Origin of the sequence: Micromonospora sp. NPDC000316, from assembly GCF_042898885.1 — a bacterium.
Lineage (GTDB): Bacteria > Actinomycetota > Actinomycetes > Mycobacteriales > Micromonosporaceae > Micromonospora.
Genome location: NZ_JBIAZG010000006.1, coordinates 293,185 through 350,195, shown reverse-complemented (window position 1 = coordinate 350,195; position 57,011 = coordinate 293,185). Strand labels below are relative to the sequence as shown.

Sequence of the window (57,011 nt, the reverse complement as noted above, 5' to 3'; positions counted from 1 at the left end):
GCAGGGTCACCGGCCGCCGGACCGCGCCGGCAAGTGCGATCGAGGCGGCGTACGAGTCGTAGTACGGCTCGAAGCAGACCACCTCGTCGCCCGGCTCGCAGAGAGCGAGGATGCTCGCCGCCACCGCCTCGGTCGCGCCCGCCGTGATCACGATCTCGCCGTCGGGGTCGTACTCCAGGTCGTGGAACCGCCGCTGATGAGCCGCGACCGCCGCGCGCAGAGCGGGGATCCCCGGACCAGGCGGGTACTGGTTGTGCCCGCCGCGCAGGGCCTCGGCGGCGGCGGCAAGCATCTCCGGTGGGCCGTCGGTGTCCGGGAAGCCCTGGCCCAGGTTGACCGCGCCGGTGCGCACGGCGAGGGCGGACATCTCGGCGAAGATCGTCGTGCCGAACGGCCGCATCCGGGCCACCAGCGGGTCGACATCGGTGCTCGTCGTCACCTGCGCCAGCCTACGTCCCACCCCCGCCCGAACCCCAGCCTCACTCGGGCGCGCAGCTGGTCGCCCAGTACCCCCGAGTCTTGTTGACGACCGGCTTGCCGGCGCCGGTGACCGTGACGGTGCAGTCGAGCGGCCTCTCACCAGAGTCGGACCATCTCGCCTCCACCATGACGCGGCTCGTGCCGTTGGTCCGGATCGTGGTGCGCCAGGGCAACTTCGCCCCGTCGACGTGGATGAGGTCGCTCTCGGCGTCGAAGTACGCGATGTCCGCCGCACCCGTTCCGGAGACCTCGTAGACCACCGTCACCGGCGCAGGCCCGGAGGTGGGACGCGTGATCGGCACCTTGGTGGGCGTCGGCGCGGCGGCGGTCGGTTCGGGGGCGGTCGGTTCGGGAGCGGTCGGTTCTGCGGTGGGGGTCCAGCCGCCCTCGTCGTCGAACGGATCGGCGTCGCCGTAGGGGTCTTCGACGACCGACCCCGAGCCCAACGAGCCGAGCAGTTGGCCGCCCACGCACAAGCAGCCACAGAGCACGAGGACAAGCGCGACCACGACCGCCACGACGATCCCGACCACCCGACCGGTGCCGCCCGACGGCCGGCCGCCGCCCGGCGGATAGCCGGGGTAGCCGGGGTACAGATAGGGCGGGGGATAACCCGGCGGCGGCCAGCCGGTCGGCGGGTGGTGGCCTGGTGGGTACCCCGGTGGCGGGTATCCGGCGTACGACGGGTCGGGACCGGTCGGCGGCGGCCAGGGGGTCTCCGCCGTGGGCGTCCACGAGGTCTCCGTCGGGCCGGGCGTCCAGGGCGCGGACGGGGCGTTGGGCGTCCAGGGCGCGGACGGCGGGCTCGGCGTCCAGGGCTGCCCGGGGGTCCAGGGCGCGGAGGGCTGCCCGGCGGTCCACGGGGCCGGGGGTGCCCAGGGCTGGCCCGGTGCCAACGGGTCGGGCGCCGGGATGGAGCCCGGCGACGTCAAGCCGGCCCCCGGGTTCGTCGGCTGACCACCCGTAACGGCGCCCTCCGGCGAGGGTGTCGGGGTCGGATCGGGCGGGGGCGTCGGGGTCGGATCGGGCGAGGGTGTCGGGGTCGGATCGGGCGGGGGCGTCGAGGTCGGATCGGGCGGGGGTGCGTCGGACATGGCTGCTCCGGACGGGAGTGGGTATGGGACGCACGGCCACGAAGGGACCTGCCGAGCCCGCCGAGAGAGTGTCGTACCTGGGCGCCTGCCGCAACCCCGTTGTGCGGGCGCCGACGACCGGGCCGGTGACGCTCGTCCCTTTGGGGCCTGACAACCACCGATCACTCAGATCCGGTGCTTGTTTAGCCGGCTTTCGAGCAACCGTGATGAGCGAAACTGGGTTAGGCTGCGGGCCATGTGTGGAATCGTGGGATACGCGGGCGCACGCCCCGCACTGGGCATCGTGCTCGATGGGCTGCGGCGGCTGGAATACCGCGGCTACGACTCGGCGGGCGTCGCGATCGTCTGCGACGGCCAACTGCTCACCGAGAAGAAAGCCGGCAAGCTGGCCAACCTGGAGAAGGTGCTCTCCGAGCGGGCCGCCGACGACCCGACCTCCTGCGCTGCCAGCCCGATCGGCATCGGTGACGGCACCACAGGCATCGGGCACACCCGCTGGGCCACCCACGGCGGCCCGACCGACCGCAACGCCCACCCGCACACTGCCCCCGACGGCCGGGTCGCGGTCATCCACAACGGCATCATCGAGAACTTCGCCAAGCTCCGCGCCGAGCTGGAGGCCGACGGCGTCCAGTTCACCAGCGACACCGACACCGAGTGCGCCGCGCACCTGCTCTCCGCCGCGCTCGCCGACCTGCGTGCCGCCGGCCAGCCGGACAGCCCACAACTGCTCGCCGCCGCCATGAGGGTGGTCTGCCAGCGGCTGGAGGGCGCGTTCACCCTTCTCGCGGTCGACGCCGCAGTGCCCGGCGCGGTCGTCGGTGCCCGGCGCAACTCGCCGCTGGTGGTCGGCCGGGGCAATGGGGAGAACTACCTGGCAAGCGACGTGGCCGCGTTCATCGAGCACACCCGTGACGCGGTGGAGCTGGGCCAGGACCAGATCGTCCTGATCACCGGCGACAGCATCGAGATCACCGACTTCGACGGCCAGCCCGCCGCCGGCAAGGACTTCCACATCGACTGGGACTCGTCGGCGGCCGAGAAGGGTGGCTACGACTGGTTCATGCTCAAGGAGATCGAGGAGCAGCCGCAGGCCATCGCCGACACTCTGCTCGGCCGGCTCACCGAGACCGGTGAGATCGCCCTCGACGAGGTCCGTCTCAGCGACCAGGATCTGCGCGACGTCGACAAGATCTTCATCGTGGCCTGCGGCACGGCCTACCACTCCGGCATGGTCGCCAAGTACGCCATCGAGCACTGGACCCGGATCCCGTGTGAGGTGGAGCTGGCCAGCGAGTTCCGTTACCGCGACCCGGTGCTCGACCGGTCCACGCTGATCGTGGTGATCTCGCAGTCCGGCGAAACGATGGACACCCTGATGGCGCTGCGGCACGCCAAGGAGCAAAAGGCCCGGGTGCTCGCCATCTGCAACACAAACGGCTCGACCATCCCGCGTGAGTCGGACGCCGTGCTCTACACGCACGGCGGGCCGGAGATCGCCGTCGCCTCCACCAAGGCGTTCCTCACCCAGTTGGTCGCCTGCTATCTGATCGGTCTGCACCTGGCCCAGGTGCGCGGGATCAAGTTCGCCGACGAGGTCGGCGCGGTCGTCGCCCAGCTCCAGGAGATGCCGGCCAAGCTGCGCGAGCTGCTGGCCCGGATCGAGCCCGTCCGCGAGCTGGCCCGCGAGCTGAAGTCCGAGCCGACCATCCTGTTCATCGGCCGGCACGTCGGTTACCCAGTAGCCCTGGAGGGCGCGCTCAAGCTCAAGGAGTTGGCGTACATGCACGCCGAGGGCTTCGCCGCCGGTGAGCTGAAGCACGGCCCCATCGCCCTGATCGACAAGGGCACCCCGGTGATCTGCGTGGTGCCCTCTCCGGTCGGCCGGGGCATGCTGCACGACAAGGTCGTCTCCAACATCCAGGAGGTACGGGCGCGCGGCGCCCGCACGATCGTGATCGCCGAGGAGGGCGACGAGGCCGTCGTCCGGTACGCCGACCACCTCATCTACGTGCCGCGTACGCCGACGCTGCTGGCCCCGCTTGTCACCACTGTGCCGCTGCAGGTGCTCGCCGCCGAGATCGCCGCCGCCCGGGGGCACGACGTGGACCAGCCCCGCAACCTGGCCAAGTCAGTCACCGTCGAGTAACCGGCACCCGCGCTCCGGGCCCCGGTCGCCGCAGATGCGCGTGGCCGGGGCCCGCTCGTCGAACGCCCCAGGGCCCGGCCGGCGCACTCAGCGGCCCAGGACGATGCGGGCCATCCCGTCCAGCGCCGGGTTGCCCGGATCCCAGTAGCCGCTGTGCCCGCCCCGGCCACTGCGGAAGACCCGGCCACCGAACCCCGAGTCGGCCGGGTCGTGACCGAACCACAGCTCATGGCCGGTGCGGTCGGGCCAGCCCAGCACGGCGGCGAGCGGCGTCGTGCCGAACAGGGCCTCGCGGCCCAACTCGTCGACCGGCCGGGCCAGGCGGATCACGTCGTCGGGGGCGCGGCTGGCCCACACCTCCCCGGGCGGTACGCCCAACTCGCCCGCATTCCCCGCACCGACCCCCGGTGAGCCGACGAACACAAGCGCGTCGGCGGCCAACCCGTGCTCCCGGGCGGTCATGCCCACCACGAGCGACCCGTAGCTGTGCCCCAGCACGGTCTGCCGGGCCGGCGGTCCCTCGTGGGTAGCGCGCAGCCCTTCCTGGAAGCGGTGCAGCGCCGGGCTGGCATCCCGGGCCTGGCCGGCCGACGCCGCCTCGTGGAGGAAATCCGGCGCGTCGTAGTCCAACCAGAGCACCGCCGCGCTGCGCTCACCCGGGGCGAGCGCCGCGCACCGGTCCAACACCCGCGCAGCCCGACCCAGGTCGCCGGGGGCGTCGTCCAGGCCGGCGGTGGTCCCCGGCACGTAGGTCAGCACCCGGTCGGCCTGGTCCGGGTCGCCGAGCGCCACCACCACCCGGCCCTCACCGGCCGGGTCCAGCCCCAGCAGGTACGCCCGCGGTTCCCCCGCCGACGTGAGGCGCTCGGCCAGCGCGTCCAGGCCCGCAAGCCGTGCCGCCACCGCTCGCAACCGCACCGACGCGACAGGCCCCGGAGGCACCCGCGCCAGCAACCGCTGCCGCTCGGCGAGCAACTCCGCACGCCGGGACCCGAGCAGCAGTCGGTTGGCCTGGTCACGGGCGGCCACCGGCACCCCGTCGAGGTGGCCGACCAGGGCCGGCTCACGCAGGACCAGCCACCGCCGCTGGGCTGGGGTCAACCCGGACCACCAGGCGCGCACCACGGTCGGCGAGGCCCCGGGATCGGGTCGACCGGGCGGCGGTGGGGACGCCCAGCCGGACGCGGCGGCCCGGGCCAGCTCGTCCAACCGGTCGGCGGCTGCCCGGTCCGCCGCCCCGGCCCGGTCGAGCGCGTCCCGCAGCGCCGCCGCCACCCGGGCCGTCGCCACGCCGGTCCGTTCGGTGGGCTGCACTCGGGCCGGATCGACGTGCACCCCGCCCGCCCGGTCCACCACCAGGCCGGCCGCATCGGCCAGGGCGACCGCCTCGCCAAGCCGGGCCTTCGCCGCCACCAGCCGCCCGGCCAGATCGGCCAGCACCTGGTCGGCCTCGATCAGCGCGGGCGTCACCGACGCCAACTCGTCGCGCAGGCCGCCGAGCCGGGTGTCGGCCGCCGTGGCCGCCGCACCGGACCAGCCGCCCCGCAACCGCCCGGCAGCCCCGCCCAACCCGTCGACGCGCCCCCGCACCGGCCCGGTCAGCCCGGCCCAGGCCGCACCGGCGGCCCGCCACCCGCCGGGGTTGGCGGCCCAGAGTTGCCGGTAGCCGACGGCGTTCACCGGTGCGCGCCCGTGAACCGGCCGGCGGCCCGGTCGTCCACCGTCTCGTACGCCTCGGCCGACGCCCGCACCCCACCGGCGGCCGCCGCCACCCGAGCGCCCAGCCGGCCGAACCAGATGTGCCCGGCCGCCTCCAACCCGGCCAGGGCCTCGGCAGCCCGCCAATCGGGTGCCGTCACCAGCAGGCCTGGCACCCCGGCCAGGCTCCGCGCCGTCCGGTACGCCTCGTCGTCGAGCGCACCGGCCACGGCGCGCAACTCCTGCGGCTGGACGGCGAACGGCTCCTCGGTCATGACCCCACCCCCGTTGACGATCGGCATCGACGCGCTGACGCTAGGCAGGGCCGAGGCGCGGCGGGGTGCCCTGTGGACAGCCGCTCGACGCCGTACACCGGGGGTGTCCACAGGCGTTGCCCACCGCGTGCCCGACAGCTAATCTGCGGCCCGCGCCGCCGGTAGGGTGGTCTGGTGATCGTCGCTGTCGGCATCGACGTCGTGCTTGTGGACCGGTTCGCCAGGTCCCTGGTGCGGACGCCGCTGCTCGCCGACCGGCTCTTCACCGACGCCGAGCGCGCCACCCGATCCGGCAGCCCGCGCTCGCCCGAGTCGCTCGCCGCCCGCTTCGCCGCGAAGGAGGCCGTCGCCAAGGCGCTCGGCGCCCCGGCCGGGCTGAGCTGGCACGACTGCGAGATCGTGCCCGACCCGGACGGCCGTCCCTGGCTGACGGTCTCCGGCACCGTCGCGGCGGCGGCCGTCGCGCGGGGGATCAACAACTGGCATCTCTCGTTGTCGCACGACGGCGGGATCGCGTCGGCAATGGTGGTCGCGGAACGGTGACGTCGGCCGGGTGGGCCGTGCCGGTCCACCCGCGAACGGATGGGACACGGTGACATGAGACCGGTGTGGCGGGTGGCCGACGTACGGGCGGCCGAGGCGGGGCTGATGGGCACACTGCCGGAGGGCACGCTGATGCAGCGCGCCGCCGCCGGGCTGGCCCGCCGGGCCGCGCTGCTGCTCGCCGAGCGCGGCGGGGTGTACGGCGGCCGGGTGCTGCTGCTTGTCGGCTCCGGCGACAACGGCGGCGACGCGCTCTACGCGGGGGAGCGGCTGGCCCGCCGGGGGGTCGAGGTGTCCGCCCTGCTGCTCACCCCCGGGCGTGCTCACGCCGCGGGCCTCGCCGCATTGCGGGCCGCGGGTGGCTGGCTTGTCGACAGCCCGAACGGCCCGGTCGACCTGGTCCTCGACGGAATCGTCGGCATCGGTGGCACGGGCGGGCTCCGGGCGAGGGCCGACGAGACGGTCCAGCGCCTCGACGAGCTGCGCGGCAGGGACGGCGACCGGGCCACCGTGCTGGCCGTGGACGTGCCGAGCGGGGTGGCGGTGGACACCGGGCACGTCCCGTTGGCCGCGTCCGGGCGGCCCACCGCCGTACGCGCCGATGTGACCGTGACGTTCGGCGCGTTGAAACCCGCACTTGTGGTCGGGCCGGCAGCCGCCCTGGCCGGGCAGGTGGAGTTGGTCGACATCGGGCTGGGGCCGTGGCTGCGAGGCACACCGGCGCTGCGGGTCACCGAGTGGTCCGACGTCGTGCAGTGGTGGCCGGAGTTGGGCGCGGCGTCGGAGAAGTACACCCGGGGCGTGGTCGGGGTGGCGACCGGCTCGGCGACGTACCCGGGTGCGGCAGTGCTCTCCGTCGGCGGGGCCCTCGCGGGGCCGACAGGCCTGGTCCGCTACGCCGGCGGTGCCCGGGTCGAGGTGTTGCACCAACACCCCTCGGTGATCGCCACCGGTCGGGTCGGCGAGGCCGGCCGGGTGCAGGCCTGGGTGTGCGGCTCCGGGCTGGGCACCGGCGACGACGCGGCAGCCGAGCTGCGGGCCGTCCTGGCCGCCCCGGTGCCTGTGGTGCTCGACGCGGACGCGTTGACCCTGCTGGTGGACGGCTCGCTCGCCGACCGGCTGCGCGGCCGGGACGCGCCGATCGTGGTCACACCCCACGACCGGGAGTTCACCCGGCTCTGCGGCGAGGAGCCCGGCGCCGACCGCGTCGGGGCCGCACTACGGCTGGCCGCCTGGATGAACGCGGTGGTGCTGCTCAAGGGGGACCGCACGGTGATCGGCACGCCGGACGGCCGGGCGTACGTCAACCCGACCGGCACCCCGGCGTTGGCCACCGGCGGCACGGGTGACGTGCTGGCCGGGCTGCTCGGCTCGTTCCTGGCGGCCGGGGTGCCGGCGGACCGCGCCGCCGCCGCTGCCGCGTACCTGCACGGGCTGGCCGGCCGGGAGGCGTCCCGGGGCGGCCCGGTGACCGCGCCCGACGTCGCGGCCGCGCTGCGTCCGGTCATCGCCCGGCTGGGCGGATCATGACGTTTTACGGGTTCCTGGTCGGTTTGACTGCCGGGGCTGTGCGTCGCCGCCCGCGGTGATCAGGGCGGAAAGTAGGCTGGGTGCATGTGGCAGGCCGAGGTACGCGTTGATCTCGACGCGATCCGCGAGAACGTGAGCCGGCTCCGCTCCGGCACCACCGCCGAGGTGATGGCTGTGGTCAAGGGCGACGGGTACGGCCACGGCATGCTCCCGGCCGCCCGCGCGGCCCTCGACGCCGGGGCCGACTGGCTCGGCGTCTGCACCCTCGACGAGGCGCTCACGCTGCGCCGGGCCGGGATCACCGCGCCGGTGCTTGCCTGGCTGCTCGCACCCGGGCTGCCGCTGCACGAGGGGGTCAGCGCCGGCGTGGACCTCGGCGCGGCCAGCCTGTCGCAACTGGACGAGATGGTCGAGGCGAGCCGGCGTGCCGAACGCCCGGCCCGACTGCACCTGAAGATCGACACCGGGTTGTCCCGGGGCGGCGCGACGGTCGCCGACTGGCCGGCGCTGCTGGACGCCGCCGCCAAGGCGCAGGCCGACGGCCTCGTCGAGGTGGTGGGTGTGTGGAGCCATTTCGTGTACGCGGACATGCCCGGCCATCCGACCACCGACCGGCAACTCGCCGTGTTCCACGAGGGCCTGGCAATGGTCGAGCAGGCCGGCCTGCGGCCGCGTTGGCGGCACCTGGCCAACTCGGCGGCCACCCTGACCCGCCCCGACACCCACTTCGACCTGGTCCGCCCGGGGCTTGCCGTCTACGGTCTCTCCCCGGTGGCCGGCGACACGTACGGGCTGCGGCCGGCGATGACCGCGCGTGCCCGGGTGATGCTCACCAAGCGGGTGCCCGCCGGCACCGGCGTCTCCTACGGGCACACCTACACCACGGCGGCGGACGCGAACCTGGCCGTGGTGCCCCTCGGGTACGCCGACGGTGTGCCCCGACACGCGTCAAACACCGGGCCGGTGCAGCTCGCCGGCGCACGGCGGACCATCTCCGGGCGGGTCTGCATGGACCAGTTCGTGATCGACTGCGGCGACGACCCGGTGGCCGACGGCGACGTGGCGACGTTGTTCGGTGACGGCACCGACGGCGTACCGACCGCCGACGACTGGGCCGAGGCGGTCGGCACGATCAACTACGAGATCGTCACCCGGTTCGGCAGCACGAGGGTGCCGCGCGTCTATGACGGCGAGCGCCCGTGAGCGCGAGGAGTGAGCCGGGTTTGCGAGCCCCGCAGTCGCGAACCAGGGCGGAGCCGTGAGCGCGAGGAGTGAGCCGGGTTTGCGAGCCCCGCAGTCGCGAACCAGGGTGGAGCCGTGAGTTACCGCATCCCCCGCCCTCGGACGGCGGCTGGTCGGGTCGCCGGCCTGCTGGGCGCGGTGGGGGTGGCCGCCGCCGGTCTGGCCGTCGGCGTCGCGACCGAACGCACAGTGGTGCGTCGGCTCAAGTCCGACCCGACCGACCGCTACGCGCACGAGACGTTCGACGACCAGCCGTGCGACGAGGCGTTCCGGCTGGAGTTGCCGGACGGCACCGACATCCACGTCGAGGTGGTCGAGCCGACACGCCCGGTGGCCGGGCATCCGACGGTGGTGCTTGTGCACGGCTTCTGCCTGGACATGGGCACGTTCCACTTTCAACGCCAGATGCTCGCCGCGCGCGGCGATTACCGGATCGTCGCGTACGACCAGCCCGGCCACGGCCGGTCCGGCCGGTTGGAGACCGGTGAGTACGACCTCGCGGTGCTGGGCCGGACGCTGCGTCAGGTGATCGACCGCACCGCCCCGGAGGGGCCGCTGGTGCTGGTGGGCCACTCGATGGGCGGCATGACCATCATGGCGTTCGCCGAGCTGTTCCCGGAGCTGTTCGGTGACCGGGTGGTGGGCACCGTGCTGATGGCCACCTCGGGCGGTCTGATCGCGGAGACCAAGCTTGTCGCGCCGGCGCTGCTGGGCAGGGTCGGCGCCCCGGTGCTCTACATGGCCAGCAACGCCACCCGGTACGGCGGCCAGGTGATCGACAAGGCGCGCAAGTCCACCTCGAACGTGGCCTGGCTGCTCACCCGCAAGTACGGCTTCGGCACGCGGAAGCCCAGCCCAGCGCTTGTGTCCTACGTGGAGATGATGAACTCCCGGACGTCGGCCGACACGGTGACCCGTTACCTTCGGACCATCGCCACGCACTCGCGTTTCCCGGCGCTTGCCGCGTTGGCGAACGCCCCGGTGCTCGTGGTCGTCGGCGACAAGGACATGATCACCCCGGTGACCCACTCCGAGGAGATCGTCCGACGGTTGCCGCACGCCGAGTTCGTCAAAATCAAAGACAGCGGGCACGTGGTGATGCTGGAGCACGCCGACGAGGTCAACGCCGCGTTGGAGCGGTTTCTCGGGTCACTGGAGAACGTGGAGGACCGGTGAGTCACGTCGTCAAACTGCCTACCGTCGAGGACACCCGGGAGTTCGGCCGTCGACTGGCCGGGCTGCTGCGGGCCGGTGACCTGGTGCTGTTGACCGGCCCGCTGGGTGCCGGAAAGACCGCGCTCACCCAGGGCGTCGGCGCGGGGCTTGGCGTACTCGGGGACATCACCTCCCCGACGTTCGTTATCGCCCGGGTGCACCGGCCCGACCCGGCAGCCGGTGGCCGGGTGCCGCTGGTGCACGCCGACGCGTACCGCCTGGGCGCTGCCAGCGACCCACGTGCCGAGATCGACGACCTGGACCTGGACGCCTCGGTGGACGAGTCGGTGACGGTGGTGGAGTGGGGCGAGGGCCTGGTGGAGCAGTTGGTCGACGCGCACCTGCGGGTCCGCATCGACCGCCGCGACGACGACACCCGGATCATGGAGCTGGACCCGGTGGGCGGCGACTGGGCGCGGCGGCTGGCCGACCTGGGTTAGGCCGGCGGGTCGCTGTCGTACGCGATGCCTAGAGTGCGGGGGGCCGACCCGCGCTGGAAGAGGTTCCTGATGCCCGACGACGCCCCCGCCCTGGATCTGCTGGCCCTGTTGCCGGAGCAGTGGCGTGCCGTGCTCACCCCACACCTGGACCCGGCCCGCACGGCCGCGCTGGCCGAGTTCGTCGCCCGGGAGTACGCGACACACTCCGTCTTCCCGCCGCTTTCGGACCTGTTCTCGGCATACCAGCTCTGCCCGCCGCAGGGCACCCGCGTGTTGATCCTCGGGCAGGATCCCTATCACCGGGCCGGGCAGGCCCACGGGCTGAGCTTCAGCGTCCGCGACGGGGTGACGGTGCCGCCGTCGCTGCGCAACGTCTTCAAGGAGTTGGGCGAGGACCTGGGCGTGCCCAAGCCGCCCAACGGCAACCTCGCCGGCTGGGCCGCCCAGGGTGTGCTGCTGCTCAACGCGGTGCTGACCGTGCGCCAGGCCACGCCGGGCTCGCACGCCAACGCCGGCTGGGAAGAGTTCACCGACGCCACCATCCGAGCACTGGACGCCTCGCCGGACCGGGTGGTCTTCCTGCTCTGGGGCGGTTACGCCCGTAAGAAGGCGGCCCTGGTCACCAACCCGCAGCACGTCGTGCTGGAGGCCGGTCACCCCAGCCCGATGAACCCACGAGGCTTCCTCGGCAGCCGCCCGTTCAGCGCGGCCAACAAGGCCCTCGCCGACGCCGGCCTGCCCACCATCGACTGGGAGCGCACCGCCGGCTGACCGCGCCGGCCGTCCGCTGACCGCGCCGCAGCGCCGGGTTTGGTCGTGCTGATGCGCCCTGACTGCCGGGCGGCGGGTCAACCTCCGTCGGCCAACTGCCGGGCCCGATAGCGGCGCAGCAGATCGGCCGCCCGCGGTTCGGTCAACTCCAGCTCGACCAGGGGCACCACCTGATAACCCCGCCCGTCGTGGCGTACCTCGATGGTTGTGGGCAGTTCGTCGCACATCGTGGCCCGGATCTCGCCATAGCGGGTCGACCAGCGGTGCTCGCCCGGCTCCTCGGGCTCCAGCCACACCCCGCCGAACTCACCCCAGCGGGCGTTCCACCGCTGGCCGTAGTTTGCCTCCAGCCAGCGGGTGAACTGCTTCGAATCCTGCCAGCGCAGGGCGATCTCCAGCGCGTCGACGGGCACCGGCGCGCCCTGCAACAGTGCCGCAGTGCTTCCGGTGATCACCTGCGGGAGGTCGGGGAGCCGGTCGAGCAACCGATCCAGATCCAGCTCGTCGATCCGCTCGGCGATCGGTCGGGCGGCCAGGTCGTCGATCCGGGCATCGAGGTGCGCGTCGAGGGGTTCGACCCCGACGACCAACTGGACGTCCATGGCCGCGAGCAGCCGTTCCAGCACCGGGACGTTGGGTGCACGGTCGCCGCGTTCGATCCGGGCGATCACTGTCTGGCTGACTCCGGCCAGCTCAGCGAGTTGACGTTGACTCAGGTCGCGCAGATGCCGCTGTCGGCGCACCGTGGCACCGAGCAGGGTGGTGAGGCGAGCGGATGACATTCCGGCATGGTGGACCAGTCCTAATTCCAGGCGACACCACTGAGCCGGATTGCTGACTCTGCTGATGTTGAAGCAGTGGGTACGCATCTGCTTGGCGCAGAACCCGGACGGGTCAGCGGGCGGGGTGGGACCCGTCCCGATGAGCGTGATTCCGCTGTGGCATCAAGATGCCACAGCGGAATCACACCGAATGGGGAACCTGTCCCCCCGTGTCTCGCGCGGGCGGGGAACGGCGGCAGCGGAGGGCGGCGGGTCGAACCGGTGGGTGAGGGGCGGGGCGTGACCGGGCGGTCGCGGTGGGGCGGCTAGGCTGGCTTACCGTGCTCGTACTCGTGGTGGACAGCTCAACCCCCGCGGTGACCGCAGCGCTGGTGGAGATCTCGGCCGCCGGCGTGGCGACCCGTGCGCACCGGTGCACGGTCGACGCCCGCGCGCACGGTGAACTGCTCGCGCCCCAGATCGACGCGGTCCTCGCCGACATCGACGCGCGCCCGCGTGACCTGGCCGCCATCGTCGCCGGGCTCGGCCCCGGGCCGTTCACCGGGCTGCGGGTCGGTCTGGTCACCGCCGCCACGATGGGTCAGGTGCTCGGCATCCCCACGTACGGCGTCTGCTCGTTGGATGGGATCGGCCACCCGGCAGCCGCCGGCGAGCCGGTGCTGGCTGCCAGCGACGCGCGTCGCCGGGAGCTGTACTGGGCCGTCTACGACGGCGCCGGCCAACGCATCCTCGGCCCCGAGGTGTCCACGCCGGGGGTGGCCGCCGCACGCGCCCGTGAGCTGGGTGCGACGGTCGCGGTGGGCGACGGGGCGCACCGGTACGCCGAGGTCCTGGAGATGCCGGTCCGCGTCGAGCCCCGCTACCCGGACGCCACCGTGCTGGCGCAGCTCGCCGCTGAGCGGATCCGGGCCGGCGCGCCAAGTGAGCGACTCACACCGCTCTACCTGCGCCGTCCGGACGCCGTGGCGGCGACCGGGCGCAAACCGGTCCTCCCGTGACAGCGGTACGGCTGGAGCCGTTCCGCTGGTGGCACGTCGAGGAAGTGATGCCGATCGAGGCGGACCTGTTCGGCGCAGAACAGTGGTCGCCGGCGATGTTCTGGAACGAGCTCGCCAACGGGCACCACTACCGGGTCGCCACCGATGCCGACGGCACCGTTCTCGGTTACGCCGGGCTCGCCGGAGCCCCGCCAGACGAGGTGTGGGTGCAGGTCATCGCGGTCCGTCGGGACGCCCAGCGGCGCGGCGTGGGCCGGGTCCTGCTGGAGGAACTCCTCGCCGAGGCGGCCCGGCGAGGCGCCCGCAACGCCCTGCTGGAGGTCGCCGTGGACAACGTCGCCGCACAGCGGCTCTACGCGATGTACGGCTTCGAGCCGATCGGGGTGCGGCGGGGCTACTACCAACCGAGCAACACCGACGCGCTTGTCATGCAGCGCGTCGCCGAGCCGACCGGAGACGGACCACACGACAATGGCTGACGAACCGCTGATCCTGGGCATCGAGACCTCCTGCGACGAGACAGGCGTCGGCATCGTGCGGGGGCACACCCTGCTCGCCGACGCGCTCGCGTCAAGCGTCGAGGAGCACGCCCGCTTCGGTGGCGTGGTGCCCGAGGTGGCCAGCCGGGCCCACCTGGAGGCCATCGTGCCGACCATGCAGCGGGCCCTGACCGAGGCTGGTGTCACCCTCGCCGACATCGACGCCATCGCGGTCACCTCCGGGCCCGGGCTCGCCGGTGCCCTGCTGGTCGGGGTCGCCGCCGCGAAGGGGTACGCGCTGGCCGCCGAGAAGCCCGTGTACGGCGTCAACCACCTCGCCGCGCACGTCGCTGTGGACACCCTGGAGCACGGGCCGCTGCCGGAACCCGCCATCGCGCTGCTCGTCTCCGGCGGGCACTCGTCCCTGCTGCTCGTCGACGACCTGGCCCGGGGCGTCACCCCGCTCGGGGCCACCATCGACGACGCGGCCGGTGAGGCGTTCGACAAGGTCGCCCGGCTGCTCGGGCTGCCGTTCCCGGGTGGGCCGCCCATCGACCGGGAGGCGCGGGCCGGCGACGCCGCCTCGATCGCCTTTCCGCGCGGCCTGACCGCAGCCAAGGACCTTGCCGCCCACCGGTACGACTTCTCGTTCTCGGGGCTGAAGACGGCGGTGGCCCGTTGGGTCGAGGCGCGGCAGCGCGCCGGTGAGCCGGTGCCGGTGGCCGACGTGGCCGCGTCCTTCCAGGAGGCGGTCTGTGACGTGCTGACAAGCAAGGCACTCGCCGCCTGCCGGGCGAACGGGATCGACACGCTTGTGATCGGCGGGGGAGTGGCGGCGAACTCGAGGCTGCGGGCGCTGGCCGAGCAGCGGGCCGAGAAGTACGGCATCCGGGTCCGGGTGCCCCGGCCGAAGCTGTGCACCGACAACGGGGCGATGGTGGCCGCGCTCGGTTCGCACCTGGTCGCGGCCGGGGTCGCGCCGAGCCGGCTGGACCTGCCGGCCGACTCGGCGCTGCCGCTGACCACGGTCAGCGTGTGACGGGGGCACCGGAGATGATCGTGCGGATGTGGGAGGCGCGTGCCGAGGCGTACGGCGTCGCCGACCTGATCACGTGGGTGTGTGACACCGCCCTGCCCGAGTTGGAGCACGACCCGCTGCACGTGTCCAGCGAGGTCTTCTCCTCCACCGACCACCGGGTGGTGGTCATCTCCAAGTGGCGCAGCAACCCGCGTCCGCTGCCCGATCCGCCCGCCCTGTTGGTGGCCCGCGCCCCGCACTCCTGGGACTTCACCCAGGTCGACCGCTGAACGGGGCCACCAACGACGCACTGTGGACGGTCAGTTGCGGCGCAGCATCCGGTAGGTGGCGATTCCGCCGGTGCCCAGCGCGGCGAGGAAGACCAGCCAGACGACTGTGCTGCTGACCCCGACCTGCGGGCCGGTGTTGGCGGCGGCGGCGGCCAGCAGGCCGTCACTGCCGGGAGCGGGCAGCGCGGCCGGCGGCAGCTCGGGCCAGCGGACCAGGCCGGTGCTCTCCAGCATCTGCATGTGGTGCATGACAAAGCCGTTGGCGTCGTCGCAGAGCTTGCGGACGGTCGCGTCACGGGTGCTGGCCCGCACCGCACCGATCACCGGGAAGATCTTGCCGTGGGCCACCCGGAGGCGGGTGACGAAGATCTGGTCGAACCGGGCGCCGGAGGCCTTCTGCATCTCGGCCAGCCAGCCCTTCTGCTCGGCGGTCGGCTCGCTGGGAATCGTCGCGCCGAGCTTGTTGGCGGCGTCCACGACGAGCTGGTCGAGCTTCTGGTGCTCGTTGGCGATGCCCGCGCCGATCTCCCGTACCTTGGCCGACTGCCCCTTCTCGGCGGCCATCTGACCGGCGGGCATCTCCCACAGCCCGGCCAGCCGCACCCCGTTGAGCAGCGTCATGTCGGCGGCGTTGAGCTGTTGGCCCCCGGCGGGCGCGGCGACGGCCACGCCGGGCAGCACACCGATCCCCGCGACGATCGCGATGAGCAGCATCGCCGCTCGATGGGCCCGGTTGCCCGGCTGGCGACGGGCGGATCTGAGCGGTGCCATGTCTGGGGTGCCTCCTCGGTCCGGACCGAAACGCGTCTGGACCGGGCAGCCGTCAACTGCCGGCTGCCCGTCCGCCCACTGGTACGGACTTCCCGCTCGATCAGTTCATCGGCGCGGGCGCGGATCAGCGGGTGACGGCGAGGAAACCGCCGAGCAGCAGCAGTGTGATTGCGGCGACGGCGAAGAGCACGAGCAGCTCCCGGCGGCCGCGCCCGACGGGGTCGCCGCTGCCCGGGGTTTCGACGCCGGAGCCCGGCAGGGCCGGCAGGGCCGGCAGGGCCGGCAGGTCACGGGTCAGCACCGCCAGGTCACCGAGGGTGCGCGCGGTCCATACAGCGGCCGCCCGCTCGGAGAACTCGTCAAGGGTCAGCCGGCCCGCCGCGGTGTGGAGGTGCAGCTCGGCGACGACCCGGTGGCGGTCGTCGTCGGAGGCGCGCAGCTCAACATCCACGCCGGACAGGGTACGCGGATCAGCCCACGTCGAGGGGGTCCGCGAGGAGCCGTTCGAAGGCCAGTTCGGCGGCACCGATCAGAGGCGCGTCCTCGCCCAGTTGGGGGGTGCGCAGCCGGACGTGCTCCAGGCACGCGCCGAGCGCGTTGGAGTTGAGCCGGCTGCGGACCTGGGCTGCCGCGGCGAGGTAGAGGTCCCGCATCGTGCCACCGAAGATGACCATCTCCGGGTTGAAGACGTTCACCAGGTTGGCCACCCCGAAGCCGAGCCAGTCACCGGCCTGGCGTACCGCCGTTTGGGCGCGGGCGTCACCGCGGTCGGCGGCGTCGAAGACGGCAAGCAGCGCCTGGCGGCCGCGGGCGTCAGAGCGGCCGGCGGCGCGGAGCAGACTGTGCTCGCCGATCTCGGTCTCCCAGCAGCCCCGGGAGCCGCATTCGCAGGGCCTGCCGTCGCGGACCACCTTCATGTGGCCGACCTCGCCGCCGTAGCCGCCATGCCCGGTCAGCCGGCGTCCTCCGGCGATGATGCCGGCGCCCACGCCGACGTCGCCGTACAGGTAGATGACGTTGTCGCAGCCGGCCGCGACGCCTCGGGCGTGTTCGGCGAACGCCGCCACGTCGGCCACGTTTCCCACCGTGATCGGAACATCGATGCCGAGTTCGGCGCTGAGTGTCGCCCCGATCGGCTCGTCCACCCAGCCGGTGGTGGGGCCGAGCCGGACCAGGCCGTCGTCCCGCCGGACCATGCCGCAGACGGCCACGCCGGCGCCGACGCATATCGCGTCGGCGGGTATCGCCTGCTGCATGTCCTTGACGGCACCGGCCAGCAGCGGCGCGGCCTCCGCGGCCAGTAGGCCGCGTGGTCGGTCCAGGTCCCGGCGGTCCAGCACCGCGCCGCCCAGACCGACGCGGGCAGCGCGCAGCCGGTCCACCTCGACGGAGTACGCGTACGCGTACACCCGGTCGGATTCGGGCCGGACGACAAGTGACGGACGTCCGGCCCGGCCGGTCTCCTTCGGAGTGCCCTCGCTGACCAGCCCGACTGCGGTCAGGTCGGCGGTGAGCGCGCCGATGGTGCTGCGGTTCAACCTCAGTGTGGTGGTCAGTTCGGCTCGTGTGGTCGCCCCGTGGACGTGGACGTGGCGCAGCAGGGCTCCGAGGTTCTGCCGCCGGACCTCGTCCTGGCTTGGTGCCGGGCGCATGTGCTGTCACCTCCCCCGCGTGGTCAGCGGGTGCCGGTGGCGGCTGCCCGGCGGCGGGAGAAGGCGTCGACGCTGGCGGCGAGCATGAGCACCATGCCGGTGACCACGTACTTGACTCCCGCGCTGTAACCCATCAGGCCCATTCCGTTGTCGATGACCGCGACCACCGCTCCACCGAGGACGGCGTCGAAGACCCGACCCTTGCCACCGAAGAGGCTGGTGCCGCCGATCACCGCCGCGCCGACTGCGTAGAGGAGTACGTTACTGCCCCCCGTGTTGGGGTCGACCGAGTTGGCTCGGCTGGCCGCCACGATGCCGCCGACGGCAGCCATCGAGGAGCAGATGACGAAGACCGAGATCCGGATGCGGTCCACTTCGATGCCGGCGCGTCGGGCAGCTTCCCGGTTGCCGCCCACAGCGTAGATGTGGCGGCCGTAGCTGGTTCGCTGGAGCACGAAGGTCCAGATGATGAGCAGAACGGCGATGATCGGCACCACGATCGGCACGCCCTTGAGGGAGACGACGAGCACGTTGCGGCTGCGCTCCAGGTTGAGGATGTAGACCGCCGCGCCGAGCAGGACGGCGAGCCCGACGATCCGGACGGCCACGACGGCCAGTGGATCGGTGATCAGGCCCCGGGCGACCCGGTTGCGGTGCCGCAGCAGTTGCACGGCCGCGTAGCCGGCGACCGCGATGATGGTCAGCGCCCAGCCCAGGACGGGGCTGAGGTTGCGGTTGGCGATGGCGACCAGCACGTCGTCGCGTACGGAGATGTTGGTGCCCTCCTTCATGAGCATCAGCACGATGCCCTGGAAGGCGAGGAATCCGGCGAGGGTGACCACGAAGGACGGAATGCCGATCTTCGCGACCAGCAGGCCGAGGGTGGTGCCGATGACCACGCCGGTGGCGACGGCGGCGAGCACGGCTACCCACCAGGGGTAGCCGAGCACGGTGACCACATTGGCGAGTACGGCGGCGCAGACGCCGCTGGCGAAGCCGGCGGAGAGGTCGATCTCGCCGAGCAGCAGCACGAAGACCAGGCCCATCGCGATGAGCGTGACCGCCGCGCCCTGGGTGAAGAGGTTGGCGAAGTTGCCGGCGGACAGGAACGACGGCCGCATGACAGCGAAGACGGTGCAGAGCACGAGCAGGCCGAGCACCGCCGGTAGCGCGCCGACGTCGCCGCCGCGTACCCGGCTCCAGTAGGCGTGGACGTGGCCTCCGACGGTCGGCGGCGGTGTGACGGCTGCGGGGCCGTCCTTCCGCACGGCGGTGGTGGTCATCGGTCGCCTCCTGAGGTCGAGTCGGCCAGCTGGTTGCCGTTGCCGTTGCCGCCCGTACCCGGGTCGGTGGCGAGGCCGAGCCCGCCGGAGCGCCCTGCGGTGATCAGCTCGACCACCTGGGAATGGGTGATGTCGGTGGTCTTCACCTGGGCGACCATCTGGCCCAGGTACAGCGCGGCGATGCGGTCGGAGACCGCGAAGACGTCGTTCATGTTGTGCGAGATGAGCACCACGGCGAGGCCGTTGTCGGCGAGCCGGCGGACCAGTTCGAGCACCTGGGCGGTCTGCGCGACGCCGAGTGCCGCGGTCGGCTCGTCGAGGATGACGAGCTTGCTGTTCCACAGCACAGCCTTGGCGATGGCCACTGTCTGCCGCTGGCCGCCGGAGAGGCTTGAGACGTGCTGGCGCAGCGAGGTGACGGTGCGTACGGAGAGCCCGGCGAGGGTCTCGGCGGCGAGCTGTTCCATTGTCGGTTCGTCCAGGACGATGCCGCTGCGCTTCTCCCGGCCGAGGAACATGTTCTGCACGATGTCGAGGTTGTCGCAGAGCGCGAGGTCCTGGTAGACGACCTCGATGCCGAGGGCTGCGGCGTCGCGCGGGTTGCTGATGTGCACCTGCTCGCCGTTGAAGAGGACTTCGCCGGCGTCGGTGGGGTAGATGCCGCTGATGCATTTGACAAGGGTCGACTTGCCGGCGCCGTTGTCACCGACGAGCGCTGTCACTTCGCCGGGGTGGACGGTGAAGGCGACGTCGCGGAGCACCTGGACGGGACCGAAGCTCTTGTCGATCCCGCGTAGTTCCAGCAGGGGGGTCGCGGTCACGGGGTCTCCTTAGGGAGGGTCGGGGCACGTCCGGCGGGCGCCGCCCGGCACGGGAGGGTGCTCCCGTGCCGGGCGGCGGGTGTCGTCCCGGCGGGTACTGCGTCGTCGGTCAGCTGATGCCGGCGTCGGCGCAGAGCTTGGCGTACGCCCCGGCGCAGACCGCTTCCTTGGTCACGTAGCCGTCGGCGATGACGTCCTTGACGTTCTCCTTGTAGATGGCCTTCGGGGTGAGCAGCACCGAGGGGACGTCGCGGCCGCCCTCGGGGTCCTTCACCGTCTGGCCGGTGTCCTTCTTCTCGCCCTTGGCCAGTGCGATGGCCAGGTCGGAGGCGGCCTTGGCCTCTTCCCTGACCGCCTTGTAGACGGTCATGCACTGGTCGCCGTTGAGGATGTTCTGCAGGCCCTCGGTGCTGGCGTCCTGCCCGGTGACCGGGACCTTGCCGTTGAGCTTGTTCTTCTTCAGCACCGAGATGGCCGCGTTGCCGAGGCCGTCGTTGGCGGCGAGCACGCCGTCGATCTTGCCGTTGGCCTTGGTGAGCTGCTGCTCGAAGATCGTCGTGGCCTGCGCGTTGTCCCAGGCCGGTACGGCGTCCTCGGGGCCCTTGACGTATTCCTTGGCGTCGAACTTCGGCTTGAGCACCGAGTCGTAGCCGTTCTTGAAGAGGGTGGCGTTGTTGTCGGTGGGGGAGCCGTTCAGGTACGACACGACAGGGTTCTTGGCACCCTGTGCGGTCAGGCACTTGACCAGGCCCTCGCCCTGGAGCTTGCCGACGGTCTCGTTGTCGAAGCTGACGTAGTACTGGGCCGAGCCGCCCAGGGTGAGCCGGTCGTAGTCGATGGTGGCGACGCCCTGCGACTTGGCCTTGTCGAGCACTGCCTTACCGGTGCCGGAGTCCAGGTTGACGATCATCAGGACGGTGACGCCACTGGTGATCATCTGGTCGGCGATGGTCTGGAAGGCGGACTTGTCGTTCTGCGCGTTCTGGATGTCGTACTGGACGCCGGCCGCCTCGAACGCTTCCTTGAGGAACTTGCGGTCCGCGGTCTCCCAGCGGACGGACGACTTGCTGTCCGGGAGGATCACGCCGATCTTGGGAGTCTTGGCGGTGCTGGCCTGGTCGTCGCCGGAGTCGTTGCCGCAGGCGGTCATGCCGCCGGTCGCGAGCAGGCCCACGGCGGCGATGGTGAGGATCCCCTTACGCATGTGCAGGGTCCTTTCGGAAGGTGGGGGAGGTGTAGTTTTGTTGTGTCCGGCAACGTATTTCGCCGCGCGCCGGGTCCACAAGACCGCGCAGGTGGCGAGTTTGTTGATAGCGATAACAATTCAGCAACGCGACTGTTACGCCCCGGTCATCCGCCAGGCGCCGACCGTCATGAAAGTCCTCAGTGGGCTTGCAGTGCCGCAGTGCGCGCCTCGGTGAGCGCCACCAGATCCGCCGCGGCCAATTCGAGTTCCAGACCGCGCCGGCCAGCGGAGACGTAGATCGTCGGCAGGTCCAGAGCGGACTCGTCAAGCACTGTGGGCAGCCGCCGGCGCTGCCCGAGCGGGCTGATGCCGCCCCGCACATAGCCGGTGGCCCGCTCGGCGACAGCCCGGTCGGCAAGCGTCGCCCGCTTACCGCCCACCGCAGCCGCGAGGGCCTTGAGGTCCAGTTCCCCGGTGACCGGTACGACGGCCACGGTGAGCGCACTGTCCACCTCGGTCACCAGCGACTTGAACACCCGCTCCGGTGCCACCTCGAGCGCCGCCGCAACCAGCGCGCCGTAGTTCGGCGCGTCCGGCGACACGCGGTACGGATGGATGCGATGCGCGACCCCATGCTTGACCAGCAGTGCCGTCGCCGGAGTGCCCTGTCCCGCCACGCCTGAGAACCTAGTCGACCGGCTGGCACACCAGGACGGTAGGCGACCCGGCCACCCGGGTCAGCACCAGACTCGCCGCCTGGTCGCCGGCCAGCCGCAGGTCCTTCCGGAGCTGCTCCGGGGTGAGCGCCGAACCCCGCTTGAGGATCTCGACCCGCCCCACCCGGCGGTCCCGCAGCAGTGCCCGCAGGCGCTTGAGCGAGAACGGCAGCACGTCGGTGATCTCCAGGCAGCGCGCGTACGGGGTGCGGGTCGGCTGGTCGGCGTAGAGGTAGGCGATGCTCGGGTCACCGAGGGTGGCGTCCAGTTCGTCGGCTAGTTCGGCGACGAGGTGTGCGCGGACCACCGCCGAGTCCGGGTCGTACAGGTAGCGGCGCGGTGGCCCGACCGCGGCCTCGGCGGCACCCGAGCCGGTGAGCTGGTGGCGGCGGATCTCGGCGCCCTCCTGCCGGTAGAGGGTGGCGCGGCGGGTCGCCTGGGCCAGCTCGCCACACCAGAGCGCGGCCTCGACGAGGTCGCCGTCGACGCTCACCCACTCCGCCTCCGCGCCGGGTGGGATGAGCGCGTGGTCCAGCCCCGGCGCGACCTTCACCACCGTGCGTGGCACCCGCTCGGCCAGCCCGGTCACGAAGTCCCACGGCGGCGAGTAGGAGCGCGGGTCGAAGATCCGCCGGCCGGTGCCCGCCCGGCGTCGGGCCGGGTCGCAGAAGACGCCGTCGACCCGTGACACGTCGAAGGCTGTGGCGTCGCCGCACTCGACAGTGAACAACTCGGCAAGCCCGGCCGCGGCGGCGTTGGCGGCGGCCATCGCGGCGGTCACCGGATCGGCCTCCACCCCGTACACCCGGATGCCGGCGCGGGCGGCGGCGAGCGCGTCGGCGCCCAGGCCGCAACCGAGGTCGGCAAGCGTGTGCACGCCGGCCGCCCGTAGCCGTTCGGCGCGGCGGTCCGCGACGACCCGGCGGGTGGCCTGCTCCAGCCCGGCGCGGGTGAGGAACATCCCAGCGGCGGCCGGGCCGAACTTGCCGATTGCCCGGTGGCGCAGCTCGGCCTGGGTGAGCGCCGCCGCGGCCAGCGCGGGCGGCACCCCTGTCGCGCGCAGGGCCGACGCCGCGGCCAGCGGGTCGCCGCCGGCCAGCCCGGCCGCCGCCGCGAGTGCGGCCGACCCCTCGGGGGTACGCAGCGCGGCCAGTTGGTCGAGATCCACCCGGTCATTCTCCGGGTGGATCCGGAAATCCACGCTGGCGGGGCGCGACTCGCTGGCACTCTCCTTGACGGAGTGCTAGCCACGGAATAACCTGCGATTAGCACTCTCACCCCGAGGGTGCCAGCTCCCGGGTCTCGGCCCGGGCGCGCAACGCCAGGCGGACCGGCACCCGCGACGACGGTCCCGCCCGGTGGCATGAGGCAATTGACGCTGGCCGGCCGCGCCGGCCGGTAACGAAACCAGTACCCCAGGAGGGTATGCCCGTGACTACCGCGACCAAGGTTGCGATCAAGCCGCTCGAGGACCGCATCGTGGTCCAGGCGAACGAGGCTGAGACCACCACGGCGTCGGGCATCGTGATCCCCGACACCGCCAAGGAGAAGCCGCAGGAGGGCACTGTCCTCGCTGTGGGCCCGGGGCGCGTCGACGACAACGGCAACCGGGTTCCGGTTGACGTGCAGGTCGGCGACACCGTCCTCTACTCGAAGTACGGCGGCACCGAGGTCAAGTACGCCGGCGAGGAGTACCTGGTGCTCTCCGCCCGCGACGTCCTCGCGGTCATCGAGAAGTAAGCAACCGATCAGTGTCGTCGCCCCGGTCCGGCTCGCCGGGCCGGGGCGACGTCGCTTCGAAGGGACATACATGGCGAAGATCCTCAGCTTCTCGGACGACGCCCGGCACCTGCTGGAGCACGGTGTCAACGCCCTTGCTGACGCGGTCAAGGTCACCCTCGGCCCGCGCGGGCGCAACGTCGTCCTGGACAAGAAGTTCGGTGCGCCGACGATCACCAACGATGGTGTGACCATCGCCAAGGAGATCGAGCTCACCAACCCCTACGAGAACCTCGGCGCGCAGCTGGTCAAGGAGGTGGCGACCAAGACCAACGACGTCGCCGGCGACGGGACCACCACCGCGACCGTGCTGGCGCAGGCGATGGTCCGTGAGGGCCTGCGCAACGTCACCGCCGGGACCAACCCGGCCGGCCTCAAGCGGGGCATCGACGCGGCGGCCGCCAAGATCTCCGAGGCGCTGCTCGGTCGGGCCGTCGAGGTCGCCGACAAGAAGTCGATCGCGAACGTGGCGACGATCTCCGCGCAGGACGCCACGATCGGCGAGCTGATCGCCGAGGCGATGGAGCGGGTCGGCCGCGACGGTGTCATCACCGTCGAGGAGGGCTCGATGCTCACCACCGAGCTGGAGGTGACCGAGGGTCTCCAGTTCGACAAGGGCTTCATCTCGCCCAACTTCGTCACCGACCTGGAGGGCCAGGAGTCCGTCCTCGAGGACCCGTACATCCTGGTCACCACGCAGAAGATCTCCGCGATCGAGGAGCTGCTGCCGCTGCTGGAGAAGGTCCTCCAGAACAGCAAGCCGCTGCTGATCATCGCCGAGGACGTGGAGGGCCAGGCGCTCTCCACCCTCGTGGTCAACTCGCTGCGCAAGACGCTCAAGGTCTGCGCGGTAAAGGCCCCGGGCTTCGGCGACCGCCGCAAGGCGATGCTCCAGGACATCGCCATCTCCACGGGCGCCGAGCTTGTCGCCCCGGAGCTTGGCTACAAGATCGACCAGGTTGGCCTGGAGGTGCTGGGCACCGCCCGGCGCGTCGTGGTCGACAAGGAGAACACCACGATCGTCGACGGTGGCGGCCAGAAGGCCGACGTCGAGGACCGGGTCTCCCAGATCCGCAAGGAGATCGAGGCCTCCGACTCCGACTGGGACCGGGAGAAGCTGGCCGAGCGGCTGGCGAAGCTCTCCGGTGGCATCGCCGTGATCAAGGTGGGTGCGGCGACCGAGGTCGAGATGAAGGAGCGCAAGCACCGCATCGAGGACGCCATCGCGGCGACCAAGGCTGCGGTCGAGGAGGGCACCGTGCCCGGCGGCGGCGCCGCCCTGGTGCAGATCCTTTCGGTGCTCGACGACGACCTGGGCTTCACCGGTGAGGAGAAGGTCGGCGTCTCGGTCGTGCGCAAGTCGCTCGTCGAGCCGCTGCGCTGGATCGCGCAGAACGCCGGTCACGACGGCTACGTCGTGACCCAGAAGGTCGCCGACATGCAGTGGGGCCACGGCCTCGACGCCGCCACCGGCGAGTACGGCGACCTGGTCAAGTCCGGCATCATCGACCCGGTGAAGGTGACCCGCAACGCGGTCACCAACGCCGCCTCGATCGCTGGCCTGCTGCTCACCACGGAGAGCCTCGTGGTGGAGAAGCCGGAGCAGGCCGAGCCGGCCGCCGCGGGCGGCGGGCACGGCCACGGCCACGGCCACCAGCACGGGCCGGGCTTCTGACCCGCAGCTCCACCGTTTCCGGGGCGCACCGCCGATGGCGGTGTGCCCCGGTTCGTCTCCACGGTGATCACTGAGCGTCGACGGTGATCAGTGAGCGTCGACGCCGTTGGCGGGTCGGCGAGAGGACCGCGCACACTGGGCCGATGAGCACCACGTCGCGTCGGTACGCCGCGCTGGCCGGAGTCACCGCCGCCGCCGCCACGATCGGCATCGCCGAACCGGTGGCCGTGCTGACCGGCCCCCGATCGGCACCGCTTGTCGCGGTCGGCGGGGCTGTCGTCGACGCTGCCCCCGAGCCGCTGAAGCATTTCGCCATCGACGTCTTCGGCACCGCCGACAAGATCGCCCTGCTGGTCGGCACGGCAGTGCTGCTGGGCGGGTTCGCCGCGCTTATCGGAGTGCTTGCGATCCGCCGTCTGGTGTTCGGCCTGGTCGGCATCGCGGCGTTGGGTGCCATCGGGGTGGCCGCCGCGGTGACCCGTCCCGGCGCGGACCTCGCCGACGCCCTGCCGTCGCTTGTCGGCGGCGGGCTGGGCGCCCTGGTGCTGTGGCTGTTCATCGCCGGCCCGCTGGAGCTGGACCCCTGGCCCTGGTCACCACCCACCCCACCCGCGCCGACCGCCGCCCACCCAGGGCCGCCAGCCGCCCCGCAGTCGCCGGTTGGGCCCGCGGTTCCGCCGTCTTCGGCCGGGCCGGCGGCTTCGCCGTCTCCGGTTGGCCCGGCGGCCCCGGCGGCCCCGGGTGGGCCGTCGGTCCCGGCGGCCCCGGTCGGGCCGGATCGAGCTGAGGGGGTCGATCCGGAGTCGCGTCGGCGGTTCCTCACCGGCACCGGGGTGCTGCTCGGTACGGCCGCGGTGGCCGGTCTGGGCGGTCGTTGGCTGGCCGGGCGGCGCGGGGTGTCGGCCGCCCGGGACGCGATCCGGCTGCCCGCCCCGGTCGCGCCCGCGGCGGCGGTGCCAGCGGGCGCGGATCTCCCGGTAGCCCAGCTCGCCTCGTACGTCACCCCGAACTTCGGGTTCTACCGGATCGACACCGCGCTCGTCGTGCCGCAGGTGGACCCGGACACCTGGCGGCTGCGGATCCACGGGCGGGTCCGCAACGAGCGCACCTACAGCCTCGCCGACCTGCTGGCCCGGCCGCTTGTCGAGAGGTACGTGACGCTTGCCTGCGTCTCCAACGAGGTGGGCGGGGACCTGATCGGCAACGCCCGCTGGCTCGGCGTACCCCTGCGGGAACTGCTGGACGAGGTCGAGCCGGCCGACAACGCCGACCAGGTCGTCGGCCGGTCGGTCGACGGCTGGACCTGCGGCACCCCCACGGCGGCCCTGCGCGACGGGCGGGACGCGCTGCTGGCGATCGGCATGAACGGTGAGCCGCTGCCGGTCGAGCACGGCTTCCCGGCCCGGATGGTGGTGCCCGGCCTCTACGGCTATGTGTCGGCCTGCAAGTGGGTGACCGAGCTTGAGCTGACCCGGTTCACGGACTTCGACGCGTACTGGGTGCCGCGCGGCTGGTCCCGCGAGGGCCCGATCAAGACCCAGTCGCGGATCGACGCGCCTCGGCGGCGCAACCGGCTGACCACTGGCCCGGTCACCGTGGCCGGGGTGGCGTGGGCGCAGCATCGGGGCATCCGTCGCGTCGAGGTACGCGTCGACGACGGGCCCTGGCAGGAGGCGGAACTGGCACCGACGGTGTCGGTGGACACCTGGGTGCAGTGGTCGTGGCGCTGGGACGCCACGCCGGGCGAGCACCGGCTCCAGGTCCGCGCGACCGACGCGACGGGTGAGACCCAGACCGAGCGTACGCAGGGCGTCGTCCCGGACGGCGCCACCGGCTGGCACACGGTCACCGTAAACGTCCGCTGAGCACCCACCCCACGTCCCACCGACGCGGAATCCCGCAGATCTTGGACAGTTTCCGTTCCGCGCGAACGGAAACTGTCCAAGATCTGCGCGCGACGAGCCGTAGAGGCGCGAAGCGCGCCGGCGGTTGGCGTGCGCACGGGCCGCCTGCGGCTGGGGGCACGCGCGAACCGCGCCCTGTTGGGGGGCGCGGTTCGCAGTATGTCTGGGGGAGTGTCGGGGTCAGGCGACGTTGCGCTGGGCCGGGACTGTCGACTTGTGCGGGCGGCCGAGTCGGGCCTCCAGGCGGGCGACGTCGACCCGGGCGTGCCGGCGGTCCGCCAGGTCCTCCCAGCCGACGGCGAGCAGCCGCAGCCGCTCCGACTCGCTGAAGCCACCCCACACGCCGTACGGCTCGCGGACCGACAGCGCGTGCGCGGCGCATTCGGCGCGGACCGGGCAGGCGCGGCAGACGGCCTTCGCGGACGACTCCCGACGCAGCCGGGAGGAACCCCGCTCGCCGTCGGGGTGGAAGAACTGGGCGCTGTCCCGGCCTCGGCAGGCACCGAGCCGCTGCCAGTCCCAAAGGTCGACGATGGGTCCGGGCAGTCTACGTACGTTCGACATCAGCACCCCTCCTCCCGCGCGGCACCGCGAGATCCTTGTGGCTGGCTTCCGGGCGGCGGGCCGCGCAGGCGCACCGTTCCCGTGCCTGGACCATCGGTACCCAGGCCGTCGCCGACTCACACACGTGTGATCCAAAACGCTCGGCAACTTACGGCTTTTGCCCTAGTTGTCGGAAAAGTTCAAATGATTGCCCGGAACCCCCTCCTCAGCCGACGTCGTCATGGTCTGCTCGTGTGCGGAGAGGAGACCACCACAGTGCGTACTGTTCTTGTGTGCGTTCGGACACCACTCGCGGCCCAGCACCTGACATCCGCTGCCGCGCGGCTGGGGTTGTCCGCGATCGTCCGTACCGCCGTCTCCGATCCCGAGGTGATGCTTCGGCTGGCCGAGCGGCCGGCCGACGTGGTGCTTGCTGACACGGCCCTCACCCGGCCGGACAGCGCGGGCTTCGTCCGCCGGGTGTTGGCCCGCGCGCCGCAGGCCGCCGTGCTGCTGCTCGGCACCGAGGAGTCCGAGGCCGCGGCGGCCACCATCAGCGCCGGTGCCCGAGGCCTGATCCAGAACGTCGACCATGACCTGACCAGCGCGGTGGCCAAGGCCCTGCTGCTGCTTACCGCGCCCGGCCGGACGTCCCGACAGCGGGTCACCGACCCGGCCCGGGACACCGCGGCGGTCGGCGGCTCGGGCCGCTCGGCGCCGACCCTGCGGGGGGCCGCCGAGTCGAGCTGGGCCGTGGAGGCTTCGGCGGGCGTGCCGTCGGTGCCGGTGCAGCGGGGTGAGGACGAGCCCGAACCGGCCGCCGACGAGTCGACGACGAGCCAGGACGACCCGTCCCGGCCCGCCCCGAACACCCGTCCCACCCGGGCGTCGATCGGGCTCACCGAGCGGGAGTTGCAGGTCCTGCTCGGCATGGCCGAGGGCAAGAGCAACGCGGAGATCGGCCGGGAGCTGTTCGTGTCGGAGGACACCGTCAAGACGCACGCCCGGCGGCTGTTCCGCAAGCTCGGTGCCCGCGACCGGGCTCACGCGGTGGCGGCCGGCTTCCGCGCCGGCCTGGTCGCCTGACGAGGGGCGCACCGCACGCCTTGATCGTGCTCGAACCAGGTAAGAGTGGCCTCCCCGGACCGGGGAGGCCACTCTTTACAGCGGGATCTTGAGCAGCGGGCTCAGTCCGTCGTGGCGGAGGCGTCCGGCTCGTCCTCGGTGCCCTCGGTCAGGGTGTCGTGCACCCCGTCGGCGTACCCACGCGCGTAGTCCCAGGTCACATAGTGGTCCGGGTCGGGGTCGTACGCCGGCTCGTGGACACGAGGGCGCCCCGAGTTGAGCAGGTGCCGCAGGTTGCCCCGCAGCAGGTCCCAGTCGAAGTAGTGCGGCTCGCGGCAGTCCTCGCATTCGATTACCAGCCCGCGCACCCCGATCGGGGCCAGCAGAGCCTGGTAGATCTCCAGGTCAGCGAGGTCTTCGAGCACATCCTGTCGCTCGACGTCGGTAAGCGGATCCGGCGTCGAGTCGTCGCCCGGATCGTCCAGCCCCGCGGTCGGGTCGGCCGGGTCGCCGTTGAACGGGTCGATGGGCTCGTCGTGCACCCCCTCACCGTAGACCCAACGCCGGGCGAACGCCCGCCCCCCGCACCGCGCCGGACTACCGCCACCGCCGGAGGTCGCCCAGCTCACTGGGTACGATGGGACGACGTGCCGGCTCCGTGGCGTGTCTGTGTGCCCGTCCGCGCCACCTCGCTGAAGCCCATCCGAGCAGCTCAGGGGAGCAATCGTGGAAAATTCGCCCAGCACCGATCTTCCGGCCGGCGTGGAGCACGCCGACCTGGGCGGCCACCTGCCCGAGTTGCCGGCCGGCTCGGCGCGTGTCGTTCCGCTCGGGCTCACCTTCGACGACGTGCTGTTGCAGCCGGGCGAGTCGGACGTGGTGCCCAGCCGGGTCAACACCCGTACGAAGCTCACCCGCAACATCGAGCTGACCATTCCGCTGCTGTCCAGCGCCATGGACACCGTCACCGAGGCGCGGATGGCGATCGCGATGGCCCGCCAGGGCGGCATCGGCGTGCTGCACCGCAACCTGTCGGTGGACGACCAGGCGCTCCAGGTCGACCTGGTCAAGCGCTCGGAGTCCGGCATGATCACCAACCCGGTGACGGCCAGCCCCGACGACACCCTGCGTGAGGTCGACGAGCTGTGCGGCCGGTACCGGATCTCCGGCGTGCCGGTGGTCGACCGCGACGGCCAGCTGGTCGGCATCGTCACCAACCGCGACATGCGCTTCGTCTCCGAGCCGGACACCCCGGTCCACGAGATCATGACCCGGACCCCGCTGATCACCGCCCAGGTCGGGGTGAGCAAGGACGACGCGCTGGAGCTGCTGCGCCGGCACAAGGTCGAGAAGCTGCCGATCGTGGACGACTCGGGTCGGCTGCGCGGGCTGATCACCGTCAAGGACTTCACCAAGAGCGAGCAGTACCCGGAGGCCACCAAGGACGGCGCGGGCCGGCTCCGGGTGGCCGCCGCGATCGGCGTCGGCGAGGATTCCTACAAGCGGGCCCGGACGCTCGTCGACGCGGGCGTGGACGTGCTGATCGTGGACACCGCGCACGGCCACCAGCGGGCCGTGCTGGACATGGTCCGCCGGCTCAAGAAGGACGTGACCGTCGAGATCGTGGGCGGCAACGTGGCCACGTACGCCGGCGCGAAGGCACTTGTCGACGCGGGCGCCGACGGGGTCAAGGTAGGTGTCGGTCCGGGCGCGATCTGCACCACCCGGATCGTCGCCGGGGTCGGCGTGCCGCAGATCACCGCGATCATGGAGGCCGCTCGGGCCGCCCGCCCGGCCGGTGTTCCGGTGATCGGTGACGGCGGCATCCAATACTCGGGCGACATCGCCAAGGCGCTCGTCGCCGGCGCCGACACGGTGATGCTCGGCAGCCTGCTGGCCGGCTGCGAGGAGAGCCCCGGCGAGCTGATCTTCGTCAACGGCAAGCAGTTCAAGGCGTACCGCGGGATGGGCTCGCTCGGCGCGATGCAGTCCCGTGGCCAGGCCAAGTCGTACTCGAAGGACCGCTACTTCCAGCAGGACGTGCTCAGCGACGACAAGCTGGTCCCCGAGGGCGTCGAGGGCCAGGTGCCGTACCGGGGGCCGCTCTCCCGGGTGGCCCACCAGCTGGTCGGCGGGCTGCGGCTGGCGATGGGGTACGCCGGTGCGGAGAACATCCCCGACCTGCACCACAGGGGCCAGCTCATCCGGATCACTGCGGCCGGGCTCAAGGAGAGCCACCCGCACGACATCCAGATGACCGTCGAGGCGCCCAACTACCACACTCGCTGACCCACCACCCCCAACCACCTGGAGTCCCCCATGCGTGACGTGGTCGAGATCGGGCTGGGCAAGACCGCGCAGCGCGGCTACCACCTGGACGACATCGCCATCGTGCCGAGCCGCCGGACCCGGGACGTCGACGACGTCTCCACCGCCTGGCAGCTCGACGCGTACCCGTTCGGCATTCCCTGCGTCGGGCACCCCTCCGACGCCACGATGAGCCCGTCGTCGGCGGTGCGGCTCGGCCAGCTCGGCGGCCTCGGCGTGCTCAACGTCGAAGGTCTGTGGACCCGCTACGAGAACCCGGCGAAGGTGCTTGAGGAGTTGGCCGGCCTCGACGAGGACGCCCGCGCCACCAAGCGGCTCCAGGAGGTGTACGCCGAGCCGATCCGCCCGGACCTGATCGCCGAGCGGGTTCGTGAACTGCGGGCCGGCGGCGGCACGGTGGCGGTGCGGGTGTCTCCGCAGCACACCCTGGCGCTGGCGCCGGTGATCCTGGACGCCGGGGTGGACATCCTCGTCATCCAGGGCACCATCGTCTCGGCCGAGCACGTGTCGACGACCGACGAGCCGTTGAACCTCAAGGAGTTCATCGCCGACCTCGACCTGCCGGTGATCGTGGGTGGCTGCACCGACTACAAGACGGCGCTGCACCTGATGCGCACCGGCGCGGCCGGTGTGATCGTGGGCATCGGCGGCGACGAGTGGTCGACCACCGAGTCGGTGCTGGGCATCCGGGTGCCGATGGCCAGCGCGATCGCCGACGCCGCGGCGGCCCGCCGGGACTACCTCGACGAGACCGGTGGCCGGTACGTGCACCTGATCGCCGACGGCGACATCCAGACCTCGGGCGACATCGCCAAGGCGCTCGGTTGCGGCGCGGACGCGGTGATGCTCGGCGAGCCGCTGTCGCTCTGCGAGGAGGCCCCCGCCGGTGGTGCCTGGTGGCACTCGGCGGCGAGCCACCCGTCGCTGCCCCGGGGCGCGTTCGAGGTTTCCGGCGACCCGATCGGCTCGATGGAGCAGTTGCTCTTCGGCCCGGCCGACGAGGCCGACGGTCAGCTCAACCTGTTCGGCGGCCTGCGCCGGGCGATGGCCAAGTGCGGTTACCGCGACCTCAAGGAGTTCCAGAAGGTCGGCCTGGTCCTCGACCGCTGACCCGTCCCACACACGCCGGAAGGCCGGCCCCGCCACGCTGCGGGGCCGGCCTCCGTCTTACCGGGGGCGTCAGCCCACGGTGAACTCGACCCAGTTGAGGTTGCCCAGGCCGCTGGTCGGCCCGCCGGGTACGGCGGTGTAGACCAGGTAGAGCCGGTGCGCCCCGGCCGGTTGGTTCACCGGCACCGCAGTGCTGGTGAAGTCCGCGTTGCCGGTGGTCGCGTTGAGCGTCGCCGTGGCGACGAGCGGGCCGGTGGGCGAGTCGAGCCGCAGCTCCACCGCCGCGCGGGGCGTGCCGGCGGTGGCGGCCGACCCTCCGGAGTGCCGCAGCGTCACGCTGGACACCCCACCCAGGTTGATCGGGTCGAAGGCGATGTGGTCGCCCGGGTCGATCGAGGTGACGTGCTGCCCACCGCCGGTGTCACCGGTGTTGGCGAGTGTGACGCCCTCCTTCACCTGGGCGTTCTCGGCCTGCTGACGAGGCGTCTGGATGATCGTCTGGCCGACCGTGGTGAGCGGGGCCTGACCGCCGCCACCGAGGTCGGTGTAGGAGGCGCTGATTCCGCCGTACAGGTAGCCGCCGGCGTGGTCGCCGCCGTCGGCGGGGGTGGCGAGCATGCCCGTGCAGCCGGTGGTGGAGCTGTCCGGGTGCCCGTGGCTGTCGTGGCCGAGGACGAACGTCACTGTCACACGCGCGCAGTCCACCGGCCCGTCCTCCGGGTCGGTCACCGTGATGGTGAACGGCACGCTGTCGCCCCAGTTGAAGAAGCTGCCGCCGACCGGGGAGGTGACGGTCACCGTGGGCGCGGTGTTGCCGACCACGATCTCCTTGGTGAGTACGGCGGTCCTACCGCTGGAGTCGGTCACCGTCAGCTTGGCGCTGTAGGTGCCGTTGACGGTGTAGGTGAACGACGGGTTGGGGTCGGCCGAGTCGACAGTGCCGTCGTTCGTGAAGTCCCAGGCGTACGAGATGGACTCGCCCGGGTCCGGGTCGTAGCTGCCGGCCGAGGAGAACTGGACGGTCAGCGGTGTCGTGCCGTTGGTCGGGGTGGCGTCGAGCTTCGCCACCGGCGACCGCTGGCCCTTGACGTACCGGATCACCGACAGCTGTGCGTCCGGGTTGGCCCGGAAGAAGCCGTCGCCGTACTCCAGCAGGTAGAGCGAGCCGTCCGGGCCGAACTCCATGTCCATCGGGTTGTCGAAGACGAAGCCCGGCAGGAACTGCTCCACGCCGGTCAGGTTGCCCTTGCCGTCGGTACGCATCATGAAGATCTTGTCGCGGGTGAACTCACCGAAGACCACCGCGTTCTGGTAGTACTCGGGGAACTTCACCTCGGAGGACGACTTCGGGTCGTACGAGTAGATCGGGCCGCCCATCGGGCCGACGCCGCCGGTGCCGATCACCGGCCACGTGAAGTCGCAGGCGACCGGCGGGTTCTCCAGGTAGGCCCCGGCGCACGGGGTACGCGCGTCGAACGTGTACCAGAACTGCGGCTGCTCGACCTTCGGCAGCACCCGCAGGCCCGTGTTGCGCGGCGAGTCGTTTACCGGTGCGGCGCAGTTGAACGGCGCGCCGGAGGTCCGGGTGACGAAGTCGTAGTCGATGTACGGCAGGCTCGGCGAGTAGCAGTACGGCCAGCCGTAGTTGCCGGCCTTCTTGGTGGCGAACCAGCGGCCGGTGCCGTCCGGGCCCCGGGTAGCGCTTGGCACGCGGGAGTCCGGGGAGTAGTCACCGACGTACACCGTGCCGTCGGCGCCCACGTCGTACCGGAACGGGTTGCGCAGCCCCATCAGGAAGATCTCCGGGCGGGTCTTGCCGGCCAGGTCCTTCGCCTCGTCGAAGAGGTTGCCCTTCGGGACGCTGTACGACCCGTTCGCGTTGACCTTGATGCGCAGCAGCTTGCCGCGCAGGTCGTTGGTGTTGCCCGACGAGCGCTGCGCGTCGTAGCCGGGGCCCTGGGTCGGCGACTCGTTGATCGGTGTGTAGCCGTCGGAGCCGCCGGCGTTTGTGTCGTCCCCGGTGACCAGGTAGAGCAGGCCCTTGGCGTCGAACTTGATCTCGCCGGCCACGTGGCAGCAGATGCCACGGTCAGTTTCGACCCGGAGGATCTGCTGCTCGGTGCTCATGTCCAGGTGCGGGGTGGGGGTCTCCACCAGCTTGACCCGGGAGAGCTGGTTGTAGCCCCTGAACTTGTCCCACACGGTCGGGTCGGTGGAGGTGGCCGGCGCGTCGCCCTCGTTGACGCCCGGGGTGGCCGGGTCGTCGACAGGGGTGTTCAGCTTCGGTGCGTAGTAGATGTAGACCCACTTGTTCTTCGCGAAGTCCCTGTCGATCGCGACGGACTGGAGGCCGTCCTCGTCGTGCTGGTACACGTCGATGGTGGTGATCACCGGGCTGGCGCCGGTGGCGGGGTCGTAGAGCCGCACCTCGCCGCTGCGGGTGTTGTGCAGCACCCGGCCGTCGGGGAGCACGGACAGCGACATCGGCTCGCCCGGCTGGCCGTTGAGGGTGACCTTCTCGTAGTTGCCGAGCACCGTGGCACCGCAGTCGCCCTCGACCACGCCTGCCGACCAGCGGATGCCGCCGAGCAGGTGCTCGCGGAACTTCGCCGAGCGGTACGTCTCGGCACTGTGCCCGAGGCCTGTGTAGAAGGAGCGCCCGCCCTGGTAGTCCTTGCACCAGGTGATCGGGTGGTCGTACCCCATGGTGCCGCCGGTGTAGGTCTTCTCGTCCACAGTGGCCAGCACGTGCGCGGTGCCGCGCACATTGCGGTCGAAGTTGTACCACTCCTCGGTGAGGGTGAGCGTGCGCGGCAGTGTCTCGGACGCCGGGTGGGCGCGGTCGGCCACGTTCAGCACGCCATGGCTGACCGGCGAGGCGCTGGCGACCTTCGCGCCGACCAACTCCTGGTAGAAGGCCCAGTCCGGCTCGGTCTCCGCCGCCGCGTGTACGCCGACGTAGCCGCCGCCGGCCTTCACGTACGCCTCGAAGGCAGCCTCCTGGCTGGCGTCGAGCACGTCGCCGCTGGTGTTGAGGAAGACCACGGCCCGGTACTTCGCCAGTTCGGCGGGGGTGAACACGGCGGCGTCCCTGCTAACCGTGACCGTGAATTTGTTGGTCTTGGCCAGCTTCTGGATCGTGTCGACGCCGTCGTTTATGGACGCGCGCCGTTCACCAGCGGTCTTGGTGAAGACGAGCACCTGGTAGCTCTTCGGGGCGCGCTTGTCGGAGCGGAGTGCGGCGGGGCCGTTCTCCGCGGCGGCCGCCCCGGTCGGGGCTGGGTTGGCCGGCGCCGCGGCGGCGGGAGCGGCGGAGATGAGGGGGATGGTCAGGAAGAGCCCAGCGGCGACGGCGAACCATCGTCGTCCGGTCGGTCGGATCATCGTTCCTCCGGTGTTCGGCGGGCGCGCGGCATCCCCGGCCTGGTGAGGGCCGGCCGCGCGACTGCGGTGGGGATGGACCGTGCGCGTCCCGTCGCCGTACGGGAGCGCGAAGGTGACCGGGCGGTCTGTGACCCTGCCCGTCACCGGCCGCCGGCTCGATGGCCGGCGGAGTGTGGCACGGCCGGCGTCGGGCGGACGCCGGCCGTGCGGGGTGCTACTTCTTGAGGTAGATCGTCAGGTCGGACATGTTGCGGTAGCTGAGCTCCGCGAAGTCAAGCGACTGCCCGCGGTTGGCGGTCCCGCCGGGGGCGGTGTCCATCTCCCAGTTGGCGTGGTGGAAGTCGCGCTCGCCGATGGTCTGGAAGAACTGCTGGAAGTTGATGTCGCCCTCGCCGAGGGGGACCATCTGGTGGCCGTTGGCCACGCTCGTGTCCCGGTCGCCGTCCTTGGCGTGGAAGAGCGGGAACCTGGTGGTCCGGTCGGCCACGTTGAGGATCGGGTCGAACAGGTCGGTCACTTCGCGGCCGGCCGGGTCGACGTACTTCTGGTGCTTGTAGCGGGCCACGTAGCCCCAGTAGATGTCGAACTCGAAGAAGACGTACCGGGGGTCGGTCTTGCCGAAGAAGTACTCCAGCCGCCGGATGCCCGACGAGCGGGTGGGGCGGCCCTGTGCGTCGAGCGGCCCGGAGTCGAGCAGGAAGCTGTACGCGACGTCGTGGTTGTGCGTGTAGAGCCGCATGCCACGGGCACGTGCCTGCCGGCCCAACTCGTTCCAGGTGTCGGCGGCGGCGTCCCAGTCGGCCTTGTAGGCGCTGTTGGTCGGGTCGCTGCCCGTGCCGATGTTCTTCATGCCGAGTTCCTCGGCGATGTCCAGCTGCTCCTGGAAGGTGGCCGCCTGGACCGAGGCGTGGGTGCCGTTGGCGACCAGACCGTTGTCATCGAGGATCTTGCGGATCTCGCGCGGGGTGATCTGCCGGCCGAGGATCGAGGTGTGCTGGGTGTAACCGGCGAACTCGATCTCCTTGTAGCCGATCTCGGCCAGCCGGGCGAGGACGCGCTCGAAGCCGTACGGTACGCCGCTGTCGTCGGGTGCTGCGGTGATCCGGTCCCGGACGCTGTAGAGGATGATGCCGCGGTTCTTCGACGGGATCAGCGGTTCGACCCGCAGCTTGCTCTTCCCCTTGTCCTTGTCCTTGCCCTTGTCCTTCGGGTGGGCGAGCGCGGGGGCGCCGGTGGCGAGGACCGGTAGGCCGGCCGCGCCGATCACGGCGGCGGCGCTGGCCGAGGCGGCGAGAAGGGAACGGCGGCTGAGTCGGCTGGCCGGTGTGGCGTCGGGTGCGGTTCGGTCTGGCATTGTCCCACCTTTCGCGACGGCGGATGCCGTCGATAACGATCAGCAAGAGATGCGACGTGGGGTTCCGTCGCGGGGCGCCGCCGAGCGCCCGGTCCGCGCCCCCGGTGAGGTCGGAGGGTGCGGGTGTCGTGAATCGAAGGGGCAACTGCACGCCGCCGCCACGGCGTGTCGGTGCGGGACTCCGTGTCCCGCACCTGGATGTGATCCACCGGGATGTTCCAGGTGCGTTACATCTTGGGGTCAGACAGTAACGTCGGCAACAGCCAAAAGAAAGTGTCGATGCGAGCTAACTTTTGCTTGTTTGAGCGAAAGTTACTGACGAGCGTCAATACACACCTCGGGCCCGCCGGTGCTGGCTAGGCTCGTCGTGACCCGGGCGACCGGGCGGAAGGAGACGCGCATGGTCCTCACCGGACGGACGCCGCGCCGCCGCCGGTTGGCAACCGTCACCGCGTTGACCTGCGCCGTTGTGCTGGGCGTCATGGGCTGCACGGCCGCCGACAGCGACGGATTCCGGCCCGGCGCCGCCGACGCCGGTGACTCGTACGTGCCCGGGCGCGGCAACGGCGGCTACGACGTCGCGCACTACAACCTGGACGTCCGGTACGACCCGACGACCGATCGGCTCACCGGCAGGGCCACCATCGCGGCCACGACCACCCAGGCTCTGTCCCGGTTCAACCTGGACCTCGCCGGCCTGGACGTCGGCGCGGTCACCGTGGACAAGACGCGGGCCGAGCACCGTCGCGACGACGGCGAGCTGGTGGTGACCCCGCACGATCGGCTGCCGCGCGGCCGGCCGTTCACAGTGGTGGTCGACTACGGCGGTGTGCCCACCGCCGTCGCCGACGGTGCGCTGGGCAGCGGCGGCTTCCTCCACACCGACGACGGCGCGATCGCACTCGGCCAGCCCGACTCCGCCGCCACCTGGTTCCCGGTCAACGACCATCCGTCGGACAAGGCCAGCTACGACATCGCCGTGACCGTCCCGGACGGACTGTCCGCCCTGAGCAACGGGGTGCCCGGGCCGAAGACCAGCGCCGACGGCTGGACCACCTGGCGCTGGTCGGAGCGCACCCCGATGGCCAGCTACCTGAGCACCCTCGTGGTCGGAAACTACCGGGTGGTCAGCGGCAGTCACGCCGGACGACCGATTGTCACCGCCGTCTCGGCGAGCCTCCCGGCGACCGGCGGGGCTGCCACCTCGCTGGCCCGCACCGGGGAGATCGTCGACTTCCTGGCCAGCCGCTTCGGCCCGTACCCGTTCGACTCGTACGGCGGCATCGTGGTCGCGGACGACCGGATCGGGTACGCGCTGGAGACCCAGTCCCGGCCGGTCTACGGCCCCGCCTTCTTCACCGACGACCGGCCCAACCCGGGCGTCGTGGCGCACGAACTGGCCCACCAGTGGTTCGGTGACAGCGTCTCGCTCAGCCGGTGGGGCGACATCTGGCTCAACGAGGGCTTCGCCAGCTACGCCGAGTGGCTGTGGGAGGAGCACGACGGCGGCCGGACCGCCCAACGCAACTTCGAGCTCCAGTACGCGGTGACCGACTGGTCGCAGCCATCGGTCGAGCCCGGACGGGAGCGGATGTTCGGCACCGCCGTCTACAAGCGCGGCGCGCTCGCTGTGCACGCGCTGCGCCGCACCGTCGGCGACGACACGTTCTTTCGCATCCTGCGGACCTGGACGACCGAGCGGGCGGGCGGAAACGCCACCACCGCGGACTTCGTCGCGCTGGCCGAGAGGGTGTCGAACCGGCAGTTGCGACCGCTCCTGGACGCCTGGTTGGTGGGCGGCGCGGCACCGACACTGCCGTGACGGGCCCGTGATGCCCTGTCGATAGGCTGCCGCCTGCGATCGGCACGGGCACCGGTCGCGCGGGTGGCGATGCCGGCCGCGCCGCCGTACGGGGAGGGTTCGCGATGCGGGAAACGCCGCGCAGGCTGCGGGTGGCCGCCGCTGGGCTGGTGACCGGGGCGCTCGTGCTGTCCGGCTGCGGCTCGACCGAGCAGGACCGAATGACGCCGCCACCGAGCGCGTCCCCGTCACCGTCGCGGGTGTTCACCCCCGGCGCGGCCGGTGTCGACGACACCTACTTCCCCAGCTACGGAAACGGTGGCTACGACGTCGGGCAGTACACCGTGAAGGTGCGCTACGACCCGGCAAAGGGCCGGCTGACCGGCACCGCCACGGTGCGGGCCACCGCGACGTCGGACCTGTCGAGTTTCAACCTCGACCTGGCGGGCCTGACCGTCACGACTGTCACAGTGGACGACGCCCCGGCCATTCACACGCGGACCGAGAACGAGCTGGTGATCAAGCCGGCCTCCGGCCTGATCGCAGGCAACGGGTTCGTGGCCGAGATCGCGTACGAGGGCGTGCCGAAACCGCTGAAGAACGAGATGCTCGGCGACGGCGGGTTCCTGCACACCGACGACGGTGCCATAGCCCTCGGCCAGCCCGAGTCGGCGAGCACCTGGTTCCCCGTCAACGACCACCCGTCCGACAAGGCGACCTACGACTTCGAAATCACCGTCCCGAAGGGCCTCACCGCGATCAGCAACGGCGTGCCGGGCGGCTCGACCACCACTGACGGCTGGACCACCTGGAAGTGGTCGGAGAAGTCGCCAATGGCCAGCTACCTGAGCATGGTGGTGATCGGCAAGTTCCGGATCACCACCGGCGAGCACAAGGGCCGGCCGGTCTACAGCGCGGTCACCACCACCCTCGCCAAGGGCGCCCCGGACGCGTCGATCGCGCAGACCGTCAAGGTGGCCGACTACCTGGAGACCGTGTTCGGGCCGTACCCCTTCGACGCGTACGGCGGTGTGGTGGTCTCCGACAGCCGGATCTCCTACGCGCTGGAAACCCAGAGCCGCCCGGTCTACTCCGCCGACTTCTTCCGGCGTGGCGAGAACACCGAGGTGGTCGCCCACGAGTTGGCCCACCAGTGGTTCGGCAACAGCGTGGCGCTTGCCAAGTGGGAGGACATCTGGCTCAACGAGGGCTTCGCGACGTACGCGGAGTGGCTCTGGGCCGAGCACACCGAGCAGTACACCGCCGAGGAGGCGTTCGACATCCGGTACGCCGAGGTGCCCGCACAGGTGTGGCGGACGCCGCCGGGCAAGCCGGGGGCCAAGGAGTTGTTCAGCGAGTCGGTCTACCAGCGCGGCGGGATGGCCCTACACGCGCTGCGGGTGGCCGTCGGCGACACTGCGTTCTTCGAGATCATCAAGACCTGGGCGGCCGAGAAGCGCAACGGCACCGCCAGCACCGCGGAGTTCGTGGCCCTCGCCGAGGGCATCTCCGGCAAGCAACTCGACGCCCTCTTCGACGCCTGGCTCTACAACACCAAAAAACCCCCAACCCCGAAACCCCTATAACCCCCACCCCCACCCCCACCCCGCCCGCCCCCCTCCTCCTCCCGCGATCTTGCACTTTCTGCCGGGGCGAATGGGGCAAAACCCCACGAACCGGTGACCGAAAGTGCAAGATCGCGGGGCGCTCGCGGGGCGCGGGGCGCTCGGGGCGTGGGGGTTAGGTTTTTACGACCAGGGTGGGGTGGGAGGCGAGGTAGGCGTCGGCGCGGCCGGCGCGTAGTTCGGTGAGGAACGCGCGGCCGGTGCTGGTGAGCTGTTCGCCGCGGTAGGCGCTGCCCTTGCCGACGCCTGAGCCGGGCAGGCCGACAAGCACGAAGCGGTTCTCCGGCACCCGGCTGAGCGCGTACGCCAGGTCGACGATCTTGCGGCCGCCCACGTAGATCAGGGTGTTGCCGAGCGCGGCGACGACCTCGTCGACCCGCTCCGGCTGCTGGGCCAGGTCCTCGGCGAGGATCTTGCGGGTCAGAGCGCGGATCAGTTGCTGCTGGTGGCGCTGCCGGGCGTAGTCCCCACCCGTCATGTAGCGCTGCCGCGCGTAGTCCAGCGCCTGCCAGCCGTTGAGGTGCCGTTCGCCCTTCTCGTAGACCATCTGCGGCCCGGTGTAGCCGCCGGGCGCGCTTTGGCGGTGCTTGCCGTCGGGCCGGCGGTGCATCGATGCGACCCGCTGGTCGACGTAGATGTCCACACCGCCGAGGGCGTTCACGAGCCTGTCGAACCCGTTGAAGGTGAGCACCGCGCCGGCGTCGATGCGCAGCCCGGTGTAGCCGCTGACCGTGCTGCGCAGCAGCTCGTACCCCTGGGCGGCGCTCGGCTGTTTCGGCTTGCCCGGCACGCGGCTGCCGTAGCTCATCGCGTGGGTGAGCTTGGTCCGGCCGCCCGGGTAGCCGGCCTTGGGGAACGCCGGGATGTCCACCACCAGGTCGCGGGGGAGCGAGAAGAGGTACGCGCGGCCCAGACCTTTCGGGACGTGCAGCACAAGTACGGCGTCGGAGTGCGGTTCCCAGCCGGGCACGCTGACGCGGGTGTCGACGCCGACCAGCAGCAGGTTCAGCGGGCCGGTGATGTCGGCGCCGGGCGGCGGGCCGGTGGGGCTCGGTGTGGGCGTGCTGATCGGCGACGGGCTCGGCGAGCTGGCCGCCGGTGCCGCGCGCTGCGGTGTGTTGTCGGCGGCCAGCCGGTTGACGACGACCGTCCCGGCCACGACGAGCGCCACGATCGCCAGGGCGGTCAACCCGAACAGGAGCCACCGTCGGCGCGGTGCCATCGACCCCAGGACCATATTCGATTCCTTCCACCCGTTTCCGGACCAACGCTCCGACGGGTGCTCCCGGTTGCGGCCGGAATGCGCCGGGTCGGCCGGCCGGAGCATGATCGCGCGAAAACTGCCGCTGGCGCGAGCGCTACTCGCGAGTAATGATGCGTCCATGGGGTATGACGTGCTCGTCATCGGGTCTGGCTTCGGTGGCAGCGTCACCGCGCTCCGGCTGGCCGAGAAGGGCTATTCGGTAGGCGTCCTGGAGGCTGGTCGACGCTTCGCCGACGACGAGTTCCCCCAGACGTCCTGGCGTGCACGCAGGTTCCTGTGGGCGCCGAAGCTGGGCTGTTACGGCATCCAGCGGCTCACCCTGCTCCGCTCGGCCGACAGGCGCTCCGGCAGCGGGGTGCTGGTGCTCTCCGGGGCCGGGGTGGGCGGCGGCTCGCTGGTCTACGCGAACACCCTCTACGAACCCCTGCCGGCCTTCTACGCCGACCCGCAGTGGCGGGACATCACCGACTGGCGCGACGAGTTGGCTCGCCACTACGACCAGGCGAAACGGATGCTCGGCGTCACCACGTACCCGGTGGACACCGGCGCGGACCGCGCCATGCGGGCGGTGGCCGAGCGGATGGGGGTTGGGCACACCTTCCACGCCACCCCGGTGGGTGTGCACATCGGTAGGCCCGGCGAGCGGGTTGCCGACCCGTACTTCGGTGGCGCCGGCCCGGAGCGCACCGGCTGCACGCACTGCGGTGGGTGCATGACCGGCTGCCGGCACGGGGCCAAGAACACGCTTGTCAAGAACTACCTGTGGCTCGCCGAGCGGCTGGGTGTCACAGTGCATCCGCTGACCACTGTGACGGCCGTCAAACCGGCAGCCGGCGGCGGGTACGACGTGCACACCGTCCGCACCGGCGCCTGGGTGCGGCACCGCCGTGAGGTGATCCACGCCGACGAGGTGGTGTTCGCGGCCGGTGCGCTCGGCACCCAACGACTGCTGCACGCGATGCGGGACGACGGCGTGCTGCCCGGGCTGTCCGCCCGCGTCGGCGAGCTGACCCGGACCAATTCGGAGGCGATCCTGGGCGCCTCGGTGCCACGCCAACGGGCCCGGGCGCAACGGATGGACTTCACCGACGGGGTGGCGATCACCAGCTCGTTCCACCCCGACCCGCAGACCCACATCGAGCCGGTCCGCTACGGGCGCGGCTCCAACGCCATGGGGCTGCTCCAGTCGCTGCTTGTCGACGGCGGCCCGCACCGGGTCCGGCGCTGGCTGGGCAGTATCGTGCGGCAGCCGAGGTTGGCCGCCCGGATGCTCTCGGTGCGGGGCTGGTCGGAGCGGACGGTGATCGCCCTGGTGATGCAGTCGGTCGACAACTCGCTCACCACCCGCTGGCGGCGGGGCGTGTTCGGCGGCCGGCTAGTCACCGGTCCGGGCCACGGCGCGCCGAACCCGACCTGGATCCCGGCCGGCAACACCGCCGCCCGGCTGCTCGCCGAGGAGATCGGGGGTACGCCCGGAGGCTCGGTCACCGAGCCGTTCGACATCCCGGTGACCGCGCACATCCTGGGCGGGGCGGCGATCGGCGCCACCTCTGCCGACGGGGTGATCGACCCCTGGCACCGGGTGTACGGCCACCCCGGGCTGCACGTCGTCGACGGCGCGGCGATCTCCGCGAACCTGGGCGTCAACCCGTCGCTGACCATCACCGCGCAGGCGGAACGGGCGATGTCCTTCTGGCCCAACAAGGGCGACGAGGATCCCCGCCCGCCTGTCGGCACCCCGTACCGCAGGCTCCCTCCCGTACCCCCCAAAAACCCGGCAGTCCCACCAAACGCCCCCGCAGCTCTACGCCCCACCCCCTAGCCTCGCCGATCTTGCACTTTCGGTCGCCGTTACGCGGCATATGCGAATTTTGTCGAGGCAGCAAGTGCAAGATCGCGGGGGGAGCGGGGTGGGTGGTGTGCCGGTGGTGGGGGTGGGGGTGACACTCGGTAGGCTTTGTGCACATGAGCCTGCCTCGCCCAGTCCTCGTTGTGGACTTCGGAGCCCAGTACGCCCAGCTCATCGCGCGCCGGGTCCGCGAGGCGAGGGTCTACTCCGAGATCGTGCCGCACTCGATGCCCGTCGCCGAGATGCTTGCGAAGAACCCCGCCGCGATCATCCTCTCCGGCGGCCCGTCAAGCGTCTACGCGCCGGACGCCCCGCAGATCGACGCCGGCATGTTCACCGCCGACGTGCCGGTCTTCGGCATCTGCTACGGCTTCCAGGCGATGGCCCAGGCCCTCGGCGGCACTGTCGCAAAGACGGGCAACCGTGAGTACGGCGGCACCCCCCTGCGCCCCCGCTTGCTCGACCCGGGTGTGCTGCTGCGTGACCTGCCGGCCGACCTGCCGGTCTGGATGAGCCATGGCGACTGCGTCACCGAGGCGCCCGAGGGCTTCACGGTGACCGCCGAGTCGGCGGGCGCGCCGGTGGCGGCCTTCGAGGATCTGGCCGGTCGTCGGGCCGGGGTGCAGTTCCACCCGGAGGTCGGGCACACCGCGCACGGTCAGGAGATGCTCAAGCGCTTCCTGTACGACATCGCCGGCATCGAGCCGACCTGGACGCCCGAGAACATCATCGACGAGCAGGTTGCGCGGATCCGCGCCCAGGTCGGCGACAAGGAGGTCATCTGCGGCCTGTCCGGCGGGGTGGACTCGGCGGTCGCCGCAGCCCTGGTGCACAAGGCGGTCGGCGACCAGCTCACATGCGTCTTCGTCGACCACGGCCTGCTGCGCGCGGGCGAGGCCGAGCAGGTCGAGAAGGACTACGTGGCGGCCACCGGCATCAAGCTCAAGGTGGTCGACGCGACGGACCGCTTCCTCGGCGCGCTAGCCGGGGTGACCGACCCGGAGCAGAAGCGCAAGATCATCGGCCGGGAGTTCATCCGCGTCTTCGAGGCCGCCGCCCGCGAGGTCGCCCTGCACGGCGACGTGGAGTTCCTGGTCCAGGGCACCCTCTACCCCGACGTGGTCGAGTCCGGCGGCGGCACCGGCACCGCCAACATCAAGAGCCACCACAACGTCGGCGGCCTGCCGGAGGACCTGAAGTTCGCACTTGTCGAGCCCCTGCGCACGCTCTTCAAGGACGAGGTCCGGGCACTCGGCCTCCAGTTGGGCCTGCCCGAGGCGATGGTCTGGCGGCACCCGTTCCCCGGCCCGGGTCTGGCCATCCGGATCATCGGCGCGGTCGACCAGGAGCGGCTCGACCTGCTGCGCCGGGCCGACCTGATCGCCCGCGAGGAGCTGACAGCGGCCGGTCTCGACCGCGGCGTCTGGCAGTTCCCCGTGGTGCTGCTGGCCGACGTGCGCAGCGTCGGTGTGCAGGGTGACGGGCGCAGCTACGGGCATCCCGTGGTGCTGCGCCCGGTCTCCAGCGAGGACGCGATGACGGCCGACTGGTCGCGCCTCCCCTACGACGTGGTCGCCCGGATCTCCACCCGGATCACCAACGAGGTAGCCGAGGTCAACCGGGTGGTCCTGGACGTCACCAGCAAGCCGCCAGGCACCATCGAGTGGGAGTGAGCGCCGCTCAGCCGGCAGCCGGCGGGATCGTCGGCGGGTAGGGCGGCGTCGGGGCGTACCCCGGCTGTGGTCCGACGGTCGGCGGCGGGCCCTGCGGCGCGGCGCCCGCCGGGTGCGGCCAGGCGGGCGCGCTGGCGGGCTCCTCGGGCATCAGGAACCACATGATCGGGTACGCGAACAGCGCCAGCCCGCCGGTGAGCAGGCCGGTGACCGCGAAGATCACCCGGACCAGTGTGGGGTCGACGTCGAAGTAGCGGCCGAGACCGCTGGCGACCCCTGCCACCATGCGGTCGGTCGTCGGTCGCCGGAGCTGCTTGTACGGGGCGTGAGGAGCGCCGGTGGTTGTCATGTCTCCACAGTCCGCGCCAGAGTCCGACCCGACCTCGGTGACCGCCCGGATCCTTACCCTGACCGATCCCTGAGCGGGACCAAACAGTCAGGAATCCGACTCTTTTCCGTTCCGGTAACCCGGCCCGGGGAGAATTTGGTTCCGTGACCACCATGCTGGAGCCGCTCCGCAGGATCGCGGCATACGCAGTTTGTGCTGATTCAGACGGCCGAGTGTTGCTGGTCCGCGCATCGGAGCGCTCCGGCACCCCCGGCACCTGGTCGCTGCCTGGCGGGGCAGTCGACCACGGCGAGGACCCGAACCACACGGTGGTCCGCGAGACCGCCGCCGAGACCGGCCTCTCGGTCGCCGTCTCGGGCCTGGCCGACGTGCTCGCCGACATGCGGGCACTGCCGGATCGCGGCATCACCATCCACACCGATCGGCTGATCTACCAGGTCGCGGTGCGCGGCGGCACGCTGTCCGACCGGGTCGGCGAGCGCCCCACCGACCTCGCCCGCTGGTACACCCTCGACGAGGCGCGCAAGCTGCCGCTGCGCTCGTTCACCGCGCGTGCCCTCGGGCTGCCCGCCTACTCGGCCGACGTGGTGCCCGACGAGACACCCGAGTTCCCCTCCTTCAACGCGGTGCCCGGCCCGGACGGGCTGCACCGGGCGCAGCGCTTCGCCGCGTACGCGGTGTGCACCGACCCGGCCGGTCGGGTGCTGCTCACCCGCATCTCCGACGGCTACCCCGGCGCCGGCCGCTGGCACCTGCCCGGCGGCGGCACCGACTATGGCGAGCAGCCCGGCGCGGCGTTGATCCGGGAGTTGGTCGAGGAGACCGGGCAGACCGGTCGCCTCGTCGAGCTGCTCGGTGTGGCCAGCCACCGCGACGCCGCCTCGCTCGGCCCGGAGGGCTACCCGATCGACTGGCACGGCGTCCGCGCCTTCTACCGCGTGGTGGTCGACCAACCCGACCCGCTGACGATCGCCGACGTCGGCGGCTCCACCTGCGAGGCCCGCTGGTTCGGCCGCGACGAGTTGGGCGCCCTCCCCACCGACCGCCTAACCGAAGTAACAGCAGAAGCAGTCCAAGCAGCCCGCCTCACCTGACCCAACCCCAACCCGCCTCCTGCGTTGATCATGAAGTTATTGTCAGGACACGCCGACATGGACGGCGATAACTTCATGATCGACGGGTGTTTGTCGGGGGAGTGCGGCCGGGGGGCGGTGGACGGGGTGGAGTTGCGGCGGTTAGTTGCGGTCTATGGCGTTTTGTGGCAGGAGGGGCACTTTCTGTTGGTGCGGGAGTCGGCGGCGGGGGAGTTTCCCGGCGTGTGGCGACTGCCCGGGGGCGCGGTGGCACACGCCGAACACCCGGAGCGCGCCGTCGTGCGTACGGTCGCCCGCCAGACCGGCCTGGCAGCGACGGTGACCCGGCTGCGGGCGGTGACGGCAGATGTGACCACCCAGGGGAACGACGAGGTCGCGTTGCACACCGACCGGCTGGCGTTCGAGCTGAGCGTGCGCGACGGCGCCCTCCAGGACGCCCCGGGTGGCCCGACGGACCAGGCCCGCTGGGTCACCCCGGCCGAGGCGTCCCGACTGCCGCTGACACCGTTCAGCGCCGAGCTGCTGGGGCTGCCGGTCACCCCGCTGTCCGCCGGGGCGCGCCGGCCCGAGCCGTTGCCTCCGACGGACCCGGACCGCCGGCTGCGCTTCGGGGCGTACGGGCTGGTCACCGATCCGGCTGGGCGGGTCCTGCTGACCCAGATCGCCGACGGCTATCCGGGTGCCGGCAGGTGGCACCTGCCCGGTGGTGGCACCGATCACGGTGAGCAGCCCATCACCGGGCTGCTCCGCGAGCTCGTCGAGGAGGGCGGTCAGCTGGGCCGGGTGGTGGAGTTGCTCGGCGTGGACAATCTGCACAACCCGGCCGCCCTCGGCCCGGAGGGTCGCCCTTTGGACTGGCACGGCGTACGGGTGATCTATCGGGTGCTCGTGGACGTACCCACCGACGCGGTGGTGACCGAGTCCGCAGGTGGCTCGACCTCCAGGGCCGGTTGGTTCACTCCCGCCGAGGCCGCTGACCTGCCGTTGACCGAGATCGCTGCCTCGGCAATCGGACAGTTGACTCGATAGCCCTCCGCTCGCTGAGCCGAGAAGGTGACCCTCCGGTACAGTCAGAGGTGGGAATGGTGGAGGAACGGGCGATGAAGCCCGAGATGGGAATAAGGCAGCGATTCGCGCGGTTTGAGCTAGATAAGTACCGCAGGCAGCTATCGCCAAGCCACATTCCCCTATGCGATGGTGTACTCCGCAGACGGCTGCCGGGCAACGCAAGGTCCGGCACGAGACAGCCGGACACCCGCCGTCACGGCGGTTAGCCGATCCGGTGATGGAGGAAACGTGCCGAGAGCCCCATGGCGCCGGCGTCGTACGACTGACAGTCCGCGCCCCGCTGGGCGTCGCTGGGCGGGCCGGTTGCGCCGCAGCAGCACGTTCGCCCGCCAGGTGCTGCTGGTCCGGGTGGGTCGCCGCGACGGTGACCTGCTGCCCACCGATGTCGCGCCGCCCGAGCACCGGTATGCCGAGCGGCAGCGTCGTCGCTACGGCCTGGACCGGCTCAACCGACCGTCGCTCCGCGCCGGTCGGGCGGAGATCGAGGCGGTGATGCCGGTCAGCCCGGCGCTGCCGTCGATGGCGCACGCTGATGACGCGTCGTCCGCGACGATCCCGCTGCTCCCCGGCGAGCGCACGATCGCCCGCCGGATGAAGTTCGGCCTGGTCAACGCCTGCACGCTGGCCAGCCTGATGCTCGGCATGCTTGCCATCTTCCTGGCCATGCAGGGCGAGGTGCGCATCGCCGCGCTCTGCCTGATCGCCTGCGTCGCCTTCGACGGCCTCGACGGCGCGCTGGCTCGCCGGCTCGGCGTGGCCAGCCCGTTCGGCGCCCAGATGGACTCGCTTGCCGACATGTGCTCGTTCGGCCTCGCGGCACCCGTCGTGGTCTACGCCTCGCTCGCCGGCTCGGTGCCGACGGCTGCGGCAGCGGTGGCCTGCGCCCTGGTCGCGGCCTGTGCCGCGATCCGGCTGGCCCGCTTCAACGTCTCGCCGAAGGATGGCCGCTTCTTCTGCGGCGTCCCCAGCACGATGGCGGCTGCGGTGCTCGCCGTAACCGTGGCGATCGGCGTGCCGGTGCCCGGCCCCGTGCTTGTCGCCGGGGTGGCGCTGCTCGCCTTCGCGATGGTGTCCAGCTTCCCGTACGCGAAGCTCGCCCGGCTGGTGAAGTTGCCGCCGTGGCTGTGGCTGGCCCCGGTGGTCGGCGCGCTTGTCGACGTCCAGCTCACGTTCGTCCTGATCGTGGTGGGTTACCTGGTCAGCGGGCCGGTGCTCTGGCTGCGCCAGCGTCGCACCGCCTGATCCGAGCGCACGAGAACATCCGAGCACACGGAAAACATCCGAGCACGAAACATCCGAGCACACGCAAACGGGGCGCCGCGGAAGCGGCGCCCCGTTTGCTCGTTAGCGGGTCAGTGCCAGCGGGCGATGACCGTGGACCCTCCGACGACCTTGTCGCCCGGCCCGACCAGCGGGTCGGCGGCCTCGGCCGGCAGGTAGACGTCGGTCCGCGAGCCGAACCGGATGAGCCCGAAGCGCTCGCCCTTGGCCAGCAACGCGCCGATCGGCGCACGCTGCACGATCCGGCGGGCGATCAGGCCGGTCCGCTGCGCGACCACCACCGTGCCGCGGCTGGTGTCCAACACGGTGTACGCGGCCACGTTGTGCTCGGCGTCCGGCTTCATCGCGTTGACGAAGCCGCCGTCGGCCACGAAGTAGTCCACCACCTTGCCGGCGACCGGAGCCCGGTTGACGTGCACGTCCAGCACCGACAGGAAGACCGCGATGCGCAGCCACTCACCGTCGCCGAACCGCTCGTCGTGCAGTCGCTGCACCGACAGGACCTTGCCGTCCGCGCTGGCCACCACGGCGGCCGGATCCTCGGGGACGTCCCGCTCCGGGTCGCGGAAGAACGCGGCGACCGGCCCGGCGGCAAGCGCCGGCAGCAGCCACAGCTTCGAGGACGGACGCGCCACCCGGGCCAGCGCGGCCAGGCCCAGCGTGATGCCCGCAGCGGCCACCCCGTTGGAGTCGATGTGCATGCCCCTGGTCAGCGGCACGCTTGACGGCCGGTGCGCCGGAGCCAACCGGTCCGCCACGGCCGGCGCGGCAGTGGTGAAGCGCAGCCGGTAGACACGCACCGGCGGCGAGTTGCGCAGCACCAGGTCGGCGCCGACGCCGTAGAGGGCGTCCTGCCGGGCCAACTCGGCGGCGGCGCCTGTGGTCCGGCCCGGTGTCGCGGCGGTGGCCACGCTCAGCACCGCGCCGTCGATCAGGTGCTTGGCCAGCCAGTCAATGTTGCTGCGGGTCTCCTCGGCGGTGCCGACGAGCGCCTCGCCGGCGATGACCACACCGGCGGGCTCCGCCTCGGCCAGCGAGTCGACCACGCGTACCCGGTCGGCGACCCACCGGCCCTGGGCGGTGACGTGCTCGCGGAGCGCGGTGGCGCCGGACGACTCGGCGGGCACCACTGTGAGTCGGTCACCGGGGAGCAGCGCCTCGATCGCCGCGGCCAGCACCGCGGACGCCGGGCTAGCGCCGACCAGCAGGGCGACCTTGGGGTCGTTCATCCGGGCCAACTCGGCCACGAGCGTACGGGCGGCTCGCTCGCCGATGCGGACCGGACCGGACCGGCCGGTGGTGCGCACGGCGGGGGACTGCGTCATGTCGGGCGGGCTCCTGACGGGGGTAGAGACGGGAATCGCGGCGGGGCCGTCACGGCGGGACGGGCCGGCCGGCGGAGGCGAGATCTCTCCACCGGCCAGCATATGCGTCTGCCCGCGCCTGCCGCACTGCCGCGGTGGTGCGACAGCGCGGCGGGCGGTGGCACCCCTGTCACGATTCCCGCTGTCGACCCTCCCGATCCTCCGCCGCATCGACGCCGACCCGTTCGGTCGAGTGGTCGGGCCGGGTCGGCGCGTCGGTGCCGTCGCTGGGCGGGCCGGAGATCGGTGTGGCCTCCGGCTCGGCTGCGGGGTGGGCCAGCCAGGCCGGGTGGATCACGTCTGCCGTCGGTGGCTCCGGCGTCCGGAACGCCGCAGTCGGTGCCTCGGGTGCCCGCAGCTCCGCAGTCCATGGCTCCGGCGTCCGGAACGCCGCGGTCGGCGCGTCCGGTTCCGGCGCGGGAGCGTCCCAGGCCAGCAGGCCCGCGCCGGAGGTCGGGGTGGGCGCGCCGGGCTCGGGCCCGATCGTGGCCGACGCTGCGGCGTCGCCCGGCTCCGGGCGGCTCGACCGACCGGAGCGCAGTGCGCCGACCAGCCCGAACACGCCGATCAGGATCAGCGCGCCGGCCAGGAACCAACCGACCGGCGGCAGCGCCAGCCCGAGCAGTTGTGCGAGCAGCCACCAGGCCGACAGGGCCAGAAAGAGCAGCCCGAAGGCGAACGAGAGCAGGTCCGTGCGGTGAGCCTTCACCGGGTCACCTCCAGGTTGCCGGCGTTGACGTGGATGTAGAGGCGCAGTTTCCCGCCGCCAGCGCCGTCCGCGCCCAGGTCGGTGAACTCCCGCTGCCGGCCGTCCAGCCCACCGGAGCGCTTACCGAAGATGGTGGCGTCGCCCGCGTTGACGTCGGCCACTGTGGTGACGTCCACGTTGGGCGGGACGACCACTGTCGCGTGGCCGAAGTTGACCTCCACAGTCACCTGACTCTCATGCTTCGCGAAGTCGATCCCCCGCAGGTCGAGCACTGCGTCACCGAAACTGTTCTCGTACCGGCTGGCGAGATCGCGGTAGTCGGTGGGCGCCCAGGTGACCGCGCCGTCGACACCGCGGATCCGGTCGTAGGACTCGGCGATCGTCGCCGTGCCCAGCGCGGCGGCGGTCACCAGGCCGAGCGCGATCAGCCAGCGTGCCCGACCGAACCAGGTGCCGACCAGCAGCCCCAGCCCGATCGTGGCAAGCGCGGCCGCGAAGTACGCCGAAGCGCCGACGGCGAAGACGTTCAGCAGGTCGAGCAGGGCGACCACGCCGAGGGCCAGGAAGATCAACGAGAAGGTCACGGCACCGAGCGGCGAACGCTCCCGCTGTCGCTTCGGCGGCTTCGGTGGTTTCTGCGGGGGGTACGCGGCAGGAGGCGGTGACGCGTACGGGCCGTGCGGCGCGAACGGAGGACGGTACCCGCCCGGTGTCGACCCGCTCTGGTAACCGGTCGCTGTGCCGGACGCGGGTGCGCTGGACGCCGACGGCCAACCGGCGCTGGGTGTGCCGGCGCTCGGCCAGGTCGGCGCGGGTGCCGGCCAGCCCGCCTGCGCCGGAGCCGTCGAGGTGGTCGGCTGCCCGGACACCGGCGTCGTCGCCTCGGACACCGGCTGCACACTGCTGATCGGCTGCGTGGCGGTGGCCGGCTGCGAGGCGTAGGCCGGGGTGGTCGGCGCCTCGGCCGAGGCCACAGTGGCGTACGCCGGATCGCCGCCCGCGAGCGGTGCCGTCGCCAGCGGGCCGGTGGGCGGCGCCGCGCCGTGCGACGGGGCCGGCCAGGTGACTGGAGGGACGGGCCCGGGTGGGGTGCCGGCCGGGGTGGGCGGGACGCCACCCGGGGTGCTGGGCTGTGGCCCTCGGCCGTCCCGGTTGAGCAGCAGCGCACCGCCGATCAGGATGGCCACGCCGAGCAGCACCGCGCGGAAGGCGTCGGTGACGATGTAGCCGAAGCTGGCCGCGACCAGGATGCTCAGCACGATCACCGTCACCGGCGACATGCTGGACCGGCCGCGGCCGAGCATGGACTCCACCGGGGACGCCGTGTCGCCCTCGTTCGGAATGATCAGCCAGGCGGCGACGTACACGAGGATGCCGATGCCGCCGAAGAACCCGAGGACCGCCAGCAGCACCCGCCAGAGCACCGGATCGGTGTTTGTGGCGCGCCCGATCGCCGCACAGACGCCGGCCAGGTATCGACCGTCGCGCGGCCGGACCAACCCGTACCGCGAGGTGAAGCCGGTGCCACCCAGCGGGCCCACGGACGGCCCGGGACCACCCGCGCCGGGTGGAGTGCCGGTGCCGCCACCCGTCCCGAAACCGGGCACGTAGCCCGTGCCGGCAGCGAAGCCGGCACCGGGCCCGTAGCCGGCGCCGCCGGGGGCAGAGCCCGTGGCACCGGGGCCAGAGCCGCCGGGCACGTAGCCCGCGCCGCCGGAGGCAGAGCCCGTGCCGCCGGGCTCGTCTGCGCCGGACGGAGCGCCCGGTGCTGGCCCGACGGTCGGGCCGGTGCCTGTGGGCGGCCCGAACGTGGCGGGCTCGGCCCAGCCGGCGGGTGTCGCGGCTGGTGAGGGTGGTGATGAACCACCCGGCTGTGCCGACCCGGGGTGGGGTGGCGGGGCAGCTTCCTCGGTCATGCTTCGATCCTGCTGCCCGCTGAGCCCGAGCGGCCTCAGGACCCGACCCTGACCCCACCCTGAGATCCGGGGCGCCGGAATGTCGGGGGCCTCCCCGTGGTCGCGGACGCCGCAGCGTGTGACGATCGGACACACCGACCTCGCCCACCCACCACCACCGCGACCAGGGAGCCTCCGATCAGCATCGTGACCCCGCCCCCGCGCCTCTACCGCGCCCCCGAGCGTCGGATGGCCGCCGGTGTCGCCGCCGGCATCGCCGACCACCTCGGCATCTCGGTGCTGCGGGTACGTGTCGCGTTCATGGTGCTGCTCGGCCTGAGTGGGCTCGGTCTGCTGCTCTACGCGGCGTTCTGGGCGGTGGTGCCGCTGCGGCCCGGTGACGCCGGCGTGCCGCCCCGGCGCGACGTGGCCCAGCTCCTGCCGTTCGTCGGGATCGGGTTGGGTGTCCTGCTGATCCAGGTGATGGTCTTCGACTCGGTCGGAGCGGCAGGCACCGCCGGCTGGCTGGTGGCCATCATCGCGGTCGGCGCGGGGGTCATCTGGCACCAGTCCGCGCCGGAGCGGCGGCGGCAGTGGCGCGACACGATGCCGGTGCCCTGGCTCGGCGCGGTCGTCGAGGAGAGCGACAGGCGGGCCTTCGTGCTCCGGTTCATCGGCGGCGGGGTGCTGGTCGCGGTCGGCATCATCGGCGTCGTGGCCGTCTACTCGCCGGCGCAGAACTTCGACGCGGTGATCAACGGCGTGATCTTCGCCCTGGTGGGGCTGGCCGGGGTCGGCGTGGTCGCCGCGCCGGTGCTGTGGCGGACGTTCAACCAGCTCCGCTCGGAGCGGGAGGGTCGCATCCGTGAGCAGGAGCGTGCCGAGCTGGCCGCGATGGTGCACGACCAGGTCCTGCACACGCTGGCCCTCATCCAGCGCAACGCCGCCGACGTCAAGATGGTGCAGCGACTGGCCCGCGGCCAGGAACGCTCTTTGCGTAACTGGCTCTACAAGCCCACCGCGTCGCCGAACGAGCGCTTCGCCGCAGCCCTGGAGCAGGCTGCCGCCGAGGTCGAGGACACCTTCGCCATCACTGTGGAGACGGTGGTGGTCGGGGACCGGGAGACCGATGAGCGGGTCGGCGCGCTTGTCGCCGCGGCGCGGGAGGCCCTTGTGAACGCCGCCCGGCACGCCGGTGTGCAGACCGTGTCGCTCTACGCCGAGGTGGAGCCCGATCAGGTAAGCGTCTTCGTCCGGGACCGGGGAGCGGGTTTCGACCCCGATACCGTGGAGGACCACCGGCACGGCGTACGCGGCTCGATCATCGGGCGGATGAAGCGGCACGGCGGACGGGCCGAGATCCGGTCCGGTCCGGGGGAGGGGACCGAGGTCCGGTTGATCCTGCCGATCACCCGGGACTCGTCCGCAGCGGAGAGGAACAAATGACCATGTCCGAGCAGCCGACGGAGCACCTGGACCCGGCGAACGCCCGCCCCGAGCGGCTGCGGGTGTTCCTCGTGGACGATCACGCCATGTTCCGGGCAGGGGTACGCGCCGAGCTGGGCGCGCACGTCGAGGTGGTGGGGGAGGCGAGCACGGTGGCCGAGGCGGTCACCCGGATCGCCGCGACCGGGCCGGACGTGGTGCTGCTCGACGTGCACATGCCCGACGGCGGCGGTCGCGCGGTGCTGGAGGCGATGCGGCGTAGCCACCCGCAGGTCAAGTTCCTGGCGCTCAGCGTCTCCGACGCGGCGGAGGACGTGATCGGGCTGATCCGTGCCGGCGCCCGGGGGTATGTCACCAAGACCATCTCCCCGGACGAGCTGGCCGCGGCGATCCGCCGGGTCGCCGACGGTGACGCGGTGTTCAGCCCACGGCTCGCCGGGTTCGTGCTGGACGCCTTCGCCGCCCGGCCGGACGCCCCGGTGGCCGATCCGGAGCTGGACCAGCTCACCAACCGGGAGCGGGAAGTGCTGCGGCTGCTCGCCCGGGGGTACGCGTACAAGGAGATCGCCAAGGAGCTGTTCATCTCCATCAAGACGGTGGAGACGCACGTGTCGAACGTGTTGCGCAAGCTCCAGATGTCCAACCGCTACGAGCTTTCCCGCTGGGCGGCGGACCGTCGGCTGGTGTGATCTGTTCCTTACCCGGCGATGCCCCGGCGCGGCCCCGCGCGTCGGGGTCGACGTGCTGCCGCCGAAGCCGTCGCCGCTGTTGATGATCAGATAGCTGACCTCGGCGCCCTCATCCACCCAGCCGGCGATGGTCCCCGTGCAGCCGTAATCGACATCATCCGGATGGGCAAGGGCGGCGTGCGCGTGACGGCCGTCGGGCAGCACCGAAGCGGACGCCGGGAAGCTCACATAACCCGGGACGACGCCGTCAGCCGGTGTCCGTCTGGACCGCGTTTCTCCTGGTCAGAGGCGTTCGAGCCGTCGGCTTTATGATCATTTTTCAAGTATCGGCAACGCGGCAGGCAACTAACGGCTTGATAACGGCACCTTCACGGAAGCGGCCGGTAGGTGTCACAGTGGCAGCACCTCACCCGCAGTGTGTGGCACTCCGTACGGCCCGCGACCACGGCCTCCGACTGTTTTCCCGGCGGTTCGTGGCTGCGACGCCTGCGTAGGGTCGTGCCTTGCTGGGTGGGGAGCCCGGCGGATCGGAACATCAGGGGTGTCCCAACTTCCCTGTGGTCTCGGCGACCCCTGCCCCGGGGTTGTCGGACCGTGTCACCCCCAAACGTGCGTGAAACCCACGACGGAACAGGTTAGAAAGAGGAGGCCCCTCGGAATGAGAGTCTCGAAGCGGGCGACGAGCGCGATTGCGCTCAGCGCGGCTGCCGCGCTTGTCGCGAGTGGTTGCTCGAGCAGTGATGGTGACGGCGACGCCGCCACCAGCAAGGACGGCTCGATCGTCATCCACGGCGTCCAGCCGGAGAACCCGCTGGTCCCGTCCAACACCACGGAGACCGGCGGTGGCAAGGTCATCGACTGGCTGTGGACCGGCCTGGTCGAGTACCCGAACGACGGTGGGGCCCCGCGCAACGCGCTGGCCGAGTCCATCGACACCAAGGACTCCAAGGTCTTCACGATCAAGATCAAGAAGGGTACCAAGTTCCACGACGGTACCGAGGTGAAGGCGAAGAACTTCGTCGACGCCTGGAACTGGGCCGCCTACTCCCCGAACGGTGCGCAGAACGGCACCTTCTTCTCGGACATCGACGGCTTCGACAAGACCTACACCTCGGACCCGGACGGCCCGGACGGCCCGCAGAAGGCCCCGGAGCCGACGGCCAAGGAGATGTCCGGCCTGAAGGTCGTCGACGACCAGACCTTCGAGGTCACCCTGGCGGCCCCGACCGCGGTCTTCCCGACCAAGCTCGGCTACAGCGCCTTCATGCCGCTGCCGGACGCCTTCTTCACCATGAAGCCCGAAGAGTTCGGCAAGAAGCCGATCGGTAACGGCCCGGTGAAGTTCGTGTCGTGGGACGACAACGTCCTCATCAAGCTGACGCGCTTCGACGACTACAACCTGCGCGACAAGATGAAGATCAAGGACGTCGACGTCAAGCTGTACCAGGACGAGACGGCGGCCTACGCGGACCTGCTGGCGAACAACCTCGACTTCATGGAGGTTGTCCCCACCTCGGCGCTCGCCGGCGACAAGTGGAAGGCCGACCTCGGCGACCGGGGCATCTCGACCGTCACGCCGTCGACCGCGTTCATCGCGTTCCCGGTCTACGACAAGCGCTTCCAGGACCCGAAGCTGCGTCGCGCCGTCTCGCTGTCGATCAACCGGCAGGAGATCTCGGACAAGATCTTCTTCGGTACCCGCAAGCCGGCCGACAGCTGGGCCAACCCGCTGACCCCGGGCGCCAAGCCGGGTAACTGCACCGCCTGCAAGTTCGACCCGACCACGGCGAAGCAGCTGCTGGCCGAGGCCGGTGGCTTCCAGGGCGAGATGGTCTTCTACTACAACGCCGACTCCAGCCACAAGGACTGGATGGACGCCGTTGCGCAGCAGGTCAAGACCAACCTCAACATCGAGGCTCGGGCTGAGGGCGTGCCGACCTTCGCGGTCTTCCGCCAGAACATCAACGCCCACAAGATGACCGGTCTGTACCGTGCCGCCTGGCAGCAGGACTACCCGGACGTGGAGAACTGGGTCAACCCGCTCTTCATCACCGGTGGTTCCTCGAACGACGGCCTCTACAGCAACAAGGAGGTCGACGCCCTTGCCAAGCAGGCCAGCGGCGCGCCGAGCCTGGAGGCCTCCCACGAGGCGTTCGCCAAGGCCGTCGAGCTGGTCGACAAGGACGTCCCGAGCATCCCGATCTACTTCTACGGCCAGCAGTCCGGCCACTCGGAGAAGATCAAGAAGCTCGAGCTGAACAACGTCGGCGAACTCGACATCACCTCGGTCGAGCTCTGATCCGAACGGTTTGACCCCGGGTCGGGCTCG

General features: G+C 71.5%; 49 protein-coding genes and 2 pseudogenes (1 of these 51 running past the window's edge). 28 read left to right on the top strand and 23 right to left on the bottom strand.

All coding sequences use genetic code 11. The features are described 5' to 3' along the window. Together ACFY2Q_RS16455 and ACFY2Q_RS16450 are read right to left on the bottom strand one after the other, a co-directional pair. Positions 1-439, bottom strand: the beginning of a protein-coding gene (locus ACFY2Q_RS16455) for a pyridoxal phosphate-dependent aminotransferase (RefSeq protein ID WP_387130912.1). It extends 758 nt beyond the left edge of the window; the window shows 439 of its 1,197 coding nt (coding positions 1-439); the start codon lies at positions 437-439; its stop codon lies beyond the left edge, outside the window. 40 nt (positions 440-479) lie between these two features. Further along, positions 480-998, bottom strand: a complete 519-nt coding sequence (locus ACFY2Q_RS16450; RefSeq protein WP_387130910.1) for an MmpS family transport accessory protein — start codon at positions 996-998, stop codon at positions 480-482. Positions 999-1,203: 205 nt separating this feature from the next. Between ACFY2Q_RS16450 and ACFY2Q_RS16445 the strand changes: the two genes are divergently transcribed. After that, positions 1,204-1,437: a hypothetical protein gene (locus ACFY2Q_RS16445; protein WP_387130909.1), complete on the top strand. Its 234-nt coding sequence runs from the start codon at positions 1,204-1,206 to the stop codon at positions 1,435-1,437. A 372-nt stretch (positions 1,438-1,809) separates the two neighbouring features. Next, positions 1,810-3,723, top strand: coding sequence for a glutamine--fructose-6-phosphate transaminase (isomerizing) (gene glmS / locus ACFY2Q_RS16440; protein ID WP_387130907.1), 1,914 nt, complete (start codon positions 1,810-1,812; stop codon positions 3,721-3,723). Between the two features lie 87 nt (positions 3,724-3,810). On the opposite strand, the gene ACFY2Q_RS16435 is transcribed toward glmS, so the two are convergent. After that, complete coding sequence (locus ACFY2Q_RS16435) at positions 3,811-5,403, bottom strand: alpha/beta hydrolase (protein WP_387130905.1); 1,593 nt, start codon at positions 5,401-5,403, stop codon at positions 3,811-3,813. After that, positions 5,400-5,696 (bottom strand): hypothetical protein, encoded by a 297-nt coding sequence (locus ACFY2Q_RS16430; protein WP_387130903.1) that lies wholly within the window; start codon positions 5,694-5,696, stop codon positions 5,400-5,402. The genes ACFY2Q_RS16435 and ACFY2Q_RS16430 overlap by 4 nt, the downstream gene beginning before the upstream one ends. A gap of 174 nt (positions 5,697-5,870) precedes the next feature. Here ACFY2Q_RS16430 and ACFY2Q_RS16425 point away from each other — a divergent pair, with 174 nt between their 5' ends. The 6 genes from ACFY2Q_RS16425 to ung all read left to right on the top strand — a co-directional run bounded on the left by ACFY2Q_RS16425 (position 5,871) and on the right by ung (position 11,437). Then, positions 5,871-6,239: a holo-ACP synthase gene (locus ACFY2Q_RS16425; protein ID WP_387130902.1), complete on the top strand. Its 369-nt coding sequence runs from the start codon at positions 5,871-5,873 to the stop codon at positions 6,237-6,239. A gap of 54 nt (positions 6,240-6,293) precedes the next feature. After that, positions 6,294-7,769 (top strand): NAD(P)H-hydrate dehydratase, encoded by a 1,476-nt coding sequence (locus tag ACFY2Q_RS16420; RefSeq protein WP_387130901.1) that lies wholly within the window; start codon positions 6,294-6,296, stop codon positions 7,767-7,769. Between the two features lie 84 nt (positions 7,770-7,853). Beyond that, a complete protein-coding gene (gene alr / locus ACFY2Q_RS16415; RefSeq protein ID WP_387130899.1) occupies positions 7,854-8,972 on the top strand; it encodes an alanine racemase in 1,119 nt (372 codons plus the stop codon). 114 nt (positions 8,973-9,086) lie between these two features. Then, positions 9,087-10,187 carry an alpha/beta fold hydrolase gene (locus tag ACFY2Q_RS16410; protein ID WP_387130897.1) on the top strand — a complete coding sequence of 367 codons (1,101 nt, stop codon included), beginning with the start codon at positions 9,087-9,089 and terminating at the stop codon, positions 10,185-10,187. Then, positions 10,184-10,666 carry a tRNA (adenosine(37)-N6)-threonylcarbamoyltransferase complex ATPase subunit type 1 TsaE gene (tsaE, locus tag ACFY2Q_RS16405; protein WP_387130895.1) on the top strand — a complete coding sequence of 161 codons (483 nt, stop codon included), beginning with the start codon at positions 10,184-10,186 and terminating at the stop codon, positions 10,664-10,666. The genes ACFY2Q_RS16410 and tsaE overlap by 4 nt, the downstream gene beginning before the upstream one ends. Before the next feature lie 69 nt (positions 10,667-10,735). Then, positions 10,736-11,437 carry a uracil-DNA glycosylase gene (ung, locus tag ACFY2Q_RS16400; RefSeq protein ID WP_387130893.1) on the top strand — a complete coding sequence of 234 codons (702 nt, stop codon included), beginning with the start codon at positions 10,736-10,738 and terminating at the stop codon, positions 11,435-11,437. A 77-nt stretch (positions 11,438-11,514) separates the two neighbouring features. Here the strand turns inward: ung and ACFY2Q_RS16395 are convergent, their stop codons facing one another. Further along, complete coding sequence (locus ACFY2Q_RS16395) at positions 11,515-12,219, bottom strand: helix-turn-helix domain-containing protein (protein ID WP_387130892.1); 705 nt, start codon at positions 12,217-12,219, stop codon at positions 11,515-11,517. A gap of 320 nt (positions 12,220-12,539) precedes the next feature. Between ACFY2Q_RS16395 and tsaB the strand changes: the two genes are divergently transcribed. From tsaB to ACFY2Q_RS16375, 4 genes are read left to right on the top strand one after another with little or no spacing between them, the layout of a single operon-like run. Further along, positions 12,540-13,217 carry a tRNA (adenosine(37)-N6)-threonylcarbamoyltransferase complex dimerization subunit type 1 TsaB gene (gene tsaB, locus ACFY2Q_RS16390; protein ID WP_387130890.1) on the top strand — a complete coding sequence of 226 codons (678 nt, stop codon included), beginning with the start codon at positions 12,540-12,542 and terminating at the stop codon, positions 13,215-13,217. Beyond that, on the top strand, positions 13,214-13,696 hold the full coding sequence (rimI, locus tag ACFY2Q_RS16385) for a ribosomal protein S18-alanine N-acetyltransferase (protein WP_387130888.1): 483 nt from the start codon (positions 13,214-13,216) through the stop codon (positions 13,694-13,696). The genes tsaB and rimI overlap by 4 nt, the downstream gene beginning before the upstream one ends. Further along, a complete protein-coding gene (tsaD, locus tag ACFY2Q_RS16380; RefSeq protein WP_053660578.1) occupies positions 13,689-14,735 on the top strand; it encodes a tRNA (adenosine(37)-N6)-threonylcarbamoyltransferase complex transferase subunit TsaD in 1,047 nt (348 codons plus the stop codon). Before rimI ends, tsaD begins: the two co-directional genes overlap by 8 nt. Before the next feature lie 14 nt (positions 14,736-14,749). Further along, on the top strand, positions 14,750-15,004 hold the full coding sequence (locus tag ACFY2Q_RS16375; protein ID WP_053660576.1) for a hypothetical protein: 255 nt from the start codon (positions 14,750-14,752) through the stop codon (positions 15,002-15,004). Positions 15,005-15,034: 30 nt separating this feature from the next. Here the strand turns inward: ACFY2Q_RS16375 and ACFY2Q_RS16370 are convergent, their stop codons facing one another. From ACFY2Q_RS16370 to ACFY2Q_RS16335, 8 genes are all read right to left on the bottom strand, one after another. Beyond that, entirely contained in the window at positions 15,035-15,775 is a 741-nt protein-coding gene (locus tag ACFY2Q_RS16370) for a DUF4142 domain-containing protein (protein ID WP_387130886.1), read from the bottom strand. A 124-nt stretch (positions 15,776-15,899) separates the two neighbouring features. Further along, the gene (locus ACFY2Q_RS16365; RefSeq protein WP_387130884.1) at positions 15,900-16,226 is read right to left on the bottom strand and encodes a DUF1707 domain-containing protein; all 327 of its coding nucleotides are present in this window, start codon (positions 16,224-16,226) and stop codon (positions 15,900-15,902) included. A gap of 19 nt (positions 16,227-16,245) precedes the next feature. Then, on the bottom strand, positions 16,246-17,427 hold the full coding sequence (locus ACFY2Q_RS16360) for an ROK family protein (RefSeq protein ID WP_387130882.1): 1,182 nt from the start codon (positions 17,425-17,427) through the stop codon (positions 16,246-16,248). 23 nt (positions 17,428-17,450) lie between these two features. Then, positions 17,451-18,710: a sugar ABC transporter permease gene (locus tag ACFY2Q_RS16355; protein ID WP_387130880.1), complete on the bottom strand. Its 1,260-nt coding sequence runs from the start codon at positions 18,708-18,710 to the stop codon at positions 17,451-17,453. Then, on the bottom strand, positions 18,707-19,531 hold the full coding sequence (locus ACFY2Q_RS16350; RefSeq protein WP_387130878.1) for an ATP-binding cassette domain-containing protein: 825 nt from the start codon (positions 19,529-19,531) through the stop codon (positions 18,707-18,709). The genes ACFY2Q_RS16355 and ACFY2Q_RS16350 overlap by 4 nt, the downstream gene beginning before the upstream one ends. A 109-nt stretch (positions 19,532-19,640) precedes the next feature. Next, positions 19,641-20,735 carry a sugar ABC transporter substrate-binding protein gene (locus ACFY2Q_RS16345; protein ID WP_387130877.1) on the bottom strand — a complete coding sequence of 365 codons (1,095 nt, stop codon included), beginning with the start codon at positions 20,733-20,735 and terminating at the stop codon, positions 19,641-19,643. 179 nt (positions 20,736-20,914) lie between these two features. After that, complete coding sequence (ybaK, locus tag ACFY2Q_RS16340) at positions 20,915-21,394, bottom strand: Cys-tRNA(Pro) deacylase (RefSeq protein ID WP_387130875.1); 480 nt, start codon at positions 21,392-21,394, stop codon at positions 20,915-20,917. A 10-nt stretch (positions 21,395-21,404) separates the two neighbouring features. Beyond that, positions 21,405-22,601 (bottom strand): methyltransferase domain-containing protein, encoded by a 1,197-nt coding sequence (locus ACFY2Q_RS16335; protein WP_387130873.1) that lies wholly within the window; start codon positions 22,599-22,601, stop codon positions 21,405-21,407. Positions 22,602-22,858: 257 nt separating this feature from the next. Between ACFY2Q_RS16335 and groES the strand changes: the two genes are divergently transcribed. The 3 genes from groES to ACFY2Q_RS16320 all read left to right on the top strand — a co-directional run bounded on the left by groES (position 22,859) and on the right by ACFY2Q_RS16320 (position 26,752). Continuing rightward, positions 22,859-23,173: a co-chaperone GroES gene (gene groES / locus ACFY2Q_RS16330; RefSeq protein WP_030330046.1), complete on the top strand. Its 315-nt coding sequence runs from the start codon at positions 22,859-22,861 to the stop codon at positions 23,171-23,173. A 70-nt stretch (positions 23,174-23,243) separates the two neighbouring features. Then, complete coding sequence (gene groL / locus ACFY2Q_RS16325) at positions 23,244-24,887, top strand: chaperonin GroEL (protein ID WP_387130871.1); 1,644 nt, start codon at positions 23,244-23,246, stop codon at positions 24,885-24,887. A gap of 143 nt (positions 24,888-25,030) precedes the next feature. Then, entirely contained in the window at positions 25,031-26,752 is a 1,722-nt protein-coding gene (locus tag ACFY2Q_RS16320; RefSeq protein WP_387130870.1) for a molybdopterin-dependent oxidoreductase, read from the top strand. A gap of 219 nt (positions 26,753-26,971) precedes the next feature. On the opposite strand, the gene ACFY2Q_RS16315 is transcribed toward ACFY2Q_RS16320, so the two are convergent. Beyond that, a complete protein-coding gene (locus ACFY2Q_RS16315) occupies positions 26,972-27,355 on the bottom strand; it encodes a WhiB family transcriptional regulator (RefSeq protein ID WP_139583648.1) in 384 nt (127 codons plus the stop codon). A 255-nt stretch (positions 27,356-27,610) separates the two neighbouring features. Between ACFY2Q_RS16315 and ACFY2Q_RS16310 the strand changes: the two genes are divergently transcribed. Further along, positions 27,611-28,420 carry a response regulator transcription factor gene (locus tag ACFY2Q_RS16310; RefSeq protein ID WP_387130868.1) on the top strand — a complete coding sequence of 270 codons (810 nt, stop codon included), beginning with the start codon at positions 27,611-27,613 and terminating at the stop codon, positions 28,418-28,420. 101 nt (positions 28,421-28,521) lie between these two features. Here ACFY2Q_RS16310 and ACFY2Q_RS16305 read toward each other — a convergent pair whose 3' ends face one another. Further along, positions 28,522-28,941, bottom strand: a complete 420-nt coding sequence (locus ACFY2Q_RS16305) for a DUF5319 domain-containing protein (protein ID WP_387130866.1) — start codon at positions 28,939-28,941, stop codon at positions 28,522-28,524. Positions 28,942-29,125: 184 nt separating this feature from the next. On the opposite strand from ACFY2Q_RS16305, the gene guaB reads away from it, so the two are divergent. Together guaB and ACFY2Q_RS16295 are read left to right on the top strand one after the other, a co-directional pair. Next, on the top strand, positions 29,126-30,688 hold the full coding sequence (gene guaB / locus ACFY2Q_RS16300; RefSeq protein ID WP_387130865.1) for an IMP dehydrogenase: 1,563 nt from the start codon (positions 29,126-29,128) through the stop codon (positions 30,686-30,688). A 30-nt stretch (positions 30,689-30,718) separates the two neighbouring features. Then, positions 30,719-31,837 carry a GuaB3 family IMP dehydrogenase-related protein gene (locus ACFY2Q_RS16295; RefSeq protein ID WP_387130864.1) on the top strand — a complete coding sequence of 373 codons (1,119 nt, stop codon included), beginning with the start codon at positions 30,719-30,721 and terminating at the stop codon, positions 31,835-31,837. A gap of 69 nt (positions 31,838-31,906) precedes the next feature. Here ACFY2Q_RS16295 and ACFY2Q_RS16290 read toward each other — a convergent pair whose 3' ends face one another. Further along, the gene (locus ACFY2Q_RS16290) at positions 31,907-35,221 is read right to left on the bottom strand and encodes a ThuA domain-containing protein (RefSeq protein ID WP_387130862.1); all 3,315 of its coding nucleotides are present in this window, start codon (positions 35,219-35,221) and stop codon (positions 31,907-31,909) included. 214 nt (positions 35,222-35,435) lie between these two features. Next, positions 35,436-36,575 (bottom strand): sugar phosphate isomerase/epimerase family protein, encoded by a 1,140-nt coding sequence (locus ACFY2Q_RS16285; protein WP_387130860.1) that lies wholly within the window; start codon positions 36,573-36,575, stop codon positions 35,436-35,438. Between the two features lie 400 nt (positions 36,576-36,975). Here ACFY2Q_RS16285 and ACFY2Q_RS16280 point away from each other — a divergent pair, with 400 nt between their 5' ends. Beyond that, the gene (locus ACFY2Q_RS16280; RefSeq protein ID WP_387130859.1) at positions 36,976-38,397 is read left to right on the top strand and encodes a M1 family metallopeptidase; all 1,422 of its coding nucleotides are present in this window, start codon (positions 36,976-36,978) and stop codon (positions 38,395-38,397) included. A gap of 104 nt (positions 38,398-38,501) precedes the next feature. After that, the gene (locus ACFY2Q_RS16275; protein WP_387130857.1) at positions 38,502-39,962 is read left to right on the top strand and encodes a M1 family metallopeptidase; all 1,461 of its coding nucleotides are present in this window, start codon (positions 38,502-38,504) and stop codon (positions 39,960-39,962) included. A 154-nt stretch (positions 39,963-40,116) separates the two neighbouring features. Here the strand turns inward: ACFY2Q_RS16275 and ACFY2Q_RS16270 are convergent, their stop codons facing one another. Continuing rightward, the gene (locus ACFY2Q_RS16270) at positions 40,117-41,238 is read right to left on the bottom strand and encodes an LCP family protein (RefSeq protein ID WP_387130855.1); all 1,122 of its coding nucleotides are present in this window, start codon (positions 41,236-41,238) and stop codon (positions 40,117-40,119) included. A 145-nt stretch (positions 41,239-41,383) separates the two neighbouring features. On the opposite strand from ACFY2Q_RS16270, the gene ACFY2Q_RS16265 reads away from it, so the two are divergent. After that, complete coding sequence (locus tag ACFY2Q_RS16265; protein WP_387130854.1) at positions 41,384-43,087, top strand: FAD-dependent oxidoreductase; 1,704 nt, start codon at positions 41,384-41,386, stop codon at positions 43,085-43,087. A 143-nt stretch (positions 43,088-43,230) separates the two neighbouring features. After that, on the top strand, positions 43,231-44,787 hold the full coding sequence (gene guaA, locus ACFY2Q_RS16260; protein WP_387130853.1) for a glutamine-hydrolyzing GMP synthase: 1,557 nt from the start codon (positions 43,231-43,233) through the stop codon (positions 44,785-44,787). A gap of 7 nt (positions 44,788-44,794) precedes the next feature. On the opposite strand, the gene ACFY2Q_RS16255 is transcribed toward guaA, so the two are convergent. After that, on the bottom strand, positions 44,795-45,136 hold the full coding sequence (locus tag ACFY2Q_RS16255; protein WP_387130852.1) for a PspC domain-containing protein: 342 nt from the start codon (positions 45,134-45,136) through the stop codon (positions 44,795-44,797). A 143-nt stretch (positions 45,137-45,279) separates the two neighbouring features. On the opposite strand from ACFY2Q_RS16255, the gene ACFY2Q_RS16250 reads away from it, so the two are divergent. The 3 genes from ACFY2Q_RS16250 (at position 45,280) to ACFY2Q_RS16240 (ending at position 48,540) form a co-directional block, all read left to right on the top strand. Beyond that, the gene (locus ACFY2Q_RS16250) at positions 45,280-46,230 is read left to right on the top strand and encodes an NUDIX hydrolase (protein ID WP_387130850.1); all 951 of its coding nucleotides are present in this window, start codon (positions 45,280-45,282) and stop codon (positions 46,228-46,230) included. Between the two features lie 126 nt (positions 46,231-46,356). Further along, a complete protein-coding gene (locus ACFY2Q_RS16245) occupies positions 46,357-47,259 on the top strand; it encodes an NUDIX hydrolase (protein WP_387130950.1) in 903 nt (300 codons plus the stop codon). A gap of 342 nt (positions 47,260-47,601) precedes the next feature. Then, positions 47,602-48,540, top strand: a complete 939-nt coding sequence (locus tag ACFY2Q_RS16240; protein ID WP_387130949.1) for a CDP-alcohol phosphatidyltransferase family protein — start codon at positions 47,602-47,604, stop codon at positions 48,538-48,540. 110 nt (positions 48,541-48,650) lie between these two features. Here ACFY2Q_RS16240 and ACFY2Q_RS16235 read toward each other — a convergent pair whose 3' ends face one another. The 3 genes and pseudogenes from ACFY2Q_RS16235 to ACFY2Q_RS16225 all read right to left on the bottom strand — a co-directional run bounded on the left by ACFY2Q_RS16235 (position 48,651) and on the right by ACFY2Q_RS16225 (position 52,568). After that, a complete protein-coding gene (locus tag ACFY2Q_RS16235; RefSeq protein ID WP_387130849.1) occupies positions 48,651-49,904 on the bottom strand; it encodes a phosphatidylserine decarboxylase in 1,254 nt (417 codons plus the stop codon). A gap of 484 nt (positions 49,905-50,388) precedes the next feature. Next, positions 50,389-50,652: pseudogene (locus tag ACFY2Q_RS16230) on the bottom strand (hypothetical protein); the annotation flags it as partial. Next, positions 50,649-52,568: a PspC domain-containing protein gene (locus ACFY2Q_RS16225; protein WP_387130847.1), complete on the bottom strand. Its 1,920-nt coding sequence runs from the start codon at positions 52,566-52,568 to the stop codon at positions 50,649-50,651. The gene ACFY2Q_RS16225 and the pseudogene ACFY2Q_RS16230, both read right to left, overlap by 4 nt. Before the next feature lie 186 nt (positions 52,569-52,754). Here ACFY2Q_RS16225 and ACFY2Q_RS16220 point away from each other — a divergent pair, with 186 nt between their 5' ends. Both ACFY2Q_RS16220 and ACFY2Q_RS16215 read left to right on the top strand, forming a co-directional pair. After that, positions 52,755-53,993 carry a PspC domain-containing protein gene (locus ACFY2Q_RS16220; RefSeq protein ID WP_387130845.1) on the top strand — a complete coding sequence of 413 codons (1,239 nt, stop codon included), beginning with the start codon at positions 52,755-52,757 and terminating at the stop codon, positions 53,991-53,993. Between the two features lie 2 nt (positions 53,994-53,995). Further along, positions 53,996-54,682, top strand: a complete 687-nt coding sequence (locus tag ACFY2Q_RS16215) for a response regulator (protein ID WP_387130843.1) — start codon at positions 53,996-53,998, stop codon at positions 54,680-54,682. A gap of 36 nt (positions 54,683-54,718) precedes the next feature. On the opposite strand, the pseudogene ACFY2Q_RS16210 reads toward ACFY2Q_RS16215, so the two are convergent. Next, positions 54,719-54,886: pseudogene (locus ACFY2Q_RS16210) on the bottom strand (PIG-L family deacetylase); the annotation flags it as partial. A 454-nt stretch (positions 54,887-55,340) separates the two neighbouring features. Here ACFY2Q_RS16210 and ACFY2Q_RS16205 point away from each other — a divergent pair. Next, positions 55,341-56,981: an ABC transporter substrate-binding protein gene (locus ACFY2Q_RS16205; RefSeq protein ID WP_387130841.1), complete on the top strand. Its 1,641-nt coding sequence runs from the start codon at positions 55,341-55,343 to the stop codon at positions 56,979-56,981. The last annotated feature ends 30 nt before the right edge of the window (positions 56,982-57,011 follow it).

Coding starts and splice junctions, on each gene's coding strand:
- ACFY2Q_RS16320 (WP_387130870.1), top strand. CDS start 25,031: ATGAGCACCACGTCGCGTCGGTACGCCGCGCTGGCCGGAGTCACCGCC.
- ACFY2Q_RS16375 (WP_053660576.1), top strand. CDS start 14,750: ATGATCGTGCGGATGTGGGAGGCGCGTGCCGAGGCGTACGGCGTCGCC.
- tsaD (WP_053660578.1), top strand. CDS start 13,689: ATGGCTGACGAACCGCTGATCCTGGGCATCGAGACCTCCTGCGACGAG.
- ACFY2Q_RS16420 (WP_387130901.1), top strand. CDS start 6,294: ATGAGACCGGTGTGGCGGGTGGCCGACGTACGGGCGGCCGAGGCGGGG.
- ung (WP_387130893.1), top strand. CDS start 10,736: ATGCCCGACGACGCCCCCGCCCTGGATCTGCTGGCCCTGTTGCCGGAG.
- groL (WP_387130871.1), top strand. CDS start 23,244: ATGGCGAAGATCCTCAGCTTCTCGGACGACGCCCGGCACCTGCTGGAG.
- ACFY2Q_RS16255 (WP_387130852.1), bottom strand. CDS start 45,136: ATGACAACCACCGGCGCTCCTCACGCCCCGTACAAGCAGCTCCGGCGA.
- ACFY2Q_RS16215 (WP_387130843.1), top strand. CDS start 53,996: ATGTCCGAGCAGCCGACGGAGCACCTGGACCCGGCGAACGCCCGCCCC.
- ACFY2Q_RS16235 (WP_387130849.1), bottom strand. CDS start 49,904: ATGACGCAGTCCCCCGCCGTGCGCACCACCGGCCGGTCCGGTCCGGTC.
- ACFY2Q_RS16430 (WP_387130903.1), bottom strand. CDS start 5,696: ATGACCGAGGAGCCGTTCGCCGTCCAGCCGCAGGAGTTGCGCGCCGTG.
- ACFY2Q_RS16275 (WP_387130857.1), top strand. CDS start 38,502: ATGCGGGAAACGCCGCGCAGGCTGCGGGTGGCCGCCGCTGGGCTGGTG.
- ACFY2Q_RS16360 (WP_387130882.1), bottom strand. CDS start 17,427: ATGCGCCCGGCACCAAGCCAGGACGAGGTCCGGCGGCAGAACCTCGGA.
- ACFY2Q_RS16265 (WP_387130854.1), top strand. CDS start 41,384: ATGGGGTATGACGTGCTCGTCATCGGGTCTGGCTTCGGTGGCAGCGTC.
- ACFY2Q_RS16285 (WP_387130860.1), bottom strand. CDS start 36,575: ATGCCAGACCGAACCGCACCCGACGCCACACCGGCCAGCCGACTCAGC.
- guaA (WP_387130853.1), top strand. CDS start 43,231: ATGAGCCTGCCTCGCCCAGTCCTCGTTGTGGACTTCGGAGCCCAGTAC.
- ACFY2Q_RS16370 (WP_387130886.1), bottom strand. CDS start 15,775: ATGGCACCGCTCAGATCCGCCCGTCGCCAGCCGGGCAACCGGGCCCAT.
- alr (WP_387130899.1), top strand. CDS start 7,854: ATGTGGCAGGCCGAGGTACGCGTTGATCTCGACGCGATCCGCGAGAAC.
- ACFY2Q_RS16205 (WP_387130841.1), top strand. CDS start 55,341: ATGAGAGTCTCGAAGCGGGCGACGAGCGCGATTGCGCTCAGCGCGGCT.
- ACFY2Q_RS16395 (WP_387130892.1), bottom strand. CDS start 12,219: ATGTCATCCGCTCGCCTCACCACCCTGCTCGGTGCCACGGTGCGCCGA.
- ACFY2Q_RS16315 (WP_139583648.1), bottom strand. CDS start 27,355: ATGTCGAACGTACGTAGACTGCCCGGACCCATCGTCGACCTTTGGGAC.
- ACFY2Q_RS16355 (WP_387130880.1), bottom strand. CDS start 18,710: ATGACCACCACCGCCGTGCGGAAGGACGGCCCCGCAGCCGTCACACCG.
- ACFY2Q_RS16345 (WP_387130877.1), bottom strand. CDS start 20,735: ATGCGTAAGGGGATCCTCACCATCGCCGCCGTGGGCCTGCTCGCGACC.
- ACFY2Q_RS16225 (WP_387130847.1), bottom strand. CDS start 52,568: ATGACCGAGGAAGCTGCCCCGCCACCCCACCCCGGGTCGGCACAGCCG.
- ACFY2Q_RS16270 (WP_387130855.1), bottom strand. CDS start 41,238: ATGGTCCTGGGGTCGATGGCACCGCGCCGACGGTGGCTCCTGTTCGGG.
- ACFY2Q_RS16290 (WP_387130862.1), bottom strand. CDS start 35,221: ATGATCCGACCGACCGGACGACGATGGTTCGCCGTCGCCGCTGGGCTC.
- groES (WP_030330046.1), top strand. CDS start 22,859: ATGCCCGTGACTACCGCGACCAAGGTTGCGATCAAGCCGCTCGAGGAC.
- ACFY2Q_RS16280 (WP_387130859.1), top strand. CDS start 36,976: ATGGTCCTCACCGGACGGACGCCGCGCCGCCGCCGGTTGGCAACCGTC.
- ACFY2Q_RS16295 (WP_387130864.1), top strand. CDS start 30,719: ATGCGTGACGTGGTCGAGATCGGGCTGGGCAAGACCGCGCAGCGCGGC.
- glmS (WP_387130907.1), top strand. CDS start 1,810: ATGTGTGGAATCGTGGGATACGCGGGCGCACGCCCCGCACTGGGCATC.